Origin of the sequence: Rothia sp. HMSC068F09 (assembly GCF_001812775.1) — a bacterium.
Taxonomy (GTDB): domain Bacteria; phylum Actinomycetota; class Actinomycetes; order Actinomycetales; family Micrococcaceae; genus Rothia; species Rothia mucilaginosa_A.
In genome coordinates, this window is record NZ_KV810426.1 from 57,672 (window position 1) to 115,342 (window position 57,671).

General features: G+C 62.7%; 44 protein-coding genes and 2 tRNA genes (2 of these 46 cut by a window edge). 18 read left to right on the forward strand and 28 right to left on the reverse strand.

Annotated features, from left to right (window positions below; translation table 11 throughout):
- A protein-coding gene (locus HMPREF2874_RS05225; RefSeq protein WP_070649186.1) for a hypothetical protein crosses the window boundary here: on the forward strand, nucleotides 1–24 show its 3' portion. It extends 627 nt beyond the left edge of the window; the window shows 24 of its 651 coding nt (coding positions 628–651); its start codon lies beyond the left edge, outside the window; the stop codon is at nucleotides 22–24.
- A 104-nt stretch (nucleotides 25–128) separates the two neighbouring features.
- On the opposite strand, the gene HMPREF2874_RS05230 is transcribed toward HMPREF2874_RS05225, so the two are convergent.
- The 8 genes from HMPREF2874_RS05230 to HMPREF2874_RS05260 all read right to left on the reverse strand — a co-directional run bounded on the left by HMPREF2874_RS05230 (nucleotide 129) and on the right by HMPREF2874_RS05260 (nucleotide 9,907).
- Nucleotides 129–1,070, reverse strand: a complete 942-nt coding sequence (locus HMPREF2874_RS05230) for an inositol monophosphatase family protein (RefSeq protein WP_070649187.1) — start codon at nucleotides 1,068–1,070, stop codon at nucleotides 129–131.
- A gap of 39 nt (nucleotides 1,071–1,109) precedes the next feature.
- Nucleotides 1,110–2,237 carry a ribosome small subunit-dependent GTPase A gene (gene rsgA / locus HMPREF2874_RS05235; RefSeq protein WP_070649188.1) on the reverse strand — a complete coding sequence of 376 codons (1,128 nt, stop codon included), beginning with the start codon at nucleotides 2,235–2,237 and terminating at the stop codon, nucleotides 1,110–1,112.
- The gene (gene aroA, locus HMPREF2874_RS05240; RefSeq protein ID WP_070649189.1) at nucleotides 2,237–3,721 is read right to left on the reverse strand and encodes a 3-phosphoshikimate 1-carboxyvinyltransferase; all 1,485 of its coding nucleotides are present in this window, start codon (nucleotides 3,719–3,721) and stop codon (nucleotides 2,237–2,239) included. Before aroA ends, rsgA begins: the two co-directional genes overlap by 1 nt.
- 202 nt (nucleotides 3,722–3,923) lie before the next feature.
- Nucleotides 3,924–4,214, reverse strand: a complete 291-nt coding sequence (rsrA, locus tag HMPREF2874_RS05245) for a mycothiol system anti-sigma-R factor (RefSeq protein ID WP_070649190.1) — start codon at nucleotides 4,212–4,214, stop codon at nucleotides 3,924–3,926.
- A gap of 63 nt (nucleotides 4,215–4,277) precedes the next feature.
- On the reverse strand, nucleotides 4,278–4,955 hold the full coding sequence (locus HMPREF2874_RS05250) for a sigma-70 family RNA polymerase sigma factor (RefSeq protein ID WP_049333287.1): 678 nt from the start codon (nucleotides 4,953–4,955) through the stop codon (nucleotides 4,278–4,280).
- 166 nt (nucleotides 4,956–5,121) lie between these two features.
- Nucleotides 5,122–5,196, reverse strand: coding sequence for a 50S ribosomal protein bL37 (locus HMPREF2874_RS09620; RefSeq protein ID WP_095343185.1), 75 nt, complete (start codon nucleotides 5,194–5,196; stop codon nucleotides 5,122–5,124).
- 213 nt (nucleotides 5,197–5,409) lie between these two features.
- A complete protein-coding gene (locus HMPREF2874_RS05255) occupies nucleotides 5,410–6,009 on the reverse strand; it encodes a GDSL-type esterase/lipase family protein (protein ID WP_049333285.1) in 600 nt (199 codons plus the stop codon).
- 202 nt (nucleotides 6,010–6,211) lie between these two features.
- Nucleotides 6,212–9,907 carry a multifunctional oxoglutarate decarboxylase/oxoglutarate dehydrogenase thiamine pyrophosphate-binding subunit/dihydrolipoyllysine-residue succinyltransferase subunit gene (locus HMPREF2874_RS05260; RefSeq protein WP_070649191.1) on the reverse strand — a complete coding sequence of 1,232 codons (3,696 nt, stop codon included), beginning with the start codon at nucleotides 9,905–9,907 and terminating at the stop codon, nucleotides 6,212–6,214.
- Between the two features lie 530 nt (nucleotides 9,908–10,437).
- Here HMPREF2874_RS05260 and HMPREF2874_RS05265 point away from each other — a divergent pair.
- From HMPREF2874_RS05265 to HMPREF2874_RS05285, 5 genes are all read left to right on the forward strand, one after another.
- Entirely contained in the window at nucleotides 10,438–11,787 is a 1,350-nt protein-coding gene (locus tag HMPREF2874_RS05265) for a hemolysin family protein (protein WP_070649192.1), read from the forward strand.
- The gene (locus HMPREF2874_RS05270; RefSeq protein WP_049333281.1) at nucleotides 11,784–12,878 is read left to right on the forward strand and encodes a hemolysin family protein; all 1,095 of its coding nucleotides are present in this window, start codon (nucleotides 11,784–11,786) and stop codon (nucleotides 12,876–12,878) included. The genes HMPREF2874_RS05265 and HMPREF2874_RS05270 overlap by 4 nt, the downstream gene beginning before the upstream one ends.
- Before the next feature lie 274 nt (nucleotides 12,879–13,152).
- Nucleotides 13,153–14,154 carry a metal ABC transporter solute-binding protein, Zn/Mn family gene (locus tag HMPREF2874_RS05275; RefSeq protein ID WP_070649193.1) on the forward strand — a complete coding sequence of 334 codons (1,002 nt, stop codon included), beginning with the start codon at nucleotides 13,153–13,155 and terminating at the stop codon, nucleotides 14,152–14,154.
- Nucleotides 14,155–15,060 (forward strand): metal ABC transporter ATP-binding protein, encoded by a 906-nt coding sequence (locus HMPREF2874_RS05280; RefSeq protein WP_070649194.1) that lies wholly within the window; start codon nucleotides 14,155–14,157, stop codon nucleotides 15,058–15,060. It begins immediately after the preceding gene.
- The gene (locus HMPREF2874_RS05285) at nucleotides 15,057–15,977 is read left to right on the forward strand and encodes a metal ABC transporter permease (RefSeq protein WP_070649196.1); all 921 of its coding nucleotides are present in this window, start codon (nucleotides 15,057–15,059) and stop codon (nucleotides 15,975–15,977) included. The genes HMPREF2874_RS05280 and HMPREF2874_RS05285 overlap by 4 nt, the downstream gene beginning before the upstream one ends.
- A gap of 175 nt (nucleotides 15,978–16,152) precedes the next feature.
- Here HMPREF2874_RS05285 and HMPREF2874_RS05290 read toward each other — a convergent pair whose 3' ends face one another.
- Nucleotides 16,153–16,617, reverse strand: a complete 465-nt coding sequence (locus HMPREF2874_RS05290; protein WP_049342794.1) for a Fur family transcriptional regulator — start codon at nucleotides 16,615–16,617, stop codon at nucleotides 16,153–16,155.
- Nucleotides 16,618–16,779: 162 nt separating this feature from the next.
- On the opposite strand from HMPREF2874_RS05290, the gene HMPREF2874_RS05295 reads away from it, so the two are divergent.
- Complete coding sequence (locus tag HMPREF2874_RS05295) at nucleotides 16,780–17,457, forward strand: MBL fold metallo-hydrolase (protein ID WP_070649198.1); 678 nt, start codon at nucleotides 16,780–16,782, stop codon at nucleotides 17,455–17,457.
- A 68-nt stretch (nucleotides 17,458–17,525) separates the two neighbouring features.
- Nucleotides 17,526–17,954 (forward strand): HIT family protein, encoded by a 429-nt coding sequence (locus HMPREF2874_RS05300; protein WP_070649202.1) that lies wholly within the window; start codon nucleotides 17,526–17,528, stop codon nucleotides 17,952–17,954.
- Between the two features lie 108 nt (nucleotides 17,955–18,062).
- On the opposite strand, the gene budA is transcribed toward HMPREF2874_RS05300, so the two are convergent.
- Nucleotides 18,063–18,812, reverse strand: a complete 750-nt coding sequence (budA, locus tag HMPREF2874_RS05305; RefSeq protein WP_049337825.1) for an acetolactate decarboxylase — start codon at nucleotides 18,810–18,812, stop codon at nucleotides 18,063–18,065.
- 271 nt (nucleotides 18,813–19,083) lie between these two features.
- Nucleotides 19,084–19,581: a GNAT family N-acetyltransferase gene (locus tag HMPREF2874_RS05310; protein WP_070649204.1), complete on the reverse strand. Its 498-nt coding sequence runs from the start codon at nucleotides 19,579–19,581 to the stop codon at nucleotides 19,084–19,086.
- Between the two features lie 227 nt (nucleotides 19,582–19,808).
- On the opposite strand from HMPREF2874_RS05310, the gene HMPREF2874_RS05315 reads away from it, so the two are divergent.
- Nucleotides 19,809–20,189 (forward strand): PH domain-containing protein, encoded by a 381-nt coding sequence (locus HMPREF2874_RS05315; protein WP_070649206.1) that lies wholly within the window; start codon nucleotides 19,809–19,811, stop codon nucleotides 20,187–20,189.
- Nucleotides 20,190–20,488: 299 nt separating this feature from the next.
- Here HMPREF2874_RS05315 and glnA read toward each other — a convergent pair whose 3' ends face one another.
- The 4 genes from glnA to lipB form a co-directional block, all read right to left on the reverse strand.
- Nucleotides 20,489–21,913 (reverse strand): type I glutamate--ammonia ligase, encoded by a 1,425-nt coding sequence (gene glnA / locus HMPREF2874_RS05320; protein ID WP_049333266.1) that lies wholly within the window; start codon nucleotides 21,911–21,913, stop codon nucleotides 20,489–20,491.
- A 322-nt stretch (nucleotides 21,914–22,235) separates the two neighbouring features.
- Nucleotides 22,236–22,952 carry a DUF4191 domain-containing protein gene (locus tag HMPREF2874_RS05325; RefSeq protein ID WP_070649209.1) on the reverse strand — a complete coding sequence of 239 codons (717 nt, stop codon included), beginning with the start codon at nucleotides 22,950–22,952 and terminating at the stop codon, nucleotides 22,236–22,238.
- Between the two features lie 202 nt (nucleotides 22,953–23,154).
- Nucleotides 23,155–24,162 carry a lipoyl synthase gene (lipA, locus tag HMPREF2874_RS05330; protein ID WP_049333262.1) on the reverse strand — a complete coding sequence of 336 codons (1,008 nt, stop codon included), beginning with the start codon at nucleotides 24,160–24,162 and terminating at the stop codon, nucleotides 23,155–23,157.
- 120 nt (nucleotides 24,163–24,282) lie between these two features.
- Complete coding sequence (lipB, locus tag HMPREF2874_RS05335; protein ID WP_049342798.1) at nucleotides 24,283–24,954, reverse strand: lipoyl(octanoyl) transferase LipB; 672 nt, start codon at nucleotides 24,952–24,954, stop codon at nucleotides 24,283–24,285.
- 392 nt (nucleotides 24,955–25,346) lie between these two features.
- On the opposite strand from lipB, the gene HMPREF2874_RS05340 reads away from it, so the two are divergent.
- Entirely contained in the window at nucleotides 25,347–26,639 is a 1,293-nt protein-coding gene (locus HMPREF2874_RS05340; RefSeq protein ID WP_141754219.1) for a peptidase, read from the forward strand.
- A gap of 153 nt (nucleotides 26,640–26,792) precedes the next feature.
- On the opposite strand, the gene sucB is transcribed toward HMPREF2874_RS05340, so the two are convergent.
- The 3 genes from sucB to HMPREF2874_RS05355 all read right to left on the reverse strand — a co-directional run bounded on the left by sucB (nucleotide 26,793) and on the right by HMPREF2874_RS05355 (nucleotide 32,003).
- On the reverse strand, nucleotides 26,793–28,460 hold the full coding sequence (gene sucB / locus HMPREF2874_RS05345; protein WP_070649213.1) for a 2-oxoglutarate dehydrogenase, E2 component, dihydrolipoamide succinyltransferase: 1,668 nt from the start codon (nucleotides 28,458–28,460) through the stop codon (nucleotides 26,793–26,795).
- A gap of 205 nt (nucleotides 28,461–28,665) precedes the next feature.
- On the reverse strand, nucleotides 28,666–30,051 hold the full coding sequence (gene lpdA, locus HMPREF2874_RS05350) for a dihydrolipoyl dehydrogenase (protein WP_049346592.1): 1,386 nt from the start codon (nucleotides 30,049–30,051) through the stop codon (nucleotides 28,666–28,668).
- Between the two features lie 455 nt (nucleotides 30,052–30,506).
- Complete coding sequence (locus HMPREF2874_RS05355) at nucleotides 30,507–32,003, reverse strand: leucyl aminopeptidase (RefSeq protein ID WP_070649215.1); 1,497 nt, start codon at nucleotides 32,001–32,003, stop codon at nucleotides 30,507–30,509.
- 368 nt (nucleotides 32,004–32,371) lie between these two features.
- Here HMPREF2874_RS05355 and HMPREF2874_RS05360 point away from each other — a divergent pair, with 368 nt between their 5' ends.
- From HMPREF2874_RS05360 to HMPREF2874_RS05370, 3 genes are all read left to right on the forward strand, one after another.
- On the forward strand, nucleotides 32,372–33,277 hold the full coding sequence (locus HMPREF2874_RS05360) for a proteasome assembly chaperone family protein (protein WP_070649217.1): 906 nt from the start codon (nucleotides 32,372–32,374) through the stop codon (nucleotides 33,275–33,277).
- Between the two features lie 257 nt (nucleotides 33,278–33,534).
- On the forward strand, nucleotides 33,535–35,463 hold the full coding sequence (locus tag HMPREF2874_RS05365; RefSeq protein WP_141754220.1) for a metal-dependent hydrolase: 1,929 nt from the start codon (nucleotides 33,535–33,537) through the stop codon (nucleotides 35,461–35,463).
- 252 nt (nucleotides 35,464–35,715) lie between these two features.
- The gene (locus HMPREF2874_RS05370; RefSeq protein WP_070649219.1) at nucleotides 35,716–37,077 is read left to right on the forward strand and encodes an RNA polymerase sigma factor; all 1,362 of its coding nucleotides are present in this window, start codon (nucleotides 35,716–35,718) and stop codon (nucleotides 37,075–37,077) included.
- Nucleotides 37,078–37,514: 437 nt separating this feature from the next.
- On the opposite strand, the gene HMPREF2874_RS05375 is transcribed toward HMPREF2874_RS05370, so the two are convergent.
- The gene (locus HMPREF2874_RS05375; protein ID WP_070649221.1) at nucleotides 37,515–38,657 is read right to left on the reverse strand and encodes an ADP-ribosylglycohydrolase family protein; all 1,143 of its coding nucleotides are present in this window, start codon (nucleotides 38,655–38,657) and stop codon (nucleotides 37,515–37,517) included.
- Nucleotides 38,658–39,063: 406 nt separating this feature from the next.
- Between HMPREF2874_RS05375 and HMPREF2874_RS05380 the strand changes: the two genes are divergently transcribed.
- The 3 genes from HMPREF2874_RS05380 to HMPREF2874_RS05390 all read left to right on the forward strand — a co-directional run bounded on the left by HMPREF2874_RS05380 (nucleotide 39,064) and on the right by HMPREF2874_RS05390 (nucleotide 45,175).
- Nucleotides 39,064–40,245 carry an exonuclease SbcCD subunit D gene (locus HMPREF2874_RS05380; protein WP_070649223.1) on the forward strand — a complete coding sequence of 394 codons (1,182 nt, stop codon included), beginning with the start codon at nucleotides 39,064–39,066 and terminating at the stop codon, nucleotides 40,243–40,245.
- The gene (locus tag HMPREF2874_RS05385; protein WP_070649225.1) at nucleotides 40,242–43,529 is read left to right on the forward strand and encodes an AAA family ATPase; all 3,288 of its coding nucleotides are present in this window, start codon (nucleotides 40,242–40,244) and stop codon (nucleotides 43,527–43,529) included. The genes HMPREF2874_RS05380 and HMPREF2874_RS05385 overlap by 4 nt, the downstream gene beginning before the upstream one ends.
- Nucleotides 43,530–43,702: 173 nt before the next feature.
- Nucleotides 43,703–45,175, forward strand: a complete 1,473-nt coding sequence (locus HMPREF2874_RS05390) for an MFS transporter (RefSeq protein ID WP_070649227.1) — start codon at nucleotides 43,703–43,705, stop codon at nucleotides 45,173–45,175.
- A gap of 125 nt (nucleotides 45,176–45,300) precedes the next feature.
- Here the strand turns inward: HMPREF2874_RS05390 and HMPREF2874_RS05395 are convergent, their stop codons facing one another.
- The 8 genes from HMPREF2874_RS05395 to bcp all read right to left on the reverse strand — a co-directional run bounded on the left by HMPREF2874_RS05395 (nucleotide 45,301) and on the right by bcp (nucleotide 54,869).
- Nucleotides 45,301–45,948, reverse strand: a complete 648-nt coding sequence (locus HMPREF2874_RS05395; RefSeq protein WP_070483867.1) for an MBL fold metallo-hydrolase — start codon at nucleotides 45,946–45,948, stop codon at nucleotides 45,301–45,303.
- A gap of 9 nt (nucleotides 45,949–45,957) precedes the next feature.
- Complete coding sequence (locus tag HMPREF2874_RS05400) at nucleotides 45,958–47,049, reverse strand: S-(hydroxymethyl)mycothiol dehydrogenase (RefSeq protein ID WP_070649228.1); 1,092 nt, start codon at nucleotides 47,047–47,049, stop codon at nucleotides 45,958–45,960.
- A gap of 134 nt (nucleotides 47,050–47,183) precedes the next feature.
- Entirely contained in the window at nucleotides 47,184–48,278 is a 1,095-nt protein-coding gene (locus tag HMPREF2874_RS05405; protein WP_070649231.1) for an alpha/beta fold hydrolase, read from the reverse strand.
- A 73-nt stretch (nucleotides 48,279–48,351) separates the two neighbouring features.
- Nucleotides 48,352–49,815: a YihY/virulence factor BrkB family protein gene (locus HMPREF2874_RS05410; protein WP_070649232.1), complete on the reverse strand. Its 1,464-nt coding sequence runs from the start codon at nucleotides 49,813–49,815 to the stop codon at nucleotides 48,352–48,354.
- A gap of 296 nt (nucleotides 49,816–50,111) precedes the next feature.
- On the reverse strand, nucleotides 50,112–51,593 hold the full coding sequence (locus tag HMPREF2874_RS05415) for a malate:quinone oxidoreductase (RefSeq protein ID WP_070649233.1): 1,482 nt from the start codon (nucleotides 51,591–51,593) through the stop codon (nucleotides 50,112–50,114).
- Between the two features lie 272 nt (nucleotides 51,594–51,865).
- Entirely contained in the window at nucleotides 51,866–53,980 is a 2,115-nt protein-coding gene (locus HMPREF2874_RS05420; protein WP_083309851.1) for an ABC transporter substrate-binding protein, read from the reverse strand.
- A 194-nt stretch (nucleotides 53,981–54,174) separates the two neighbouring features.
- Nucleotides 54,175–54,256, reverse strand: a tRNA-Leu gene (locus tag HMPREF2874_RS05425).
- A 136-nt stretch (nucleotides 54,257–54,392) separates the two neighbouring features.
- Complete coding sequence (bcp, locus tag HMPREF2874_RS05430; RefSeq protein WP_070649234.1) at nucleotides 54,393–54,869, reverse strand: thioredoxin-dependent thiol peroxidase; 477 nt, start codon at nucleotides 54,867–54,869, stop codon at nucleotides 54,393–54,395.
- Nucleotides 54,870–55,099: 230 nt separating this feature from the next.
- On the opposite strand from bcp, the gene HMPREF2874_RS05435 reads away from it, so the two are divergent.
- A tRNA-Lys gene (locus tag HMPREF2874_RS05435) sits at nucleotides 55,100–55,172 on the forward strand.
- A gap of 383 nt (nucleotides 55,173–55,555) precedes the next feature.
- Here the strand turns inward: HMPREF2874_RS05435 and HMPREF2874_RS05440 are convergent.
- Nucleotides 55,556–56,095 (reverse strand): hypothetical protein, encoded by a 540-nt coding sequence (locus HMPREF2874_RS05440; RefSeq protein ID WP_049333230.1) that lies wholly within the window; start codon nucleotides 56,093–56,095, stop codon nucleotides 55,556–55,558.
- 463 nt (nucleotides 56,096–56,558) lie between these two features.
- Here HMPREF2874_RS05440 and HMPREF2874_RS05445 point away from each other — a divergent pair, with 463 nt between their 5' ends.
- Nucleotides 56,559–57,671: the 5' portion of an acetolactate synthase large subunit gene (locus tag HMPREF2874_RS05445; protein ID WP_070649235.1), read on the forward strand. Its footprint extends 693 nt past the window's final position; 1,113 of the gene's 1,806 nt are visible here — the first part of the coding sequence; the start codon lies at nucleotides 56,559–56,561; its stop codon lies beyond the right edge, outside the window.

Sequence of the window (57,671 nt, forward strand, 5' to 3'; positions counted from 1 at the left end):
GGCGTTCTATTCGTCGCTCTCTAAGAACGCGATATAACACAGGAAGGCGGCGGCACCCCGTATTGGGGTGCCGCCGCCTTCGCCGTATGCGCTACTCCGGCGAGAGAAGTCCGGCGGGAGAAGGAGGCCTAACCCTCCGTGTTAAGGATTTGGAGGACCTGTTCCTGAACCGCTGCGGTATTACTGGCCACCAGCGATACCGTCTCGGACGTACCGGCGTGCTCGGGCAGGTTGCCCTCGAGGGTAGAGGCAACGCCGCCGGCCTCACGGATGATCGGGAGGAGAGCCGCCACCTCGAAGAAGGAAAGGGCCGGATCCACCACGGTATCCACGGCCCCTTCGGCGAGCAGACACGCCGACCAGAAGGACCCGTAGGCGCGGGAACGGCTTGCGGAACGTAGCAGGTGTAGCAGGCGCGGGGTGAGGTTCGGGACGGAGGAGCCAGCCTGCTCCCATGAGGCGATATCCGTGTACGCTACGGAGAGAAGATCGAGCTGCGTCACCTCAGAAACCTGAAGGCGGGTCGCCTGCGCGAGCGACTTGCCCGTGTACGCGCCAGAACCGCGAGCGGCCCACCAGCGACGGCCCAGCGACGGGGCGGAGACCACGCCCACCACAGGCTCACCCTGGTCCAGCAGAGCGATGAGGGTGGCCCACACGGGAACGCCGCGGCGGAAGTTATCCAGCTCCGCGAGGGGCGCAATAACCCACTGGCGCGCCGCCTGGCCGTTGTGGCCCGCGTGTTCGCCGGCGATGCCGTCGCGGATGCGGACCCTCGACAGCTGAGCCCGCAACAGCTCCTCAACTTCTAGAGCAACCTCCAGCGCATAATCGGCGGGCGCCTCCGGCACGACCGGTTCGGGCTCGGCACTCCGCTGCGCGGCACGCTGCCAGGGTGCCAGGGGCGCGGACTCAGCGGGCTTCTGCTCCTCTTCGGGGATAGCGGGGCCGTCCTCCGCGGGGGAGTATGCGGGACGGTCACGGAAACGGGCGGAGCTGACCCGGTCCACGCTATCTGCCAAAATGTGCGCGAGACGCAAATCGTCGGTGTACAGCGGGGTACGGCTCATGGTTGGTTGGCTCTTCTCACGGTAGTAATCGGTGTGTGGCTAGGCGAGGGCGCCCAGTTCCTTCTCGGAGTCCCCCTCCTCGGGGGTCAGCAGCAGGAGCTTGCGTAGCGACTCCAGACGCTCGGGGCCGCTGGGGCCCGCCTTCCCGGCGGCCACGTAGGCTTCGATTCCGCAATCGGGGGCCTGCGCTGCGTGGGTGCATCCCTTCGGGCAGTCGGCGGCACCGGGGGCCAAGTCGACGAAAGCGTCGACCACGGTCTCACGCGGCACATGCGCCAGGCCGAAGGAGCGGATACCCGGGGTATCGATAATCCAGGTACCCGCAGGGACCGGGCGGCCATCGCGCTCCACGGGGCGCAGGGCCAGGGCCGAGGAGGAAGTGTGTCGGCCTCGACCGGTCACCGCGTTCACGTGGCCGGTTGCGCGATCCGAACCGGTCAGCGCGTTCACCAACGTGGACTTACCCACGCCCGAGTGGCCCAGCAGGACCGATACCTCACCCAGCAGCTCCTGCAACAGCTCCTGCACGGGAGCCGACTCGAGGCCCTGGGCACCGTCCTGGCTGGGGGCCAGGCCGTCCGATGAGGCCGAGAGAACGACCTTGAGGCCGCTGGCGGCGTAGTAGTCCAGCAGATGCTGGGGGTAACGCACATCGGTCTTCGTGATGCACAGAATCGGCTCAATTCCGGCATCAACTGCCGCCACCACGGCGCGGTCGATGAAACCGGTACGCGGTTCGGGATTGGCCGCGGCAACCACAATGACGAGCTGCTGGGCGTTGGCTACGACCACGCGTTCCGAGGGGTCGGTGTCGTCGGCGCTTCGGCGTAGCACGGAGGTGCGTTCACCCAGACGCACGATGCGCGCCAGGGTATCCTTCGCCCCCGAGGTATCTCCCACCACGTCCACGAAGTCGCCGGTCACGATCGGGGTGCGGCGTAGTTCCTTGGCGCGGGCGGCAATCAGGGTACGCTCGTTCTCGGTGCCCTCGTCCACAACCACGGACCAGCGGCCTCGGTCCACGGTAATCACGCGGCCGCGAATGGCTTCCTTGAAGGTGGGGCGGTCCTTGGTGCGGGGGCGGGAGCCCTTCTTGTTGGGGCGAACGTGCACATCCGATTCATCCCACTCGGAGAAGTCACGAACATTCATTCGGGAGGAACCCATTAGCGCACCTCCTCGGTGGTTTGTACGTTCTGCGGGGCTTCTGGGGCCTCACCGGCCCACTGCGCGAGCATGCCCTCCCACATGGAGGTGAACTCGGGCATCGTCTTCGCGACGGTCCCCACGTTCTGCACGACGGTGTTGCTGCGGCGAAGGCCGACAATGGCCGCGAAGGTAGCCATTCGGTGGTCGTCATAGGTGTGGGCTACCACGGTCTCGGCGCGGGCCTCAGCGGGGATGGGAGCCTCAATCACGAGGCCATCCTCGGTATCGCGGGCACGGCCGCCCAGACGGTTAATTTCGGCGGCCAGGGCGGCCAGGCGGTCCGTCTCGTGGCCGCGCAGATGCGCAATGCCGTGCAGCTCGACGGGGCCGTGCGCCAGCGCGCACAGGGCGGCCATGGTCGGGGCGAGCTCGCCCCCGGCCGACAGGTCGTAGCTGAGCGGCCCCTCCGGCAGGGAACGCGGGCCGGTCACGGTCAGAGCACCGTCGCGATACTCGACGCGCGCACCCAGGGTCGGCAGAAGCTCACGCCACATATCGCCGACCTGCGTGGTACCGGCCGAGGAATCAGCCGCGGGGGCGGGCCAGTGGGGAACGCTCACAGAGGCACCCGTGGCCACGGCAGCCGCCAGGAACGGGCCGGCATTCGACAAATCGGGTTCCACGGTGACCTCGAAGCCGGGGAAAGAACCGGGGGAAACAACCCAGCGGTACTCGCCACCCTCGGCGGGGTAGTGCTCCTGCACCCGCACGCCACGTTCGCGGAGCGCCTCAACCGTCATCTGAATGTGCGGAATCGAGGGAACCGAGGAGCCCTCGTGCACGAGCACGAGCCCCTTCGGCAGGCGCGGAGCCATGAGCAGAAGCGCAGAGACGAACTGGGAAGAGGAAGAAGCGTCGATGCGCACGACGGGAGCCTCGTCCACCGGCACGGAGGCCAGGCCCAGGGTACGCAGAATGAAGGGTAGAGCATCGGGCGCTTCGGCGCAGTCCACGCGCACGCCCAGCTGGCGCAGACCCTCCAGCACGGGGCCCATGGGACGCTGGCGTGCGTGAGGGTCGCCGTCAAAGGCGAACTCACCGGGTAGCAGGGCCGCCAGGGCGGGTACGAAACGCATCACGGTGCCGGCCAGACCGCAGTCAATACTGACGCGGTGAGCCTCGCGAACCCCGGAAGGCTCGGCTGACGCGGAGAAATCCAACGGGGTAACCCGCAGGTCGGGGCCGAAGGGCGAATCGGTGGGAATGAGCTCAACCCCGGCACCCAGGCGGCGTAGCGCCTCAATCATGAGGGCAGAATCGCGGGAGTGCAGAGGCGCGCGTAGGTACGAGGGAGAATCGGCCAGAGCGGCCAGGAGCAGGTATCGGTTTGTGAGCGACTTTGAACCGGGGATATGCACCGTCGCGTGACGGCCGAGGGCCGAAGCGGGGGCTGGGGGAGCGGGCCAATCACCCGCGGACAGCTGCACTGATGCGTCGCTCATAAATCCTCTTCCAAATCGGCATGCTACGGAGGGTAGCCCGCACTCGGCGGAATCCGTAGCCGGTCTAGGTCTATTCTACCGGGTGAAGGTTTAGCGCACCCCGCCGGAACCCCCGGATGAGACGGGCCTGCCCGGTGCTCGAGGGGAGCGCCGGGCAGGCCCTATAAGAAAAGCTGAAAAGCAGAGTGGGGAGACTCAGTGCCTAGCGGTGCACCTGCTCGCAGAAGTCTCGCACATCCTGCAGCAGACGGCTCTTGAGCTCCGCGGGAGCTTTCTGCGCGCAGGAGGAACGCATCTTCTCGCGGAGCGCCAGCTCAAAGTTCTTGACATCGGTGCACTCGGGGCAGGCGGTGAGGTGGCGCTGAATCGTGCGCACCTGTTCGCTGCTCAGCTCGCCGTCCAGGAACTCGTAGAGCTTCTTGAGGATGGTGGAACAGGGTTCGCCGCCGCAGTCTTCAGAAGGGGCAGCAGAGGTATTCGGGGTATCAGACATCGGAGGTTCCTTTCACACGGAAGGTGCAGGGGGAAGCAAGTGGGGCAAACGTTTTTGAGGGGGCTAAACCGATTTGGGGGAGGTTTTCGCCGCGGCCTTGGCTGCCGAGGCGGCGGCCTTCGCCTCAACCTTGGCAACCGTGGAGGGGCGCAGACCGTTCTCCCTCGCGTAGTCGAGTAGCTTTTCTCGCAGGATGCGTCGTCCACGATGCAGACGGGACATGACCGTACCGATCGGGATGTCCATAATCTCGGCGATGTCCTTGTAGGCGAAACCCTCGACATCGGAGTAGTACACCACCATGCGGAAATCCTCGGGGAGGGAGCTCAGTGCCTCACGCACCTCGGTGCCCGGCAGGGAGCTCAGCGCCTCGGCCTCCGCCGAACGCAGACCCACGGCGTCGTGATCGCCGGCAGCGGCCAGCTGCCAGTCCTCGACGGTTTCACCCTGACTCTGCTGCGGTTCGCGCTGACGCTTGCGGTACAGGTTGATGTACGTATTCGTGAGGATGCGGTATAACCACGCCTTCAGGTTCGTACCCTCGGTGAACTGGTGATAGGACGCGAAAGCCTTCATATAGGTCTCCTGCACCAGATCTTCAGCGTCGGCGGGGTTGCGGCTCATGCGTAGGGCCGCGCTGTAGAGCTGGTCCACGTACTGCATGGCCTGTGCGGTAAAACGTTCACGTAGCTCGCGGGTGTCCTTAGCACTGACACTCTGAGTGTCTGCGGTCTCGGCCATGATTCCTCCTCTCTACGGGAACGCTCCATACGGTCACCGTAGAACATAACGTCTGATTTGGGGCTTTATTCCCCGCACCCGGGTGATGAGGGGGGGGGTAAAGCAAAACCCCGGGTTCGAATAGAAGATTCGATACGCCGGGGTTTTAAAGTGTATGCAAGATACCTTATGCGTTGGGGCGCTTACCGTGGTTTGCGCCGCCCTTACGACGGTCCTTGCGCTTACGACCGCGCTTGCTCATGAGAGCCTCCTTATAGTGTTCATGGAAACACGCCCCACCTTCGCGGTGCGCGTTCCTCGTTAACTGCCCTGTGAGAGGCGGTCACCGAAAATCGGTGGTCCACGCTATAGGGGCAACGCCGTCTATTTTTTCATAGAAACGGCCTGATTGCATCTTGGAACCGAGATATGAGCGAAAAAACACGAAGTTTCTTCGCCTTCCTCTTCCAAAGGATTAGCCGTGCTCCGGGATGTTCAGCCAGTTGTACCAGCCGCGGTGCAACACAAGCCAGGCCATGAGGCCGTAACCGGACTGGCCGGGGCGACCGTCATTTGCTGCCAGGTCGTTGCGCCACTGCTCGTGGTGCAGCAGCGGGTTGAAGGTGTCCACGTACACGTGGTTACGGCGGGTCACGACATCGGCGTATGCGGCTGACAGATCGGCGATGCGGCGGTTACGCTCGGCATCCAGGGTCGGAGGGGGACCGACGACCAGAACCTTGATGTTGTTCTGCGAGGCCATGTCCACAATGTTAGCCAGGTTCAAGCGGGAGCGTGCGCTGGTCAGACCCAAATCGATGTCGAAGGTCGACGGAGCGATGACGAGGCGGTTGTCGGCGCCCGGAATAAAGCGGCGGCGGGCCTCCTCAAACCAGCGAGCGTTGAGCTGTTCGCTGCCTTCATTGGGTGCGGCCAGGTTGTACGCCGCGATGGATGCGGTGGTTTGCGGGGTGCGTGCCATGACGCGGCCGAACCAGCCGAGGGTACGGGGATCGCCAACACCGGCGAGCAGGTCATCGCCGACTGCCACAATTCGAATATTGCGTTGCTCCACGGAATTCTTTCTTCTGCAGGATGGACCCGCCGTGAGAGGCGGCGGGGCACGTGAGTAATAGTCTGTATATCTAGGATAAGCGCTTACGGGCCGGTTTTCGAACTTAATCCCCTATCCACAAGCATCCGAGACCAAAAACCCGTCGCCCCACCAGGCGTACCTGACGGGGCGACGGGTTGTGAACGGTTAGAGTTTCAACAGTTTAGCCTTCGAAGACCTGCTTGAGCAGAGCCTCGTTCTCGGCGGTGTGCAGCTTACCGGTACCGGCTGCCGGGGAAGCAGCGGCCGGGCGGGAAGCCAGACGCACGCGGCGGTCGAGCAGCGGCAGCAGGTTGACCGCCATGAACGGCCACTGGCCCTGGTTGGCCGGCTCGTCCTGAGCCCACACAAGGTCGGTTGCGTTGGAGTACAGGGCAAGCTGTTCCTTGATCTCCCTCTCGGGCAGCGGGTACAGCTGCTCCACCGAGACAATCGCGGTCTTGGTGTCGCCGCGGCGCTCGCGCTCGGCCTCCAGATCGTAGTAGAGACGACCGGACACGAAGACCACACGCTCCACCTGAGCCGGGTTAATGCCCGAGCGGTCGCCAATCACCGGCTGGAACGAGCCCTCGGTGAAGTCCTCAATCGAGGATGCGGCGGCCTTCAGACGCAGCAACTGCTTGGGGCTGATAACCACCAGCGGCTTGTACGGACGGTGCTGAGCGTGGCGGCGCAGCAGGTGGAAGTGCGAAGCCGGGGTCGAGGGGACCGCAACGGTCATGTTGTTCTCGGCGCACAGCTGCAGGTAACGCTCGATGCGTGCCGAAGAGTGGTCAGGACCCTGGCCCTCGTAGCCGTGAGGCAGCAGCATAACCAGCGAGGAGCGCTGGCCCCACTTCTGCTCGGAGGAGGAGACAAACTCGTCGATGATGGTCTGGGCGCCGTTGGCGAAGTCACCGAACTGAGCCTCCCACACGACCATCGAGTCGGGGCGCTCCACCGAGTAGCCGTACTCAAAGCCGAGCACGCCGTACTCCGAGAGGAAGGAGTTGTAGATACGGAACTTACCCTGGTTCTCGGAGAGATGCTGCAGCGGCGACCATTCTTCGTCGGTCAGGTGGTCGTGCAGGACCGCGTGACGCTGAACGAAGGTACCGCGCTGAACATCCTGACCGCTCATGCGAACGTCGGTGCCCTCCAGCAGCAGCGAACCGAAGGCGAGCAGTTCGCCCATACCCCAGTTCACGTTACCGCTACGGCCCATCTCAACGCGCTGGTCCATGAGCTTCTTCAGCTTCTTGTGGACGGTGAAGCCCTCGGGAGCCTTACCGAAGGCATCGGCAATGCGCTGGAGAGTCTCCAGGGAGATTGCGGTCTTGCCGGCGTGAACCACCTCGGTGTTCTGCTGAGCAGCCGGCAGTTCCAGACCGGAAACGTGTGGAGCGGTCGGAGCCGGTGCCGAGGACTGGGTCTCGACGAAGATAGCGTCCAGCTTCGAGTGGTAGGAATCCAGAACCTCGTCTGCCTCCTCCTGGGAGACATCGCCACGGCCCACCAGATCCTGGGCGTACAGGGTGCGGGTCGAAGGCAGAGCGTCGATGTCCTGGTACATCTTCGGCTGGGTCATCGACGGATCGTCGGCCTCGTTGTGACCGCGGCGGCGGTAGCAAATCAGATCGACGACCACGTCGCGACCGAAGCGCTCGCGGTACTCGAAGGCCAAGCGTGCGGCGCGGACCACGGCATCCGGGTCATCAGCGTTGACGTGGAAGACCGGAGCCTTAGTCATACGCGCAATGTCGGTGGGGTGGGTTGCGCTACGGCCGTCGTTGGGCAGGGTGGTGAAACCGATCTGGTTGTTCACCACGATGTGCAGGGTGCCGCCGGTGGTGTAAGCCTTCAGGTCTGCCATCTGCAGGGTCTCCATGACGATGCCCTGGCCGGCAAACGCTGCGTCACCGTGAATCAGGATGGGCAGAACCGGGTGGCCCTCAACGCCCTGCTCGCGGTAGACGTCCTGCTTAGCGCGGACAATACCCTCGAGCACGGTGTTAGCGGCTTCGAGGTGCGAGGGGTTAGCGGCCACATACACCTGGGTCTGCTTGCCGGAATCGGAGGTGAAGACGCCCTCGGTGCCGAGGTGGTACTTCACGTCACCCGAACCGCCCTCGTAGGGAGCTGCGGTTCCGGAGAACTCACGGAAGATCTGAGCGTAGGACTTGCCCGCGATGTTGGTCAGCACGTTCAGGCGACCGCGGTGTGCCATACCGATGGCAACGCCCTTCAGATCCTTGTTGGCTGCCTTGTCAAGAACGGCATCCAGCAGCGGAATCAGGGATTCGCCACCCTCGAGGGAGAATCGCTTCTGGCCCAGGTACTTGGTCTGCAGGAAGTGCTCGAATGCCTCGGCCTCAACCAGCTTCGAGAGCACGCGCAGCTGCTCTTCGCGGTTGGGCTTGGTCGCACCGTGCTCCAGACGCTCCTGGAACCATGCGCGCACCTCGGGGTCTTCGGAGTACATGTACTCGACCGCGAGGGAACCCGAGTATGCCTCGTGCAGACGCTCCAGGATGGTGCGCAGCGGCAGACGCTCGGCGCCGCCGAAGCCACCGGTCGGGTAGACGCGGTCCAAATCCCAAAGGGTCAGGCCGTAGCGCTCCAGCTTCAGGTCCGGATGCGAACGCATCTTGTAGCCGACGGGGTTGGTTGCCGCGGTCAGGTGGCCGTGCACGCGGTACGCGTGAATCAGCTGCTGAATACGGGCGACCTTCGAAATCTCGTGCTCGTCGTCGATGTGGTTGTCGCGGGCCCAGCGCACCGGCTCGAACGGGATGCGCAGGTCGCGGAAGATAGCGTCGTAGAAGTCATCGCCGCCGAGCAGGTAGTGCTCGACCAGCTTCAGGAACTCACCGGAACCGGCGCCCTGAATCACGCGGTGATCGTAGGTGCTGGTCAGGGTGATAATCTTCGACAGGCCCTGCTGAGTAATCAGCTTCTCAGACAGGCCACGGAACTCGGCCGGGTACTCGAGAGCACCCACACCAATAATGGCGGCCTGGCCCTTAGACAGGCGGGGCACCGAGTGAACGGTACCGATACCGCCGGGGTTGGTCAGCGACACGGTGGTGCCGCGGAAATCCTCGATGGTCAGCGCGCCGTTACGGCCGCGCTTGACGATGTCGTTGTAAGCGTCCCAGAACTCGCGGAAGCTCAGCTGCTCGGCACCCTTAACGTTCGGAACCACCAGGTTACGCGAACCATCGGGGCGGGGGATATCAATTGCCAGACCGAAGTTCACGTGAGCGTTGTGGACGGCAACGGGCTTGCCCTTCTCATCCACGTTGTAGGTCACGTTCATGGAGGGCATAGCCGCAACGGCGCGGATGACCGCGTAACCAATAATGTGGGTGAAGGAAACCTTGCCGCCGCGGGTGCTGGCCAGGTACTTGTTGATGGCGCTACGGTTCTCAATCAGAAGCTTAGCGGGGACCGCGCGAACAGTCGTAGCGGTGGGGACGGTCAGCGACTCTTCCATGGTCGTGACGACTGCCTTAGCAGGGCCACGCAGGGGGACAATCTTGTCTTCAGCAGGTTCCACAGTATTAGCTTTCGGAGTAGCAGGTGCGGGGGAGGGGGTAGCAGGCGCTTTCGTAGGCTTCGATGCCACGGGAGCGGTGGGGGCTGCAGGAGCCGCCGGAACGGCGGCGGGAGTTGCGGGAGCAGCCGGTGCGGCTGCGGCGGGGCTCGGAGCACTCGCGGTACCGGCGCCTCCCAGCGCCTTATCGATGGTCTCAAAAATGGGCCACCATGAAGGGTCCACGAGGTTCTTGTCCTTCTGGTAACGCTCGTACTGTTCTTCAACGAACCATTCGTTACCGGCAAATTCCTCAGGCACCAGATGTTCTGGCAGATTGGGCACGTTAAACGCCTCTTCCAATTAGTGTGAATTTATCCGTCGCGTCCGGGACTCACCCCGGCATAGACGACCCGCGTCTTCGAGGGGCGAATCATCACGCTGAGCATGTGCGCATCGCCTGCGGTAGAGGCCGTATGTGCGGGGTGTGCACCGTACAAACCTGCCTAGCGTGCCGTGAACTCCGGAGTTCATCCGCTTGCTTGGCGGCACACTCATGCTCCTATGTATAAGTGTAGAGAGAATCACCGTGAAGTTTCCACCTGAGAACAGCATGTAGACAATGCAATTTTTCACTCAACACGGTTCAAATAAGCTAGGGGCCGTCATAAAGCCCCTCACGAGGCCTTCCGCCCAGAACGGAACCGACCCGGAGCAACGAGGCGGCCCGGAACCTTCGCTAGAATATGGGGTATGGATGACCCTTCGAGTACGAACGTACACACAGACCAGCGCGGAGTACCCGCACTATTCCGCGACCCGACCGCTACTCTACCCGTGCTCGGCGCATCGCTCCGAACTGAGGTGGTGACCGAGTGGATCTGATTCTTCTGCTGATCGGGCTATTGCTCATTCTTGGAACCGGATTCTTTGTGGCCGTCGAGTTCTCTCTCGTGGCCCTCGAAGCCGCCACCGTGCAGCAGGCCAAAGACTCCGGCGACAAGGCCGCAGACGCCGTCCTGCGCTGCCTCAAGACCCTATCCACGCAGCTCTCCAGCTGCCAGATCGGCATCACTATCACCACCCTGCTTACCGGTTACACCCTCGACGCCGCCATCAAGGCGCTCACCACGGGCACCATCGGTAGCCTGGGCCTGCCAAGCGGATTAACCGACGTTCTTACCCTCGTCCTCGCGATGCTCATCGCGACCCTGCTGTCCATGGTGATGGGCGAACTGCTGCCCAAGGGGCTCGCCATCGCGGACCCCTACAACGTGGCCCGCCGCCTTGCCCCCTTCCAGCTGAACTTCACCCGCATTATTTCGCCGCTCGTGCGCATCATGAACGGCTCCGCAAACTGGATTCTGGGCCGCTTCGGCATGGAAGCAAAAGAAGAACTCTCCGCCGCCCGCACCCCCGACGAGCTCTCCTCGATGGTGCGCCGCTCCGCTAAGGAAGGTACCCTCGACTCAGCCGTAGCCCGCTTCCTGGACCGCACCCTGCGCTTCTCCGAGCTGACCGCCTCCGAGGTCATGACCCCGCGAGGCCAGGTCTCCATGCTCGAAGACACCGCACCCGTCAGCGATATCATCGAGCTGGCACGCTCCACCGGCCACTCCCGATTCCCGCTCTACAAGGGCGACCACGACAACATTGTGGGTGTTGTGCACGTCAAGAAGGCCGTGGGCGTTCCCCCCGAAGTGCGCGGCACCCTCGAGGCCGGCGCGCTCGCCGAAGACGTTCTGCAGGTCCCCGAGACCCTGCACCTGGACGCGCTGCTCACCCAGCTGCGCCAGGGAGCCCTGCAGCTTGCCGTAGTCCTCGACGAGTACGGCGGAACCGCGGGTATCGCAACGCTCGAAGACCTCGTTGAAGAAATCGTCGGCGAAGTCTCCGACGAACACGACCGCGGACGCACCGAGCGCCCCCTGCGCTACGGCAACGGCGACTGGGTCTTCTCCGGCCTGCGCCGCCCCGACGAAATCAACGCCCTTATTCCCGGACTCGAGGTTGAGGAAAGCCCCGAGTACGAGACGGTCGGCGGCTTTATGATGGATCGACTCGGCCGCATCCCCGAAATCGGCGACACCGTCCCGGTCACCGGGGGCACCCTGCGCGTTGACGCCCTCGAAGGCCGGCGCGTGGACCGTATCCGATTCACCCCCGACCCCGAAGAAAACTCGGCTTACGAGGACACCGCACCGAAGAAGGGAGTACGCGCATGAACGACTGGGTAGCCATCGCACTGCTGGTCCTGCTGCTCGCCGGAAACGCCTTCTTCGTCTCCGGTGAGTTCTCCATCATGTCCACCCGACGTGCACAGGTCGAGCCCCTCGCGGAGGAAGGCAACAAACGGGCGCAGACCGTCATCTACGCCCTCGAACACGTCTCGCTCATGCTCGCCACCTGCCAGCTGGGCATCACCATCTGCTCGCTGCTCATCCTGAACGTCTCAGAGCCTGCGCTACACCACCTGCTGGAGATGCCCATGCACCTGGTAGGCCTGCCCACCGCGGTCGTCGACGTGCTGGCCTTCGGCATCACCCTCATCCTGGTGACCTACCTGCACGTCATCTTCGGCGAAATGGTGCCCAAGAACGCGACCGTCACCCTCGCCGCCCGAGGCCTGGCCCTCTGGGTTGTGCCCCCGCTGGTGCGTGTCTCCAAGGTCTTCGCACCCATCGTGGCTCTGCTCAATAACCTCTCCAACAGCCTGCTGCACCTCATGAAGGTCGAAGCTAAGGACGAGGTTGCCTCGACCTTCACCCTGGGCGAGCTGCAGACCATCGTGGCCACCTCGACCGCCGAAGGTACCGTGGAGGACGACGCCGGCGTGATCGAGGGCGCCCTCGAGTTCACCGAGAAGGAAATCTCCGACATCATGGTGACCGGTGACAAGCTCGTCACCCTGCCCTTCGGCAGCACCCCCGCAGAGCTGGAGCACGCCGTGGCCCGCAGCGGTTACTCTCGCTTCGTCATCACCGACAGCGACGGAACCTACATGGGATACCTGCACGTGAAGGACGCGCTCGCCGTCTCCCCGGAGCGATTCAACGAGCCCTTCCCCTGGTATAAGTTGCGCTCTCTGGATACGCTCTCGCCGACCACGGATATCGACGATGCGTTGACCTCGATGCAGCGCACCCGAACCCACATCGCGCAGGTCATGGACAGTCACGGCCGCACCCTGGGTGTGGTCTTCCTGGAGGACGTGCTCGAGGAGCTCGTCGGCGAAATCAACGACACCACGCAGGACGAGGTGCGCGAACGTATTCGCCGTCAGCGTGCCCGTGCTGCGGGTCGGGACGCCGACTAAGGCGACGTCCGGCCCCTCGGCTCGGCTACTCGAGGACCCTACCCTCCGGTGACCGTCTGCGGCAGAAACGATGCCCCGCGCTTCAGCGCCCACTGCCCTGAAGCACGGGGCATTTGCGTACCTGAACCGTCGATAAGGCATGCCTCCAAAGGGCATCGAACGCGGGTATTCGCCCGGTCGGGACAACAAATAAAGAGTTGTTTATACGGGTATGCGCGTGGTGTAGTTAAGAAACGGAAGAAACACATCAGCAGACGAACAGAAAGAGAACGATATGTCGCATCGCCCCATCACCCGCAAGCACTTCCTCACCGCGCTGGGATCCCTCGCGGCGACCTCCCTCTTTCTGACCGGCTGCGCCACCGAGAACAGCTCCTCCGGTTCGAGCGCCTCCGCTAACTCGAACGGCAAGGTTAAGGTGCTCGCCTCCACCGACGTGTACGCCGACATCGTTAAGCAGGTCGGTGGCGACAACGTTGAGGTCAGCGCGCTGATTTCCTCCACCGGCACCGACCCCCACTCCTACGAAGCCACCAGCTCCGACCGACTCAAGGCCAAGGACGCATCCCTGATCGTCATCAACGGCGCGGGCTACGATCTGTTCCTTGAAGACCTGGCCGGCAAGGATAACGCCTCCCAGAAGGTCGTGAACGCGGTCAAGGTCAGCGGCAAGCTCACCGATGCAGAGTACGACCACCTGGTCGAGGACCACCGCGGCGGCGAACACCACGAGGACGGCGGCGACCACGCCCACGCCCACGAGTTCAACGAGCACCTCTGGTACGACTTCGAAACCGTCAAGAAGGTTGCCCAGCAGATTGCCGAGGACCTCGCCACCCTGGACTCCGCGCACGCTGAGGCCTACCGCTCGAACGCCGCCAACTTCGTCAAGGAGCTGGACGGCCTCGAAGCCTCCGCAAAGGCCATCTCCGGTGCGGGCAAGAAGTACCTCTCCACCGAGCCCGTACCCGACTACCTGATCTCCTCCACCGGCGCCGAGAACGCAACCCCCAGCGAGTTTGCCGAGGCTGTCGAGGCGGGTAACGACGTTCCCGCCCTCGTGCTGAAGGAAACCAAGGACCTTATCAGCGAGAAGAAGGTGCAGCTGCTGGCCTACAACGAGCAGACCGCCACCTCCCAGACGAACGAGGTGCTGCAGACCGCGAAGGATGCTTCTGTAAACTACGTATCCTTCACCGAAACCCTGCCCGAGAACACCGACTACCTGGCATGGATGAAGACCAACGTCAGCAACCTCGAAAAGGCGCTCTCCTAAGTGACTGATAACAATAACGGTGCCACCCCCGCGATTTCGATTCGCGGGGGTAGCCTCGCTTTCGGGGCCCGCACCCTCTGGAAAAATCTCACCCTCGATATTGGGGCCGGGGAGTACTTCGCGGTGCTCGGCCCGAACGGCTCCGGCAAATCAACCTTCCTCAAGGTCATCCTCGGGCTGACCGGTCTTAACTCCGGCGAAATTTCGGTGCTCGGCAAGCCCGCCCGCCTGGGCAACCCCGGTGTTGGGTACGTGCCCCAGCAGAAGGCAATCGATCCCTCCACCCCGATGCGCGCTCGCGACCTCGTGGGCCTGGGCGTGGACGGGCACCGCTGGGGTATCCGCCTGCGCGGCCGCAAGTACCGTGCCAAGGTCGACGAGCTGCTGGAGGCGGTGGGCGCTACCGAGTACGCCAACGTTCCGGTGGGTCTGCTCTCCGGCGGTGAGCAGCAGCGCCTGCGCATTGCCCAGGCCCTCGCGAACGACCCAAAGATTCTGCTGGCCGATGAGGCGCTCCTCTCCCTAGACCTAAACCATCAGTACGCCGTGGCGGAGCTGATTCACCGGTTCAACCGCGAGCACGGAGTCTCGGTAATTTTCGTGACGCACGAGATCAACCCGATTATCGAGCATGTGGATCGCGTGCTCTACCTGGCCAACGGCCGCTTTACGGTTGGTTCGGTCGAGGAGGTTATGACGAGCGAGACCCTCACCTCCCTGTACGGAACTCCGGTGAGTGTGCTCAAGTCCAACGGCCGCTACGTGGTGGTGGGGGAGACCCACGCCAGCGATCACTGCCATATTGAAGGCGGCGACCAGAATATCCACGGTGCCCACCTGCGAGTCGAGGCACAGCCCGGCGACGCGTCCGGCACCCTGCACCTACCGGGAGGAACCGCTCGATGACCATTCTCTCTTCCCTCCCCGCGTTGGCCGCTGCATCCAGCACGCAGGGTGATTTGCTCTCGCGCATCTTCGTGTTTGATCGTTACGGCGAGCTGTTGCATATGCTGCAGAACTCCATTTTTGCGGGTGCTGTGCTGGGCCTCATCGGTGGCTTCGTCGGCATCTTCGTGATGATGCGCGATCACGCCTTCGCGGTGCACGGCATTTCTGAGATGTCCTTCGCGGGAGCGGCCCTGGCCCTGCTTCTGGGCTACGACGTGGTCACCGGCTCCATGGTTGGCTCGATTGCCTCGGCCCTGCTGATTGCGATGATTGGGTCCAAGGCGAGCGAGTCGAACTCGGTGATTGGCGCGCTCATGCCCTTCGGTCTGGGGCTGGGTATTCTGTTCCTTTCGCTGTATCAGGGTCGTAGTGCGAATAAGTTTGGCCTGCTCACCGGTCAGATCGTGTCCGTGGATGCCGACCAGCTGAACACCATGATTATTGGTGCGGTGGTCATTATTGCCCTGCTGATTATTGTGTGGAGGCCCCTGAGCTTCGCCTCCCTCGACCCGGACGTGGCTCGGGCGAAGGGCGTTCCGATGCGCTTCCTCTCGCTGGTTTTCATGGTTGTGCTGGGTATCGCGGTGGCGCTGTCGGTGCAGGTGGTCGGTTCGCTGCTGGTGCTGGCCCTGCTGATTACCCCGGCGGCGGCGGCGATGCAGGTGACGGCTTCTCCGCTGCGCACGCTGCTGCTTTCAGTGCTTTTCGCTGAGGCCTCCATCGTGGGCGGCATTATGCTGGCGCTGGCCGGCTCACTGCCGATTAGCCCGTACGTGACGAGCATTTCCTTCCTGATTTACCTGGTGTGCCGTGTGATTGGTTCCGTGAAGCGCCGCCACAGCGCCTCGGGCCGTCACCTGGCGGCAAAGAACTAGCTTACGTCCGCAGACGTGAAAGAGCCCCCGCTCGAGTTGAGCGGGGGCTCTTTCACGTCGTGCTACGGGGTTGGGTTCTCAACGCCCTGTGTGTTGTCGTGCTGTGTCGTGCTATTGGTGGGATTCGTCGGTATTTGGCCGGAATCCCAACCGCTTCTAGGACAGTGTGCCGACCCTAGCGGGCCGATTCGTTCTGCGTTTCTTCTTCTCGCAGGGCCAGGGTGCAATCGGGGCAGTAGCCGGTCACCTCGACCACGTGCTCGAGCTCCGAGAAGCCGTACTTCTTGCCCATGGTCAGTGCCCAATCCTCGAAATCGGGAGCTTCCAGCTCGATGGCGGTGCCGCATCGGCGGCAGAGCAGGTGGTGGTGGTGTTCCTTGGCCCGGCAGTGGCGGTACAGGGTTTCGCCCTCAACGCCCTTGACCGAGTCCAGTTCGCCGGTGTTGGCCAGCGACTGCAGCACGCGGTAAGTGGTTGCAAGGGAGACCTGTTCCTTGCGGTTTGCGAGAGTGAGGTGCAGATCCTGTGCCGAAATAAAATCGCCGAGCTCTTCCATCGTGGCCTTGATGATGCGGCGCTGACGTGTGTTGCGAGCTTCGGCGGGCTTCGTAATTCTCCGAACGGGAATATGAGTGTCCATTGATGAACCTTTCGGAGCGGATAACCGCCCCCAATAGTCACGGTCGATCTTGTGTAAAGAACTGTACACTAAAGCCACATAGAAAGCCTCTGATTTGCACTTTGTCTCAAAAAGTGAAGTTTTTTGGGATAAGGAGAGAGACACAAGAGTAAACTGAAACACATGAAGCTAACGAAGTACACCCACTCCAGCGTCCGCATCGAGAACGACGGACACGTCCTGGTGATTGACCCCGGTAACTTTTCCCCCTATGGCGAGCACGCCGAGGCCCTGCAGAGCGCGGAGTACCTGTTCATTACCCACGCCCACCCCGACCACTTTCACGCTCCCTCGGTACTGCCGATTATTGCCCAGCGCATCGCAGAGGGTAACCCTCTGAAGATTTGGACCGTTCCCGAGGTCGCCAAGGTCATTCTGGAGGCCTCTCCCGAGGCTGAGGTGACCGTCGTGGAAGCGGACACCGAGTTCGCCATCCCCGGCTTCGACGTGAAGACCTTCGGCGGCCAGCACGCCCTGATTCACCCGCTGATTCCCGTAATCCGCAACGTCGGCTACCTGTTCAACAACAGCCTGTACCACCCGGGTGACTCCCTCGTGGTGCCCCACCGGGTGAAGGCCCAGACCGTTCTGGTACCGATTCACGCGCCCTGGTCGAAGGTTCAGGAAGTCATTGATTTTGTGATTGCAACCGGCGCGCAGCGCGTGGTTCCGATTCACAACGGCATGATTAACGCCAACGGCACCGGCATTATCGAGGGCCTGGTGACGAACTTCGGCGCGAAGTACGGCACTGAGCTGAAGCACCTGAACCCCGGTGAGAGCATTGAGGTTGAGGACTAACCCTCATCCCCGTTCTGCCGTTCACACGTTCACCGCGTGGGCGGCGGAATAACATCAAAGGAGATAGCATGAGCACGATTTTTACCAAGATTATTGACGGCGAGCTTCCCGGCCGCTTCGTCTGGAAGGACGAGCACTGCGTGGCGTTCATGGACATCATGCCCCAGTCGGAAGGTCACCTGCTGGTGGTTCCCCGCGCGGAGATTGACCGCTGGCCCGACCTGCCGGCTGAGCTGGCTGCGCACCTGTTCGCTGTGGTGCACAAGATTTCGGGTGCCCTGGATCAGGCATTTGATAAGGAGCGTGTGGCTTTGGTGATTGCTGGCTTCGACGTGCCGCATACCCACATCCATCTGTTCCCGGTTGATAGCATGGCTGAGTACGACCCCGCCAACGCCAAGAAGGACGCCACCGCCGAAGAGCTGGATGTGGCCGCTGAGAAGGTGCGTGCTGCCCTGCGCGAGCGCGGCCACGGCGAGTTCGTGCCGGAGGCGTAAGCGCCGTTTACAGCACGTAGGACACGAAGGAGCCGCCCTCTACAGAACAGTAGAGGGCGGCTCCTTCGGTTAATATATCCCGTTGCTATATCCCGGCGGGAAAGAAGCTTAGTGCTTTTCAGCCTTGGAGATCTGTTCAGCCAGGTCCTCGGGGGAGAGGTTAGCGGAGGAGAACTCGGGGGTTAGCGGCAGGTGCAGCTGCAGGCCGGTACCGGGGCAAATCTCGACCTTTGCGGAGCGCAGCTTGAAGTCGACCACGTGGCCGCCCTGAACGCGCTCATCATCGATAAAGTGGGCGTGGCAGCCGGGCACCGAGATGCCCTGCTCGTAGATCGGGGTGCGGAAGCCAACAATCGTGCCGGTCACGTTATCGAACTGGACAATGTCCTCATTCTCGGTGGCCGCAACCATCTTCGGGTAGGGCTTCTCCTGCTTGATGACGGTGCGGGTGCGGACCCATTCGAACTCGCCGTAAATCTTGATGGCGTACATGTAGTTCTTGGAGACGGTGAAGTCATCCAGAATCTGCGAGGCAGACTTACGCAGCAGGTTCTGCGGCAGTTCGCGCTTAATCATGGGCACGAAGTTGGTGACCACGGCGTAGGGGGTCTGCTGGCGCAGGTCGGGCAGGGATACGGAGCCGTCGTGACGCACCTGGTAGCAGACGCCGTCGAGGACGACCATTTCGCCGTCGAGGCCGTTGAAGGTACCCACACCGAAGTTGCCGTGGCTCAGGAGCTCACCGATGGTCATCTCGCCATCGTAGATGCCGTCCAGCAGCTGGGACATGAGGCCGGTCTGAAAAACTTCGTTACGGAAAACAGTTTCACCGTTTAGGATGGTCGGCTGATATGCCATGGTATTTCTCCTCGTTACAGTGGATGCGGCGTCAGACGGGTCGGTCGGTCATCGGCGATGCTCGCCCAGGGATGCGTGAGAGTGCTTCGGGAGGGCGGCGCTGAGAACACGGCGTATGGTGTCGTTTCTCGAGGAATTCGTAGGTGACGCAGGCCGGGCGCGCGCACTTTCTATTTTACTCCTCTTCGCTTTTTGCCTTGAGTCGCGGGTCGAGGGCATCTTATGATGTGGCCCGCACTGCTCCTACCAGGGTAAAGGGGAGGAGGGCATGCTAGAGCTCCAGAACCATCTCTACGTGCTCGATGCCGACCTCCAGGTACGGCTCCCCCACCTGAACGAACCCCGCCGCACCGTAGTAGCCGTCCTTCAGATAAGACTGGGCGCTAATGACCAGCTGACGAGCCTCTGTATTCTCACGGACCCAATCAATTGCCTCACGCAGCAGAGCGCGCCCCAGGCCGGTGCCGCGCGCCTCCTCGCGCACCGCCACTCGGCCAATGGTCCAGGCACCTTCGACGGGTCGGTGGTAGCCATCATCGACCTTCATTAAATCGAAGATCCGCAAGTATGCCAGGACCCTCCCAGCCTCATCTACGTGGAAGAAATGAACGCAGTCGAAATCAGCCTCGTCAGGCTCCTGCGCAATGATTTGCTGACCCACCGTAAAGACAAGAGAACGGGTGATGTGAATCTGCTGAAGCTCACGTAGAGTCAGCTCATCGAAATGCTTAGCCTGAAAACGAGGGGGAGTGGAAGGCTGTGGAAGCAAAAGGGGCTCATCCTTTCGTCGTGGGTAGGGGATGAGCGTATCCCAATAAATGAAGTTGTATGGAGAAACAGCGCTAAAAAGTCACCCTATGAGATTTACGGTGTCATCCATGAACGGATATTTAGTGCTCATATTATGTTTGCGCAGATGACCATCTGGAACGCAGATAAATTAACAGAGCTCTATACTGAGAGCGTTATATCACTCAACATCCTGGAGATAACTCTATGTCTATTGCCGCTATCATGACGTGGACTCTACAATCAGAGATTCCTGTACCACCGGATGCCCAAGCTCTTTTGGGGCCGGGGGAGAGCGCCGTCGCGGCGTTTGCTACTTTCCGTGATTCTGCTATTTTCACGACTCACCGACTCATCATTCGTGATGCTCAGGGTCTGACGGGTAAGAAAGTAGAAATGTACTCGCTACCTTACTCCTCAATCCATATGTGGTCTTCTGAGAACGCAGGAAACCTATTCGACACGAATAGTGAAATTGCTCTATGGACGAAGGTTGGCTACATCAAGGTCAAGCTGGGCCGAAAAATCGATGTCCGTAAGCTTGACCGGCTTATCGCACAGCAGGTCTTAAACGCTCAACAGCATTAGGGTATAAAAATGCCGGCGCCCCTCCCGGTTGCACGACGTAAGTAGGAGGAGCGCCAGCACCTTTAGGTTAATCCTTAGAGTCGCTCTAAGCGCAAGTCACAGGCTTGAACCAGGGATAACGATTCAGCACGTGGGGCCTCGCGAATTCCCAAAACCTTATAACCTGAACGGGTGACAGATGCCGCGGCGCACGCAAATCGCCTCTGCATCGGTAGTGGGCGTGTTAAACGACTGTTCCCCGCGCACCTCACGGGTGTGCGGGGAACAGCTACAGGCTAGCTACTGAAATAGGGTAGCTCTTAGACGCCGTAGTACAGCTGGTACTCGAGCGGGTGCGGAATCAGCGAGAGGGGCTCCAGCTCGTTCTTACGCTTGTAATCAATCCAAGCCTGAATCAGATCCTCGGTGAACACGCCACCCTCGAGCAGGAAGTCGTGGTCAGCCTCGAGAGCTTCCAGAGCGGCCTCCAGGTTAGCGGGAGCCTTCTTGATGTCCTTGGCTTCCTCGGCGGGCAGCTCGTACAGGTCCTTGTCAATCGGGGCGGGCGGCTCGATGCGGTTGCGGATACCGTCCAGACCAGCCATCAGCTGAGCTGCAAACGCGAAGTAGGGGTTAGCCGAGGGGTCGGGTGCACGGAACTCGAGGCGCTTAGCCTTCGGGTTGGTGCCGGTAATCGGAATACGGATACCTGCCGAACGGTTACCCTGCGAGTACACCATGTTCACGGGAGCTTCGTAGCCGGGAACCAGACGCTTGTAGGAGTTCACGGTCGGGTTGGTGAAGGCCAGAACAGCGGAGGAGTGCTCAATCAGACCGCCGATGTACCAGCGAGCGATGTCGGAGAGGTTAGCGTAGCCGCGCTCGTCGTAGAAGAGGGGCTCACCGTTCTGCCACAGCGACTGGTGGCAGTGCATACCCGAACCGTTATCGCCGAAGACGGGCTTCGGCATGAAGGTCACGGACTTGCCCCAGGCATCTGCGGTGCCCTTGATAACGTACTTGAACTTCAGCAGATCGTCAGCGGCCTTGGTCAGGGTGTCGAACTTGTAGTTGATCTCTGCCTGGCCGGCTGCACCCACCTCGTGGTGGCTACGCTCGACCTCGAGGCCAACCTCGTCCAACGCTACGCACATTGCGTCACGCAGGTCAGCCTGCTTGTCGACGGGGGAGACGGGGAAGTAACCGCCCTTGACGGGGGTCTTGTTGCCCAGGTTGCCGCCCTCTTCCTTACGGCCGGTGTTCCAGGGAGCCTCGTCAGAGTCAATCTTGTAGAATACGGAGTTCGGCTCGACCTGGTAGCGGACGTCCTCGAAGACGAAGAACTCAGCCTCGGAGGCGAAGAACGCGGTGTCCGCAATGCCGGTGGACTGCAGGTATGCCTCGGCGCGCTCAGCAACGCCGCGGGGATCGCGGTGGTAGGGCTCACCGGTGCGGGGGTTCACGATGGAGCAGATGATGACCAGGGTCTTCTCAATGCGGAAGGGGTCAACGTATGCGGACTGAACATCGGGGATCAGCTGCATATCAGACTCAGCAATACCCTGGAAGCCGCGAATGGAGGAACCATCAAAAAGCTGGCCGTTGACGAAGAAATCGTCATCGATTGCCTTGGCGGGCAGGTTGAAGTGCTGCTGCACGCCGGGCATGTCGGTAAATCGAATGTCGACGAAGACGACGTCTTCGTTCTTAATGAAATCGAGGACTTCCTGGGGGCTGGTAAACATGAGGACTGCTCCTTGTTTGATTGAGTGCGGAGGAGGAATAGTAACCCGCCGCGGCACCTCAACCTGTTTGTCTAGTGTCGGTTTCGGGCGAATCACGAATCACCCGGACATATCCAGCATAGTAGGTATTTTTTTCGGGTGCATGACTAACGTGTTTCGTCAATGTTACAAATTTGGGAAACAGGTGACATCTCTGTTGCCCATCTTTTTCTGTGTCTCATCTTTCAGGCCCGGCGGCAACGGAACGCTACCGGCAATAACGACCCCGGGTACGACGAAGGCCCCGACCCTCCGCGGGGGAGAGGCCGGGGCCTAGCATTGCTTAGCGGCCGCGCATCGCGCGACGGTCGGGGCGCGCACGCATCGGGTCGACGCCCTTGGGCAGACCGTTCATCGGGTTGCGCATGTGGTTCAGGGTCTTCAGACGACCACCCACCGCCTGCACCTCCTGCTGGGTCAGAGCCTTGGGCAGCTTGTTCATGGTCTTCACGACATCCTTGAGCTCTACCTGGCCCTCATCGTGGCCGGTCTCAATCACGTGCACGGGCACGCCGGGAGCCACACGGTTCAGGTGCTTCTTCTCGGTGTTCACCAGGGCATTCACGCGGCTGTGGGGACCCTCGGTCACCAGCACGATGCCGGGGCGGCCCAGCGCACGGAACACCATATCCTGGTTGCGGTTAGCGGCCACCGGCTGCTCTTCAACCTGCCAGCCGCGACGCACCGAGTTCATGGCTGCACCGCTTCGGCCGGGCTGACCCTCAATCTGCGAGAAGGCGGCGGCCTCCGCGCGACGGCTCAGGATCAGCATAGCCACAACGGCGGCGGCGCCCAGACCCAGAATAAGGAAGGTAATCCAGTTACCCAGGGCAACGCCGATGAGGATAAAGACCAGGAGAGTGCCCAGGGCGGCCAGGCTCAGAATCCAACCGATATTCGGGTCGGACTTCTTGGTCATCTGGTAGACCTGCTTCATCTGGGCGAAGGTGCCCGGAGTGCGTTCCTTCTTCTTTTTCTTCTCTTCGCGCTTATCTGCCACGATTCTTCCTCGGTGGTTCTTCCGCGGTCCCGAGGCGCCTCAAACGCTCACGGAACCATAGTAACGTAACGATGCAGTGTGCCTGCAATTTATCTAGTTTACCCTACCCGCACAGGGGCCGGGGCATAAGGGAAGGCTCCCCGAACACCAGCTGAATACCGGTTTGGGGAGCCTCCACGCTTCAGACAGAATCCGAAACGGCTTAGTAGCCCGCAGCCACCAGAGAGGAGGCTTCCTGCAGGGCAGCGCCCTCACTCTCGATGTGAGCCAGGTTCTCGGGGATGGGGTAGCCGTTCTTGCGCATCGCGCGAGCCCACAGGCGACCCGCGCGGTAGGAAGAACGAACCATCGGGCCGGCCATAACGCCGGCGAAGCCAATCTCCTCAGCCATGTTTGCGAAGTCCACGAACTGCTGCGGCTTCACCCAACGCTCAATGGGGTGGAAGAGCGGGCCGGGGCGCAGGTACTGGGTGAGGGTAATGATGTCACAGCCAGCATCGTGCAGATCGCACAGCGCCTCGTAAATCTCGTCGTCGGTCTCACCCATACCCAGAATCAGGTTGGACTTGGTGACCATGCCGCCTTCCTTAGCCTGGGTGATGACATCCAGGGAACGCTCGTAACGGAACGCCGGGCGAATCTGGCGGAAGATGCGGGGAACGGTCTCCAGGTTGTGGGCGAACACCTCGGGCTTCGCGTCAATCACCTTCTGGACGTGCTCGGGAACACCCTTGAAGTCGGGGACGAGCATCTCGACGCCGGTGTTCGGGCACATCTTGTGAATCTGGCGGGTAGTCTCTGCGTACAGCCACGCACCGCCGTCTTCCAGATCGTCACGGGCCACGCCGGTCACGGTAGCGTAGCGCAGACCCATGACCTTCACGTTCTTTGCCACCTTGAAGGGCTCAGCGTAGTCCACAGCGACGGGCTTACCGGTCGCAATGTTGCAGAAGTCGCAACGGCGGGTGCACTCGGAGCCACCAATCAGGTAGGTTGCCTCACGGTCCTCCCAGCACTCGTAGATGTTGGGGCAGCCGGCCTCTTCACACACGGTGTGCAGACCCTGGCCACGAGCCAGCTCGCGCATCTCGTTGTACTCGGGGCCGACAATGGCCTTGGTCTTAATCCAGTGAGGCTTCTTTTCGATGGGAGTCTCGGCGTTGCGAGCCTCCACGCGCAGCAGCTTGCGTCCGTCAGGCTTGGTGCTCAAAGGTCTTCTCCTTGGGTTCGACGTGCCCTCTGCTCAATCGGGCCACGTCCTATTCTACGCCCGGTGCGGCGTAAGTGTAAGTGAGTTTAATATATGACGTATAGGTGACGAACCGGCCGCTTAGGCGCTGACCGGCTCGAAGGATTCGGCCAGGCGGTCCTGGTACTTCACCAGCTCGGCCTCCAGCGGCTCCAGGATTTCGGCGGGGGTAACGGTGCGACCCAGCTGCTCAGAAATCGAGGTGACGCCCGCATCGCTAATGCCGCAGGGGATGAACTGAGCGAAGGGCTCAAGATCGTTGCAGCAGTTGATGGCGAAGCCGTGCATGGTGGTGTTACGCGAAACGCGCATGCCCAGGGCGGCGATCTTCTTATCCTGGGTCTTGCCATCGCCCAGAATCCACACACCGCTGCGGCCCTCGACGCGCTCACCCTTGATACCCAGGCCCGCCAGGACGTTGATGATAATCTCCTCGACAATGCGCACGTAGGCCACCACGTCGATGGGTTCGGGTAGGCGAAGGATGGGGTAGGCGGTCAGCTGACCCGGACCGTGCCAGGTGAGCTTGCCGCCGCGGTCAATCTTGACGACCGGGGTGGATTTGTCTGCGGGGTACTCGTGGTCTTCGGTGCGCTTTCCGGCCGTGATGACAGGCTCGTGCTCCAGTAGAAGAATGGTGTTCTGGCGGGTGCGGTTGGCCACCTCATCATGGATGCGGTACTGGTCCTCGAGGCACTCGACATAGTTCACATAGTTCGGGGCGAAGCCCACTCGTTCAATAGTCACAGACATACCTCTACCTTAGACCCGCGGATGAGCTGATGAAAATTAGGTCGCCCTGAATCATATGATGAGCGAACACGGGGCGACACAATACTTTGTGTACTGGTAGGTGAGCGGTGCTGAAGACTAGGGCTTAGAGGTTTAATTTTATATTTGGCTATTTAATGAAATTATTTAGTGTAATTTGATAGTATTAAGCCATGAATAACGATGAAGTATTCCCGCTCGAAACCATCGGAAACCCCGCCGTGGGCACCCTGAACATTGTCGATTGCCCCTTAGAGATGCGCGTCGAACCGGCTCTGCACCCGGGGCGCTACACCCGGCGTATCTTCAAGATCCCGGGGAAATCGATAACCCCGAGGCCCGCAAACGGTCCAGGACTCGCGCGGCTCTGCGGGATGAGCGGCCCCTCGGGCGAGAACAACACGGTGAGCCTCTACTACGAACCGCTTGATGCGGGAACCCTGGACCGGCTGCTGGCCCTGCGCCCGCTAGAAATCGAAGAGCTCGTGACCCTGGCCCGCTCCCTGCACGAGGCCATCGAGACCCTGCGCGAAGCGGGGGAGCGGTACGGAGTAATCTCCGCCGAGTACGTGGGACTCACGGCCGGAGGCAAGCCCCGACTGCTGCTCCCGGAGAGCTCCTATATTGCTGCGGAACCCGCTCCCCAAAAGAACGCAGAACCCACAAGCTACGCGTGGGCGGGCGAGTACGTGCGCTCCGCCGCAGCCCTGCTATGGCGCGCCGCCTGCGGGCACGACCCCGAACCGGCCGAGGCCCGCGTGCCCCTCAGCCTGCGCCTCGGCCCCGGAACAAAAACCGAAGCCGACCGGGGCGCCGATTGGAGCACCGACCGGGCCCGAAGCCTCGGCCGCGCCCTCGAGTACCTGCTGGATGCCCCCGCCGCCCGGCTGACCCGCATCGGTCTGAACCCCGTGCTTGATCTTGACCTCGACTCCAGGCCCATTAACGTGTACCTCAGCTGCTCCGAACGGGCCCGGATGCTGATTCCCGCCGCTCCGGAACGAGAGGATAGCGCGCGGGACACCCCGCTCGAGAAGACCCGAGAAAAGGTCCGCAAGTTCTTAGAAACCCGCGGGGCGGTGGCACAACGCGGAAAGTCGGGGAGGCACACCCTCGGGAGAGCCCGCCCACCCGCTACCCACCCCGCCCGACGGCTCGTAAACGCCGACACGGGAGCTGACAAGAAAACCGCCAAAGGCTTGCGGCTTAACACCCCGATGCGGCTCGGGGCCACCGCGCTGACCCTGGCCGCCCTCGCGACCTCTGCCGGCATGCTGACCCTCAACGGGGGAGAGGTAGAAGCCTCGGCTCAGGTGCACGCCGCCTCCGGTGAATCCCCCACGGCACGCGATGCTCCCGACGTATCGGCGGCGGGGGAACGCGAAAACCCAGAGGCGGTGCTGAGGGCCCTCATCGACCAGCGCAACCGCGAACGCCGTGCCCGTGGCGGCGCCGAGCTCACTCTCGAAAGCATCGAAGACTCCGCCGGAGGCGGGGAAGACCTGCGCATCGTCGCGGTGGTTTCGGCATCGGGCTACCGGCCCAGCGCTGAGGAGAAGCAGGCCCGCAAACTCAGCGAAGAAAATGGGATCACCCGACAAAAAGTTATTTTCGAACTGCACCGTGGAGAGCAAGGCTGGGAAATCGTCCGCGCCGAACCCGTATAACCGCGGCATTGCGGGGATACAAAAGCGGCGGCCCCACCCACCGAAGTGGATGGGGCCGCCGCTTTTACGTGCCGCCGGAAAAACCGGTGGAGCTACGCTCGGTTACCCGTCAGGGTATCGCCACAAGGAAACTTCCTTGAGCCTGTGCAGGTCTTAGAGACCCAGCTCGGACTCGAAGTTTGCCTCCTCCAGGCGGGTCTTGACGGTGCGCAGGAAGCGACCTGCGTCTGCACCGTCGACCACGCGGTGGTCGTAGGTGAGGGACAGGTAGCACATGGAGCGGATAGCGATAACGTCGTTACCGTCTGCATCCTGGATAACCATGGGGCGCTTCACGATCGAACCGGTACCGAGGATTGCAACGTTCGGCTGGTTGATGATCGGGGTGTCGAACAGTGCACCGAAGGAACCAATGTTGGTGATGGTGAAGGTCGAACCCGACAGCTCCTCGGGGGAGATGTCGCCGGTACGTGCGCGGCCACCCAGGTCGGCGATAGCCTTTGCCAGGCCAGCAATGCCCAGATCGGAAGCGTTCTTGATGACGGGAACCAGCAGACCCTTGGGGGTGTCCACAGCAATAGCGATGTTCTCGGAGCCGTGGTAGGTAATCTGCTTGTAGTCCTCGGTCATGGAAGCGTTCAGAGCGGGGTGCTGCTGCAGAGCCTCAGCGGTTGCCTGGACGAAGAAGGGCAGGAAGGTCAGCTTTGCGCCCTCGCGAGCAACGAAGCCGTCCTTAGCCTTTGCACGCAGCTGGACAACGCGGGTCACGTCAACCTCGGTGACCTGGGTCAGCTGGGTGGAGATGTCCAGGGACTCGCGCATACGCTTTGCGATGACCTGGCGGATGCGTGCGGTCTTCTCGACGGTGCCACGCTTGGGGGAAACCTCGAAGGTGTGCGGTGCCTTTGCGGAACCAGCAGCCGGAGCGGCAGCTGCAGCGGGAGCAGCGGCGGCGGGAGCAGCGGAACCCTTAGCGGCGATAGCAGCCTGAACATCCTGCTTGCGGATGCGGCCACCAACACCGGTGCCCTTCACGGTGGACAGGTCGATGCCGTTGTCCTTAGCGAGCTTACGGACCAGCGGGGTCACGTATGCCTCACCCTCAGCAGCTGCCGGAGCGGCAGGTGCGGCGGGAGCGGCCGGAGCAGCAGCCGGTGCAGCAGGTGCGGCGGGAGCTGCAGGAGCGGCCGGAGCAGCTGCGGGAGCCGGAGCGGCGGGAGCAGCGGCAGCGGAAGCGTCACCGATGATAGCCAGAACCTGGCCAACCTCTGCGTCCTCATCCTCGGGGATGCGGATCTCGAGCAGGGTACCTGCAACGGGGGAGGGAACCTCGGTGTCAACCTTGTCGGTGGAAACCTCAACCAGGGGCTCGTCAACCTCAACCTGCTCGCCAACTTCCTTCAGCCAGCGGGTCACGGTGCCCTCGGTCACGGACTCGCCCAGTGCGGGCAGCAGGACCTCGGTGCCGGAAGCGGAGCCAGCGGCGGGAGCAGCCGGAGCGGGTGCTGCGGGAGCCTCAGCAGCCGGAGCGGGAGCTGCAGGTGCAGCGGCAGCGGCGGGAGCAGCCGGAGCAGCAGCGCCGGAACCGTCGCCAATGATGGCCAGAGCAGCGCCGACCTCGACGTCCTCGTCCTCGGGGACGAGAATCTGCTCGACAACGCCTGCTACGGGGGAGGGAACCTCGGTGTCAACCTTGTCGGTGGAAACCTCAACCAGGGGAGCGTCAACCTCAATGGTGTCGCCGACCTCTACGAGCCAGCGGGTGACGGTACCCTCGGTCACGGACTCGCCCAGTGCGGGCAGTACTACGGTGTGGGACATAATCTTTCCCGTTCTCCTTGGTGAATGCTTGAACTAGAAAAATGTGGGGCGGCAACCCGGACGCGCGCCCCCGGTTCAGAACCGGGGAACACGCATCCGGGTGCGGGGCGTTGTTCAGCGGATACGCCCGTCACCGCCTTGACCTGAAAGGTCGTAACTAAGCCGACGCGAAAAACATCAGCCAGTAAAAATATGTGCGCCTGGATTATGCGCTGTGCAGCGGGGTGCCGTTCAGGAGCATTGCTGCCTCACCCAGGGACTCGTTCTGAGTCGGGTGTGCGTGGATGAACTTGGCAACATCCTCGGGGAATGCTTCCCAAGCAACCCACATCTGAGCCTCACCAATCTGCTCACCCATGCGCTTACCGATGGCGTGAACACCAACGATGGGGCCGTCCTTCTGGCGAACAACCTTGACGATACCGGTGGCGCCCAGGATAGCGGACTTACCGTTACCGGCCAGGTTGTACTCAGCGGTCTCAACGTTGTCAGCGCCGAACTTCTCCTTAGCCTTGGGCTCGGAGTAACCAACGGATGCAATCTCGGGATCGCAGAAGGTGACCTTGGGGATGTTGATGTCTTCAACAACGGTGGGGTTCAGGCCAGCGATCTCCTCGGCAACGAAGATGCCCTGCTGGTAACCGCGGTGAGCCAGCTGAACACCGGGGACGATGTCGCCCACTGCGTAGATGTTGCCCACGCCGGTGTGCAGGCGCTCGTTAGCCAGGACGAAGCCGCGATCCATGGGGATGCCCTGCTCCTCGTAGCCCATGTTTGCGGTGTTCGGGCCACGACCAACAGCGACCAGAACGATGTCAGCCTCGAAGACCTTGCCGTCTGCCAGGGTGACCTTAGCGCCGTTAGCGTCCTGCTCGACCTTCTCGAAGAAGGTGCCGGTGTTGAACTTGATGCCGCGCTTCTTGAAGGCACGCTCCAGGACCTTGATGATTGCGGGATCCTCGTTCGGGACCAGGTGGGGCAGACCCTCAATGATGGTGACGTCCACGCCCATAGCGTTCCACATGGATGCGAACTCGCAACCAATCACGCCGCCGCCGAGCACGATAGCGCTCTTGGGCAGGTAGTCCATCTCCAGAGCCTCGGTGGAGGTCAGGATGCGGCCCTCAATGGGCAGACCGAAGGTCTTGGAGACCGAACCGGAAGCCAGGATGATGTTCTTACCCTTGTACTCCACACCGTTAACGGTGATGGTGTCCTGAGCGGTGAGCTTGCCCTCGCCGGCAATGATCTCGATGCCCTTCATCTTCAGCAGGCCAGCGAGACCCTTGAACTTACCGGAAACGATGCCGTCCTTGTAGTCGCGCACCTTGCCCATCTCGATGGACTGCAGAACAGCGTTGACACCGACCTTGGATGCCTCGCGTGCGTCCTCGGCCAGCTCAGCTGCGTGCAGGTAGGCCTTGGTGGGGATGCAGCCGGTGTGCAGGCAGGTGCCGCCGACCTTTTCCTTCTCAATCAGACCGACGGTGAAGCCCAGCTGGCGTGCGCGAATAGCTGCAGAGTAACCAGCGGAACCGCCGCCGAGGATGAGGATATCGAATTCTTGAGCCACGATATTGCTCCCTTGCATAGTTGGTGGGGTACGACCCCGTGCAATGAGTTCTTACCTTATTGGTAGGTTCCCCAGCACACACAGCAGGCCCGCATCAAAAAGACGCGCGCCCATCCGCGTACGCAGAAAAACACTTAATACAACAATACCCCCGATACCGCCCCTTTAAGTTCACTCAGGGTGGTTTTTAGCCAAATAATCCCGCAAAGAGGCCAAAAAATTCGAGGCGTATAGCATACTGGACACCCCGCCCGGCCGTTCTCGCACGGGGATGCTGAAAGGCCCGGACGGGAGAAGAAAAGCTCCCTCCCCAACGAACCGAGAAAAGGCGGAAATGACCTCAACGCAACACGCGAGGCGCCCCGGCCTGTTCAGCCAAAGCGCCTCGCGCATCCCTATATAACCGTTCAGCAATCAGCGGAAACACTGCAGAGAGGAAGCCCCCTGCAAGAGTCTCGGCGCAGCCGAACCCTCTACTTGGCGTAGGACTGGATGAAGTTCACCAGGGTTGCGGTACCGAAGCCGGTACCCTCCTTCGGGGTGTAACCGTAGGGTGCCTCCTCGTTGAACGCGGGACCAGCGATGTCCAGGTGCGCCCACGGAATACCCTCGCCCACGAACTCCTTCAGGAACAGGCCCGCGGTCAGGGCACCGCCGAAACGCGAACCGATGTTCTTAATATCGGCAACCTGCGAGTCCAGGCTCTTGCGCAGGTAAGACTCCAGCGGCATCGGCCAGTAAGCCTCACCGGCGGATGCACCGGCAGCCTGCACGCGCTCGCGAATCTCCTCGTCACCCAGCAGAGCGGCGGTGCGCAGGCCCAGGGCGGCCATAGCGGCACCGGTCAGGGTGGCGATATCCAGAATGACGTCCGGCTTAGCCTCGGAAGCCAGCGCGATACCGTCCGCCATAACCAGGCGACCCTCGGCATCGGTGTTCAGCACCTCAACGGTACGACCGTCGCGCATGGTGATGACATCCTCGGGGCGCAGGGCGTGGCCGCCGGGCATGTTCTCGGCCAGGCACAGGTAACCGGTCACGGCCACCGGAACCTCCAGCTCAGCGGAGGCCACCACGGCGTTCAGCACGGCTGCGGCACCGGCCATATCGCACTTCATGGTCATCATCGAAGCGGCGGGCTTCAGCGAGTTACCGCCGGAGTCAAAGGTGATACCCTTACCCACCAGAGCCACGTGAGCCTTCGGGTTCTCGGGGACGTACTTCACCACGGCAAGAACAGGCTTGCGGGGAGAACCCTGACCAACGCCGGCAATACCGCCGAAGCCCTCCTCGACCAGGCGGTCGTAGTGGAAGAGCTCAATCTCAACGTTTGCGTAATCCTCGGCCAGCTCAGCCGCAAACTCACCGAAGGTCTCGGGGTACAGGTGCGACGGGGGCAGGTTCACCAGACGGCGTGCGTCCTTGGTGGTCTCACCCAGGACCAGGGCCTGCACCAGTGCGGGCTCCGCCTCATCGGGATCAATCGAGGAAATAATCAGGACGGACTCAATCTCTTCCTTGATCGAATCCTGGGTCTTGCCGCGCATACCCTCCTCGATGAAGTTACCCAGCACGGCGCCGTGCGCGACGGCCTCAATCTCATCCACGGAGGACAGGCCGAAATCGAAGGCAATCTCCTCAGCGGAACCGGCCAGCTGGCGGCTTGCTGAACCAGCGGCATAGCGCAGGGCATCCAGACGCTCCTGACCGGTAGCCTGATCGGAACCCAGACCAGCCAGAGCCACAATGCCGGCACCCGAATCCTCAAGACCCGGCAGACGCAGCAGCTGATCGGGGGCGCCCGAGGCGCCCAGCGCCTCCAGCAGCTCGTTGATACCCTCGGCGGAATCCTCAGACAGCGAGTTCGGGGCCAGGTACGGGCCCTCGGAACCCTTCAGAACACCCAGGACCAGAACGTCGGCCTCCAGCGCCTCAAGGTCGGTGCTGTGAATCGACAGGGAAAGAGACATCGTTACTCCTTTGCGTATGTCTTCTTGAAACCATCCCGCCCGAGGCAGGCGAACCGCTCGAAACGGTGCCCGTAGAGGCGGGATGCGCCGCGCAAAGCCGCGCGGACTACCCGTTTCTACTCTACCGGATGGGGCGGGGGAGCGGCGCGTACGCTCGCAAGCCGTCCGCGGGGGTCCCCAGCATTTCGGCTCATGCGGGGCAGACCGTTCACCCGCCGCGAGAAAACGCCGAGATAGAAGCCAACACAATCTTCTTGGCCTAGAATGAAAGACTACGGAAAGCGTCTGTTGACAGAAAGGCGCGTCGGCCAGCCCCGTGACGAAACACGGTGTGGCGGGCCGAACGGATTCATAGTGAGGAGGCCGTCATGCTCAATCCCGAAGATCTCTACTTAGCTAACACCAAAATCCTCGACGATCCGCGGATGCACGGGCTGACCCTCGTCATCGCCCTCTCCAGCCCGCAGGACGCCGGATCCACCGCCGGACAGCTCGGGCAGGTGCTCCTCAGCGAGCTGAAGAACATTGAAATCGTCGAGTTCGACAGCGACCAGCTGCACAACTACCGCGCCCGCCGCCCCTTCGTGCACTACGAGAAGGACCACTTCGAGAACCCGCAGTACCCGCAGCTCAAGCTCTACGCCGTCGAGGATAGCCTCGATCAGCCCTTCCTGCTGCTCACCGGCGCCGAACCGGACCTGCAGTGGCAGCGTTTTCAGAAGGCTCTGCTCGGCATTGTGCGACGCCTGCAGCCTTCGCTCATCGTGCTGGTTTCGGCCTACCCCATGCCCGTGCCGCACACCCGACCCTTCCCCGTCACCGCGCACGGTTCCCGCAAGGACCTGATTCGCGGCATCTCCCCGTGGAAGCCTACCGCGGATATGCACGCGACCATCACCAACCTGCTCGAGGTGCTCTTTACCGACAACGGCTACGACACCGTGGGATTCGGCGTGAATATTCCGCAGTACATCTCCGAGGCCGACCTGCCGCAGGGCACCCTCACCGCCCTCGAGCACGTGGGCATGGCCGCGCATCTCTCGCTACCCACCGACGATTTGCGCGAGGCCGCCCGCCACGTGCACGGGCAGATTAACGACCAGGTCAAGCAGAACCCCGAAATTGGGCGCATGATCACGACCATGGAAGAGAACTACGACGAGAACTACCGCACCTCGGATATCGCCATTCCGCTTTCGCGACGGGACGCCAACAACATTCCGAGCCGCGACGAGATTGGTGCCCTCTTCGAACGCTTCCTGGACGAGCACTAGGGGAACGCTAGGCAGACGCTAACCGATTCGTCGAGGCGCGGCGCCGGGAGGAGGGGAGACTCACCTGCATCTGCGGCTCTCCTGCCGACCGTACAGCGGGGCGTTCGTGACCGAATGTGACGGAACCGCCGCGGTGCGGTACCCGAAAAACCGAACAAAACGAATAAATCTGTGGATTTTCTTCTCTTTACGGAGGAGATATCCACAGATTTTTTCTTTAACGGATGCCAAGGCGGCGCACCTGACATTGTGGAACCATGAACAAGCACCGCAATACCCAGAAGCCCAGCGCCCAGAACCCTAACACCCGAGACGGCCTCCAGAGCGCAGCCGTCCGGACGGATAGTCTTCCGAACGGCACCCCGAGCCCCGCGCCTCCCGCAATCTCCACCGAGTACGACGTTCTCAGCCACGCACTCCACCACAACGGCTACTGGCCCGAACGCTCCCTCATCATCCTCACCGCCCACAACTCCGTCCTTGGCCCCAGCCTGCGAGTCAACCTGCCTGAAGAACCGCTCCCCGAAAGCCACCGCGCCGTGTACCTCACCGGCCTCTTCACCATGATTCCCGCCGAATACGACGGGGCACCCCTCAACCGCTTCTACGCCATCATCGTCGATGGCGATAACGCCGTACGCCAACGCCAACTCGACCCAGCCACCCGAACCGCCGCGACCCTGCACGAAGTCGGCGCAGACATCACCGCGCAGAGCCGCATCAGCTCCTGGGCACACATGCTCTTCGACCCGCGCATCGTCGGCGAACGACGCTGCGAAGACATCATCTACGCCGGCGCCGCTACCGTGTGGGCCCTCAACGACCGCATGGAAGCGCTCACCCTCCTCGGACCCATCGAAGACCTCCACACCAGCCGCTACCAGGCATGGCGAACCAGCCTCGGCGACAGCATCGCGCCCGACGCAACCGGCAACTTCGCCCGGAGCCCCTGGGATACCGACACGACTAACAACCCCGCTACCCGAGATGACTGGGAATCCGCCTCCGAACTCTGGAGCGCAACCCGCGCTCAACGCGTCCCGGTCACCACCACCGACCGAGCCTACCGCCAGGCCCAGCTCGACCTCTGCTACTGGGAGACCGCCATCAGCGCAGTAGAGCCCTACCTGAACACCCCACCCGAACTCAGCGAACGCACCATCGGCGACACCCTCCGCGAGCTCATCCCCGCCGAGGTCGCCGGGTACCTGCGTGCATCCCTGCAACCCAGCACCCTCACCAACGCCTTCGAGGAACACAGCACCCTCGAAATTCTCAGCCCGGAGACCCTGGCATACCTCGCCGGATACGGCCTCGACCGAACCCAGCAGGTACTCACCATCCAGCGGTACACCACCGATTACATTTACTATGCCCTCGGCGGCGCCGCACCCCTCGGTGAGCCTCGCGAAGAGCCCATCGAACCGCCCCATTACGGCACGCGCATCACCCGAAAGGCCCGGATACCTCGCAGTTTCACCGCTGCCTTGGCAGGCGAGGGGCCCGCCGTGCGTACCGTCCCCGCCAAGTGCAATCAGTGGCAAGACTGGATTCGCCGAACCCACCGCACCATCCAAGCCGCAGATCTCGAGCGCTGGGCCTTCACCGAGCTCGACGGAATCGACCTCGCCGAAAGCTCCCTGCTTCACGAAGAAACCCTCCACGAGTACATCGGCGGTCGGGTTTCTCCCTACGGCGCAGAAACGGACGGTGAAGCACCCGCAACCGATGAAGAAAGCCGTGACCAACACATCATCCAACAGCTCAACAACAGCACCTATATGAGCGAACCCCGCCGCCTCGCGGCCCTTAACCACTACCGCGCCGCGCTCGCCGGGTCTGCCGACGTCGAGGCACCCGACTACCGCCGCCTCAACGCCCTCGAGCTTCTCTCCAGCCTTCTCGTTCCGGGCTCCAACACCGCGGAGTACAGTGCCCTACGCACCCTTCAATCCTGGAGTAACTGGCTCAAGGGACACAGCACCTACGCCAACCTGTTGCGCCACGAGGCACAGCTCCACGACCCCCGCCTCAGCCCCAACATCATCGATGCGCGACTCGCCACCGGAACCTGCCCCGCCTGGCTCACCGCTCGGTGTGCCAATACCGACGCGCTCACCGAAGGGACCACCATCAGCACCCTCAAGCCCCGCAAAAACACCCCGACCTACGGCCAGTCAAGTTGAAAGCACCCGAAAATCTGCAATACTTATGTATTGACCCCGTACAGTCGATGCGCTATAGCGCGCCCTCAAACAGCTCAGTACAACGAGCTGCGGCACCACGTAAACGACCAACGCGAGCGGAATAAAAACCCATCCCTCAGCGTTAATCGGTTCAGAGCCGCAAACACACCAAAGAGGACGCCAGCACAGACTTGACAGGGTCTTAGGTGTTTTGCAGACAAAGCACCCCAACACAAGCCAGAAAGGGTACTAGTGGCACCTGCACCTAGCAAGAAGACTGCAACCGGCGACGCAACCGAAGAAACCGCCGCCAAGACCACCCGCGCCACCAAGGCAACCAAGACTACTAAGGCTACTAAGGCAGCCAAGACCACCTCCGAGGCAGCCAAGGAAACCACCGCAGAAGATACTGCTACCGCAACCACCGCGGAAAAGCCCAAGCGCACCCGCAAGACCACCGCTAAGGCAACCACCAAGCGCAAGACCGGCGGACGACGCAAGAAGACCGACGACGACTTCGACCTCGAACTCGACGACGATCTCGAAACCACCGACGCCGACGAAGAGCCTGAAGAAGACGAAGCTACCGTCGCCAAGAAGGAAGAAAAGAAGGCCGCCGAGGCTGTAGCAGCCAAGGGCTCCGGCTTTGTTCTCACCGCCAGCGACGACGACGATGCCCCCGCTCAGCGTGTTGTCACCCCCGGCGCAACCGCCGACCCCGTCAAGGACTACCTCAAGCAGATCGGTAAGGTCTCCCTGCTCAACGCACAGCAGGAAGTCGACCTCGCCATGCGCATCGAGGCCGGCCTCTACGCAGAACACAAGATCGCCGAAAACCCCGACATGGACAAGGACCTCAAGAAGGCCATGCGCTGGGTCGTCCACGACGGCAAGCGAGCCAAGAACCACCTGCTCGAAGCCAACCTGCGACTCGTCGTCTCCCTCGCCAAGCGCTACACCGGCCGCGGCATGCTCTTCCTCGACCTCATCCAGGAAGGTAACCTCGGCCTCATCCGCGCCGTCGAGAAGTTCGACTACTCCAAGGGCTTCAAGTTCTCCACCTACGCAACCTGGTGGATCCGCCAGGCCATCACCCGCGCCATGGCAGACCAGGCCCGCACCATCCGCATCCCCGTGCACATGGTCGAGGTCATCAACAAGCTCGCCCGCGTGCAGCGCCAGATGCTTCAGGACCTCGGTCGCGAACCCACCCCCGAGGAGCTCGGTAAGGAACTCGACATGACCCCCGAAAAGGTCATCGAGGTTCAGAAGTACGGCCGCGAGCCCATCTCCCTGCACACCCCCCTCGGCGAAGACGGCGACTCCGAATTCGGTGACCTCATCGAAGACTCCGAAGCAGTCGTCCCCGCAGACGCGGTGTCCTTCACCCTTCTGCAGGAGCAGCTTCACTCCGTCCTCGACACCCTCTCCGAGCGTGAAGCCGGTGTCGTCGCCATGCGCTTCGGCATGACCGACGGTCAGCCCAAGACCCTCGACGAGATTGGTAAGGTCTACGGCGTGACCCGCGAACGAATCCGCCAGATCGAGTCGAAGACCATGTCTAAGCTCCGTCACCCGTCGCGTTCGCAGGTACTGCGCGACTACCTGGACTAGTACTCCGACTACCAATTACGGCGCACCGGTTCCCGCTCGCGGTACAGCTCCGCAGGACCGGCTCGCGGACGATGCTCGCGGGGGAGTGCCCCCTCTTCAGCGCCTGGGGGCGCTTCGAGGACGGAGCCCCCGCTACGCATCGCCGCTATGCCGTCCAGGTTCAGTTTCGCTAGTTCTAGCACATACAGAAAAGGCTCTCCGACATTACCGGAGAGCCTTTTCTGCGTATGTAAACAGTTTGTATATGCGGCACGCGGACGATGAGCGTTATGTAGTTCCGTACAGTCGGCACGCGGACGATGTTCGCGGTACCGCTCCGGTACAGCCGGCTCGCGGACGATGCTCGCGGGGGAGTGCCCCCTCTTCAGCGCCTGGGGGCGCTTCGAGGACGGAGCCCCCGCTCCGCATCGCCGCTATGCCGTCGAGGTTCAGCGCTACTACAGACCCAGCTGGCGCAGATAGCGTTCCGCAACCGCCTCCACCTGGTCTAGGCCATGCACACGACCCAGCGCCTGTGCCCAGGCATCACCCGCAGGTTCCGAACCCACCGGCAGACCGGCCGCCGCCCACAGCATACCGACCATCGCTCCCACCGAATCCGAATCAGAATCCACTGACACCGCGCGGCACAGCCCCTCAAACAGGGTGCCACGCACCGTCGCATCATCGGCATCGGCGGGCAGATTCCTCAGCGCATCCGCCGCGCACCACAGCGCCGTGCCCAGCAGCTCCGGGGCGGTCCACCCCGTACCAAAATGCTCAGCCACCGCCTGCGGCCCCGGCACCACACCGCGCTCCAAAAGCTCGAAGGCACGGTTCAGCGCCTCCACGGTGCGGGAACCATCACCCGGAATCGCATCATCCCCGGCAACCGAACCGCACCACGACACCACACGACGCGCCGCCTCCAGCAACGCGTCAAACGAGCCGGACGGGGATGCCAACAAATCGCGGATGAGCAGCGCGTACGCCGCCGCTGACACTAAAGCCTCCGGGTGGCCGTGCGTCAATGCCGCACCGCGCACCGCCAACATGACCACCGTGCGCTCCTGAGCCACCGGCAACAGCCCCAGAGCCGCCGAACGCACCAGCGCGCCGCTACCCAGAGCATCAGGGTTCACCGACTTCGACACCAGCTGCATCTCACCGGTACCCAACCCCCGCAACGTCGCAGCACCCGGACCGCGACGAGCCGTCAACTCGTTCGACCCGTCAATTTCACGATCCAAAGAAAACGGGGCGGTCTCCGGCAGAGCCTCGCCAATACCGCGGAACCACCGCAAATACGCCAGCCACAGGCACGCCAACTCATCCGCCGCCGCGCCCTCGTTATTCCACTCCAGAACCTCCGTCAGGCCGTCTAGGGTGTAGCAGGTCAGCTGCGTATCATCGCTGATTAGCAGCTCGCCGTACGCGGCCTCCCAGGGCTTCGGGTTGCGCTCCGCGATCTGCTCCGCCGACAGCAACTCAAGGGGATAGCCCAGCGCGTCACCCAGCGCAGACGCATACAACAGGCCGCGCACCCGGCCCGCAAACTCCGCAGAAACCTCGGGTGCGCGCGTGAACTCAGAAAAACTCATAGGGCGATTATCCCACGGGCGCATTAGGACGCGGACTCCGCAACAGATAGGCGGCTCCGCGCTCACGCTCGCGGGGGAGTGCCCCCTCTGCGGCGCTGGGGCGCCTTGAGGACGGAGCCCCCGCTCCGCATGAGCGCCTACATCGCGTATGGTCGGTTACTTGTTGTCATCAGCCATTGAGGAGGGCTTAGACAAAAGCGGCTTTGTGCTCGCGGGAGGCCTGTACCAGGCGGCTCCGCGCTCACGCTCGCGGGGGAGTGCCCCCTCTGCGGCGCTGGGGCGCCTTGAGGACGGAGCCCCCGCTCCGCATGAGCGCATACGCCGCTGTAGGGCCCGAGCAGCGTGGTCCAAACCGTGAATGACGAACCGCGGGGCGCACTTTTCTCAACGGTGCCATACTGAAACCATGAAGATTCTGCACACCTCCGACTGGCACCTCGGCCGCACCTTTCACCGCAGCCCTCTCACCGACAAGCACCGACAGTTCATCGACGAACTGCTCGACTACGTTCGGGCCGAAGGCGTTGACGCCCTCCTCATTAGCGGGGACGTCTACGACAGCAGCATCCCCAACGCCGAAAGCACCACCCTGCTCGACCGGGCTCTCACCCGCCTCGTCCAGGCCGGCGTGCAGGTTATCCTCAGCTCCGGCAACCATGATTCCTTCCGCCGCCTCAGCTACGGATCAGCGCTCTTCGAAGCCTCGGGCGTGCACATCCGAACCACTCTCGAGGACGCCACCCGCCCCGTCGAACTCGTCGAGGGGGCCCAGCGCGTGCACGTCTACGCCGTTCCCTACCTTGCGCCGCGCCTGCACGCCACCGCACTCGGGGTTGAGCCCACTCACCGCGCCGTCCTCGGCGCCGTCACCGATGCCATTCGCGCGGATATCGCCGACCGTCGAGCTCGCGGCGAAGGTGCCGACCGCGTCATCGTCATGAGCCACGCAACTGTCAGCAACACCGCAGGCAACGCCGACACCACGCCCCGCAGCGACTCCGAACGCGACATCAGCGTCGGCGGCATCGACTGGGTACCCGCCTCCCTCTTCGACAGCTTCGACTACGTAGCCCTCGGGCACATTCATAAGCGGTACCCCGTCACCGCGACCATTCGCTACAGCGGCTCACCCCTCGGCTTCTCCTTTAGCGAAGAAACCAACCGCAACGGGGCCTACCTCATCGAGCTCACACCCGGCGAAGAGCCCGTCATCACGGGGCATGAATGGGCAACCCGCGTTCCCATGAAAACCCTCCGCGGGACCATGGACGATCTGCTCAACAACCCGGAATACACCCCCTACGAGCGCGGCTACTACTGCCGCATCGAGCTCACCGACGAGACCCTTCCCGTCGGCGCGGTCGACACGCTCCGCAAGCGGTACGAAACCATCTCGCACTTCAGCTACCGCAGCACCCGCGAAGCCATCGAAAAACCCGCCGCTCCGCCGCTCAGCCAGAAGATTAACCCCGTGGACCTCTTCGACCAATTCCACCGTTACGTTCGCGAGCGTCCCCTCACCGACCCCGAACGCGCCGTCATCACCGATATCGCCGACCGAGTCACCGCTCAGAAAGACCACGCATGATTCTGCACCGCCTCGAATTTGAAGCCTTCATGGCATACCCCGACCGGCAGACCATCGACTTCGGCGACCTCAACGCTGCCGGAGTCTTCCTGCTCAACGGTCCCACCGGCGCCGGTAAGACCACCATCCTGGACGCTATCTGCTACGCCCTCTACGGCGGCACCACCGGCGACCGCGACCCCGCGCAGCTCTACTCCACCTACGCGGCACGCAGCAACACCCCGCCCCGCGTCTTCCTCGACCTCACCCTGCAGGGCCGCCGCCTGCGCATTAACCGCACCCCCGTGTACAGCCACCCCATCACCCGCGGCAAGCGCGCCGGACAGATGACCGTCAAGGCCGCCACCGCCACCGTGGAGGAGCTGCTTCCCGGAGGCAACCCGGGGGACGATAAGGCCTGGAAGCCCATCGCCTCCCAGGTCAAAGAGGTCAACGCCGTCATCGCGGAGCGTATTCACCTCAACCGCGAACAATTCCTCAAGGTCGTGCTCCTCGCGCAGGGGCAGTTCGCGCAATTCCTCAAGTCCAAGCCGGTAGAGCGTAAAGAACTGCTCAAGAAGATGTTCCCCGTAGATCACATCGAGGCCATGTACGCCGAGCTTCTCGAGGAGGCAAAGCAAGCCCGGCAGGACGTTGCCAACGATGAACAGGCCCTCGACGGCTATCTCAATCGTGCCCGGAGTGGTATGGAGGCTCTTCGCGAAAGCCTCGCCCCGCTCACCCCCGAGGGGGAGGCGGCCGAAGCGTCCCCCGCCGACGGTGGGCCGGAGACCGCAGAAGCCACGGATACGGTTACCCCCGAAACCGTCGCCGCCGACACCCTTGACGCGTGGCTCGCCTCCGGTGTCGAGGAGGCGCGCACCGCCTCCGCGCGGGACGGCCGGGAACAGTCCCGCCTCGCCGGCGAAGCTGACCGTCACGCCCAGACCCTCAACGAGCGCCTTCAGCTTCGCAAGGACTGGGGCGAGTACGAGCAGCTCATCGCGCGCCGTGAACGTCTCGTTGAGGAACGGGAACCGCACGAAGCACGCGTGAAGGAGCTTGCGGATGCCCGCGCCGCCGCCCCGCTCACCGCGCGTTACACCCAGCTGCGCGTTGAGGAACGGGATATCGAGGAACAGCGCGCCCGGCAGGCCGAGTACGCAGGCGCCCTGAAGACCGCTCGCGAGAGCCTGCTCCGTGCCCTGCGCGCGGGGGAGGATCCCGCGGAAGACGCCGTGCCCTACCCCGAGGAGGAGCTCTTCGCCACGCGTACGGCTGAAGAGCCCGCGGAGGCCCGCGGCCGGCATCTCGACGCGACCCTCACCGCCCTGCGCGCCCTGCACAAGCGCGACGATCAGCTGGCCCAGGAGGAGCGCACTGTCCGACAGGCCCAAACCCGGAGCGAGCAGCTGGCCCAGAAGGTCGAAAGCGCCGCCCAGAACCTCGAAACCTTGGGTGCCAGGGCACGGGAAATTCAGGAGAACCTGAAGGCCTACGAGAAGGCCGAGGAAGAGCACGCTCTTGCCCTCCGCGGGGCCGAGGACGCCGAGAAGGCGCACCGCGAAGCCCAGCAGGCCCAGCAGAATATTGACGCCGCGCGGCGGGCCGTCGCCGAGGCCGAGAAGGAAGCGGAACGAGCCCTCGGCACCCGGCAGAAGGCTCAGGAACGCTGGGAGGAAGCCGCCCGAGCCGCTATCGAGGCGACCGACGCCTTCAGGAGCCTGCAGGCGCAGCGACTGGCCCAGGCATCCTCCCTGCTCGCCCGCGAGCTGACCGAGGGGGAACCCTGCCCGGTGTGCGGTTCCGCGGAGCATCCCAACCCTGCCCGTGCCCGCGAGGGCGAGAGCCTCGTCGAGCAGACCGATCTGGACGCAGCCAAGACCCGTGAAGACCGCGCCCACGAGGCCTCCCGCGCTCGCGAGGAGGAGAAGGAAAAGGCCACCCTCGCGTATCACCGGGCTTCTGAGGCGCTGGCCCGCGCCCGTAGCCAGAGCGAAACCCTCGCGGCCCAGGAACGCGCGGATCCCGAGCAGAGCGCCCGGCAGCTGGCCCAGGCTCGCGAACGGGTTCAGCAGACGACGACCCGTCTCGCCGAGCGCGACGCCCTGCGCAAGCGCCAGGCTCAGGCGGAGGCCGAACAGAAGGCCGCCGAAGAGACCCGGAGCACCCTGCACGATGCCCTCACCGAGGCCCAGGCCCTCCACCGCGAAAGCCTCGAACGCCGTGACGCCCTGGCTCGAGAGCTGGCGCCTTCCAAGGCTCACATCCCGTTTGCCCAACGCATTGAGGCACTTGAGAACTACCGCGCCCTCGCCCAGCGCGAGGAACAGGGCTCCCTGCTGCTGAACCGCGCGGCGGAGGAGCACTCTAAGCACCTCGTCGAGGTTCAGGGGCTGCTCCGGGAGTCGCCCTTTGCCGATTCCGCCGGGGTCATCATGGCCGAGCGAACCGAGGCTCAGATTCTGGCCCTCGAGAAGGCCGTGAACGACTACGAGCTGGAGTCCGCCCGCGTGAACGAAAGCCTGGGCCGCAAAGCCCTGGTCGAGGTCGCGGCTCGCGTGGCCGCGGGCGAACAGGCCCCGGATGATCAGCAGGAACTCAGGGGACGTATCGAGGAACTGCGCCAGCGGGTGCAGCACCTCGTTCGCCGAGAGGGTGAGAGGGAAGGCGTCGTGCGTTCCCTGCAGGCCCTGCGGAGTGAGTTTGTCGCCTTCCGCGAACGGACGGCCGAACGCTACGATCGGGCCGAGATGCTGGGGGCCCTCGCCGCCGCGGCCCGAGGCGACACCCTCGGCGGGTACACGCACCAGGTGGACCTGGTGAGCTACGTGCTCGGCGGTGAATTCGAGCGGATCCTGGACGTCGCGGATAAGCACCTGCAGCGCATGAGCGACGGTCGCTACGGTATGAAGCTCAGCGACCACCGCGCTAAGGGAAGCCGTAGCGGCGGTGGCCTGAACCTGAACATCACGGACACCTGGACGGGAGAACCGCGCGACGCCGCGTCCTTGTCCGGCGGTGAGTCCTTCTTGGCCTCCCTGGCTCTGGCCCTGGGACTGGCCGAGGTGGTGCAGTCGAACAACGGCGGAATCGAGCTGGACACCCTCTTCATCGATGAGGGCTTCGGTACGCTCGACTCCGAAACCCTGGATACGGTGATGAACACCATCGAGTCTCTGCGTGAGAACGGTCGCACCATCGGCCTTATTTCGCACGTTGAAGAGATGAAGAACCGTATTCCGACCCAGATTGTGGTGGAAAAGGGACAGCGTGGCTCCTCGGTGAGGGTAAACTCCTATTAGGCATACCCCCGCCCTCGAACGCTGACGCGTCGAGAACCGGCGGAATAATCACGAGAGAGACCATGACCCCAACACCTCAGCGTAGGAATCAGGATTCAGCGCGCCCCGCGGCTCACCCCGAGGACGCGTCACCCACCCCCGGTGCTCACGTACCGGGGGTTCCTCCGCACACTATGAAGGTGACTCCTCCTCCCGAGCTACACGTGCAGCCTACCTCCGGCACGGGGGTTCCCTCCGCTCCGGGCGGTCCCCTCACCGATGTGGTGCGTAACAACGACCACGTGCTGCAGGAGGTGAGGCCCCTCCCTCTGCCCTCGGATGATGAGGTCAATAAGGACGACTCGGTATCGAACATCGTGCGTCAGCATTGGGCGCTGTTTTGGCGAAACGGCCGTGAGCAGCGCAAGTACCTGCGTGATATCTTGCGCGATGAGGGATTTGCGCGTAGCGTCCTGACCATTCTGTTCCACATTCCCGCGGCATCTTCGGCGTTTGCCCTGTATATTCTGCTGGCGAGCCACCTGGGTAGCGTGCACGACGCCGGTTACGCGGTGGCGGCTTTTGCCGGTGCGTACTCGGTTCAGGTGATGATGGGGCCCATGCTGGTGCGGGCCCTGGGCCTGCAGTTTCTTCTGGGTATCACGTCGGTGTTGAACATCGCAGCGATAGCGAACATGCTGGTCATCGGCTGGCGTCTGACTGTGGATCCGAACAATGTGAGTACCCTTTACCACGCGCTCTCCTGCGTGGCGATGGGCTTTACGACCCCGCCGTGGACTCCGTTCGCTCTTGAATCGTTGTATCGCCGGAATTACCGGTATAGCGACGAGCGGTTGGCGACGGCCGTCTCGTGGGGTACCACCGCGAACCTGTCGATGCACCCGTTAGCGGCCCTGATGATTTGGATTGGCGACGCCTACATTGCGCCTAACCACGAATATTCGGGCTTCTGGATTACTATCGGTCTGGATGTGCTCCTGCTCCTGGTGGTTTTCGTGGCGCCGAAGTTCCTACCGGATGTATCTCGCCTGAAGACGGCGAGCGCGCGGGTGCGCATGACGCGTCCGAGCCTGCAGACTGCGGTGCTGGTGATTGGCCTGGTGCTACTGGGCGGATGCGTGGGCTCCGTGGGCTCGGGTCTGCTGGGCTTCGCGCTGATGCAGGGGTCGATGAACATGTTCATGGCGATGGTGGCCGTCGGAACGGGATCGATGGTTCTGGTGGCTTTCCCCGTGATTTTGGGTGGGCAGTCCATTAACCCGTGGCACGGCTGGCTTTTGAGCGGAATTCTGCTGGTCCTGGCCGCCCTGTACCTGCCAACGAGCGTGGATACGTCAACGATTTTCTATGCACTGGTCCTGTGCGGTGCGACGCTGGGTGTGGCCTTCGCCGGCCATGAGCTGTCGCTGAGCCGCTCGCTGAAGTATATTCCCGACGCACAGGCAAGCTTCTTCACCCGTTCGATGCTGGGCATCGGCATGGCGATGGGATGCATGTGGGGCGGCTACATGGGCGACGCCCCGTACTACCGCAACGCGTTCATGGTGCCGGTGATTGTGGCGACCATGTACTTTGCGTTGGGGCACCTGTACGGTTACCTGTGGCGCGAGGAGCACGAGGAGAAGCTGGCTCCCCTGGACGCCTAATCCTTCGCGTTTCCAAATACGACGGAAGGCCCCGTCACCTGCGTGCAGGTGGCGGGGCCTTCCTCTTTTTAGTGCCGCGCTGGGCGGGTAGCCGCGGGGGGCAGCCGTGCCGTGCGGGCAAACGCTTAGTGACCGCGCTTAATCCATGCGGGCAGCTCGGGCGCCTCCAGACCGATGCCGGTGCTGTCGCCGTGGCCGGTGAGGACCGCGGTGGACTCGGGCAGGGTCAGCAGGCGGGTCGAGATCGACTCGATGATGGTGTCGAAGTCGCTGTAGGAGCGTCCGGTTGCGCCGGGGCCACCGTTGAAGAGGGTGTCGCCGGAGAAGACGACGCCTTCGCTGTTTTCCCAGCTGAGGGTGGGTGCGTAGAAGCATACGGAGCCGGGGGAGTGGCCGGGGGTTGCCAGCACGGTCAGCTCGGTCTCGCCGATGCGTAGCACGTCGCCGTCGGCCAGCTCACGGTCGAAGTCCCAGGAGGGGTACACCATTTCCCAGAGCACACGGTCCGCGGGGTTCAGGTAGACGGGGGCGCCGAAGCGTTCCGCCGCCTCCTTGGCGCTGCGGATGTGGTCGTCATGGGCGTGGGTCAGCAGGATCTTCTCCACGGTGCGGCCCGCGACGGTTCGCGAGATCTTGTCGACGTCGTGGGCGGGGTCAATGATGATCACCGAGGAGCCGTTGCCGACGATCCAGACGTTGTTGTCGACGTCCCAGCAGCCGCCGTCCAGCGAGAAGGTGCCGGAGGTGACGACTCGTTCAATACGTTCGCTCACGCTACGCTCCTAGAGTTCCACGACCGAGCGCAGCACGCGGCCGGTCTTCATGGTTTCGAAGGCTTCGTTGACGTCCTCGAGGGTGATGCGCTCGGAGACGAAGCTGTCCAGATCGAGGCGGCCGAGCAGGTACTGGTCCACGAACTCGGGGAAGTCGCGGGAGGGCAGGGTGTCACCGTACCAGGCGCTCTTGATGGAGCCGCCGCGGCCGAACACCTCGTCCAGCGGGATGTTCCAGGTGGTGCCGGGTGCGGGCACACCGACGAGGACGACGCGGCCAGCCAGGTCGCGTGCCTCGAAGGCCTGCTTGAAGGTGGGGGCGATGCCGACGGCGTCGATGACGAGGTCTGCGCCGAAGCCGCCGGTGAGCTCCTTAATGGCCTCGACGGGGTCGACCTTGGAGGAGTTCACGGTGTGGGTTGCGCCGTGCTCGCGGGCGCGGGCCAGCTTCTCTTCGTCGATGTCCACGGCGATGATGGTGGTCGCGCCACCCAGCTGTGCGCCTGCAATTGCTGCGGTGCCGACGCCGCCGCAGCCGATGACGGCCACGGACTCGCCGCGCTTGAGCTCACCGGTGTTCAGCACGGCACCCAGGCCGGCGGTGACACCGCAGCCGAGCAGACCAATTGCTGCGTACTGTTCGGGGCTGATATCGGCGGTAATCTTGGTGCACTGACCTGCCGCGACGAGGGTCTTCTCGGCGAAGGAGCCGATACCCAGCGCGGGGGTGAGCTCGGTGCCGTCCTCGAGGGTCATCTTCTGGGTTGCGTTGTGGGTTGCGAAGCAGTACTGCGGCTGGCCCTTGCGGCATGCGCGGCATTCGCCGCAGACGGCACGCCAGTTGAGGATGACCAGGTCGCCGGGGGCGATGTCGGTGACGTCATCGCCGACGGCCTCGACGATACCTGCGGACTCGTGGCCGAGCAGGTAGGGGAAGTCCTGGCCGACGCCGCCGGTGACGTAGTGGTGGTCGGTCTGGCAGACGCCGCAGGTGAGGACCTTGACGAGGGCCTCGCCCTTGCCGGGGTCGGGTACGTTGATGGTGGTGACGGTGACGGGCGCGTCCTGGGCGAGGGCTACGACAGCCTTAACCTGGTGCATGGTGCTCCTTTGCTGGGCGCGGTTGAGCCTCAACCGCTAGATAAAGGTTTTTTGATACGTTCCCATTCTAAGAGCTAAGGCATACCTGACGCACCCCGGGTCTGAGCGTGAAGCCCCCGGAGGAATATGACGTTTTATGAAGGATTCGTCGCGCCCCCGGTACCTTCGGCCGCCTCGGCCTCCGCCACCTCCACTTCTGCCGCGAAGGCGAGCGCACCGCGTCGGAAGGCACCGGAGGTCAGGGCGTTTACGTGGTCGCGGCCGGGCAGGGGAATGAAACGGTTGAGCGGGTTGTCGTCGCGCACCATGTCGTAGAGTTCGGCACCGTCGGCGGCGATGGTGTCCGCATCGCCGAGCACGACCGCGATGGGTGCGTGCGGATGCGCACCGGGGTTGCCCGCCGGCAGCTCGGGGGAACCGGTGCGCAGCGCGGGCACGTCGAAGAACGGGCCGAAGGGAATCCGCACGAACTTCAGCAGCGCATCGGGCTGAGCGGGGGAGTTATCAATAATGGAGGTGAAGGAGGCAATGGCCTCCTCCGTGGAGTCTGCCGCCGGGGTCTGCGCGCCCGCGGAGGCGCTGGTACCTTCGTGCGCCTCGAGCATGGCGCGCAGGGTGATGAGGTGGTCGTGCAGGGGCAGGCCGCCCAGGGTGAGGGAGGCGACCGCCTCCGGGTGGGTGAGGGCGAGTTCCCAGCCGACGCGGGCGCCGAAGGAGAAGCCGATAACGTGCGCGCGCGATTCCAGTTCAACGCCGAGATCGTTCTCGGTGGCGACGGTGCGTAGCAGCCGAGCGAGCATGTTGGTGAACAGGTGCATGGGGGTCAGCGGCCGGCCCACCGCATCGACAGAGAGCACCGAATCGACGGGAATTTCTCGGCTGCGCACACTCGTGTGGTCGGGGAGCTTGCAGTCGATGGCGTGCATGGACTCGGGGTCCTTAAGGTACTCGTCCGAGTGGTAGGGCAGGGCAACGATTAGCACGGGGTATCCGGCGCGCAGGTATTGGCGGATCCAGCCGGTGCCGCCGTAGAGCTGTTCGCCGCGGGTAGCGAAGCCGTGAATCATGAGGGCCGGGATGCGGCTTTTGAGCTGCTTCGGCTGGTAGAGGGTGTACTCGAGGTTGGGTAGGGTAACGCCGGGCGCAGCATTATTGGTCGCGGCGGCGGCGTCAGGCGTAGCGGCGGTGGGTACGGCAAAGGGCGCGGGAGAGAATTCTGCACTGGTCATAGTTCTATCTTAGTGACCGGGGTTTCTGTCCCGCGCCCTTCACACGCATGGTGGGTGAGCGCTCGGCTGCCTCTTAGTTCTTCTTGGCCGCCTCGTTCGGGTTGTCGGTGCTCGGCTTATCGGCGCCTAGATTGTCGGCACCCAGGTCGAAGAGTGCCTCCTGGGCCGGATCGGCGGAAGATTTTGTCTCGGCAGATGAGCTTGCTGCCGCGGAAGAGTCCGGCTTAGCGGTCGCGCGTGCATCCGCCTTTGCCGAGGCCGCCTCCGAAGCCTGAGCCTCGGCGGCGTCAGTCCTCGCCTGCTGTTTCTTGCCGTTTTCGAGTCGTTCCTTGCCGTCGGCAATCATCGTGCGAATCATGGCGGTGTTGGTGTCCACCGCCTTCTGCACGCGAGCTACGACGGAGGGGCCCTTCGGCTTGGGGAGCATGCCCTGGCCTGCCGCCTGCTGCTGCAGCTCGCGTCCGGCAGACATGAGGCGTTCCTGGCGTGCCTTCAGCGCGCGCGAGGCGGAGGTGCTGCGCGGCTGCACCTTCAGGTGGCCGTGGTCGTCGTCGCCGGCGATAATCTGGCGCATGAGCATAATTTCCGCGTCCAGGTGCGCGCCGAAGAGCAGCATGTTGTTCATGATCCAGATGAACAGCAACATCACGATCACACCACCAATGAGGCCGTAGGTGGCGTTGTATTTGCTGAAGTTGTTGGCGTAGAGGGTGAAGCCGAAACCGCCCAGGCCCATGCCGAAGAGGGCGAGCGCCGCACCGGGGGAGAGCTTCCACTGTTTGAAGCGGCGCACGTTCGGGGTGGTCGCGTAGAGCAGAGTAATCAGGGCGATTGCCATGAACAGGATGAGGACCCAGCGGCCGTTGAGCCAGATGAGCTTGATGAGCTCCATGTCGACGGTCGCGGGCACGTACTGACCGACCATGTCCAGGACGGTTACACCCAGCAGCATCATGAGCATCATGAGTACCACGAGGATGATAATCACTGTGGTGACGAAGACGTTCAGCGGCTTGAGAATCCAGCCGGGGCGACCTTCACGCACGTTGTAGACCGTGTTGAGAGCTCGACCGAAGGATCCGGTGTACCCGGAGGCGGACCAGATCGCACTGAGGATACCGGTCAACAGCACCAGGCCCGCGCCATGGTCGCCGGTAATCTGCTTGATGGGGTCTTCCAGGATGCCGTACATCTGGGCGGGCGCGTTGTCCTTGAGGAAGGCGAGGATGACGGCGGCGCTTTCCTCACCGTGACCAAATACGCCCAGTAGGGAGACGATCGCCAGCAGGGCGGGGAAGATGGACAGCACGGTGAAGTAGGTGAGTGCTGCCGCCATGTCGGTGCCGCCGTTTGCGCCGAATTTGTAGATGGCACGGCGCAGAATGTAGAGGATGCTGCCCTTGGGGAAGTCGCGCAGCTTCACGCTTGCGTACTTGGGGGCCGCGGGCTTCTTCTTACGGGAGAAGAGTCCGCGTCGAGCTCCGACGGGTACCTGGGTTGCGGAGGTGTCCGTGGAAGAGCCGGTGTGTGCAGCCAATGGGGCTCCTTGGGTGAATGATGAGGTGTACACATGCGGCGCCCCGCACGTCTCGCGCTGAGAGCGTGCGGGCGCACAGTTTGGGCGGGAAGAACAATGAGCTGCTCTTCCCGCCCCTGCGGTGACATTATAGGGTTTCTGCCGCACCGCACAATTTACCGACGGTGCAAATATATGGTGTGTTTGCCCTCTCGGGGTCTTAAAACTCGATACCCCGGGTACGCGACAGGCCCCTCCACGCGGGGTGGAGGGGCCTGGCGAAAGTACGCGTCGAACGTTCGACGGGTTACGCGCGGCTAGTTGTGGATGCCCAGAACCTTAGCGGTGTGACCCATCAGCTCGTCAGCCAGCTGCGGGTTGTCGTTGAGCTTCACACCGTAGCCGGGGATGAGTTCCTTCAGGCGGGGCTCCCAACCGGCAATCTTGGAGGGGAAGCACTTGGACAGTAGGTTTAGCATGATAGGAGCCGCGGTGGAGGCACCCGGGGATGCGCCCAGCAGCGCAGCAATCGAACCGTCGGCGGCGGAGACAACCTCGGTACCGAACTGCAGGATGCCGCCCTTCTTTGCGTCCTTCTTCATAATCTGAACGCGCTGGCCGGCCTCGATGAGCTCCCATTCGCCGCCGTCAGCCTCGGGGTAGTACTGGTACAGCGACTCGAGGCGGGCTTCCTTGTTCTTGAGTAGCTCGGAGACGAGGTACTTGACCAGGTCCAGGTTGTCCAGGCCCGCGCGGCTCATCGGGTAGATGTTGTTCAGGCGCAGGGACAGGGGCAGATCCAGCAGCGAACCCTGCTTGAGGAAGTTCGTCTTGAAACCCGCGTAGGGGCCGAACATGAGGGCGCGCTTGCCGTCCACGTAGCGGGTATCCAGGTGAGGCACGGACATCGGGGGAGCACCCACGGATGCCTGGCCGTAGACCTTTGCGTTGTGCTTCTGTGCGGTAGCCTCGTGGGTGTTGCGCAGGAACAGGCCCGAGACGGGGAAGCCGCCGTAGCCCTTACCTTCCTTGATGCCGGACTTCTGCAGCAGGTGCAGGGCACCGCCACCGGCACCGAGGAAGACGAACTTCGCGTTGATGGTCAGCGGTTCTTCCTTGTTGATACGGTTAATCGCGTTAACGGTCCAGGAGCCGTTGGACTCGCGGTTCAGGTTGGTGACCTGGTAGCCGTAGCGAACCTCAACGCCCCTGGGCTGCAGGTGGTCAATCATCTGCTGGGTGAGGGCGCCGAAGTCGACGTCGGTACCCTCGGGAGCCCAGGTGGCGGCGATGGGTTCGTTACCCTTGCGACCGTTCACGGTCAGCGGTGCCCACTCGGCAATCTTCTCGCGCTCGGTGGAGAACTCCATGCGCTCGAAGAGCTTCTCCTTGCGGAAGGCGTCGAAACGTGCGGCCAGGTACTTGGAGTGATCCTCGCCGAAGACCAGGGACATGTGGGGGACCGGGTTGATGAACTCGGTGTTGTCCAGAATCTTTTCTTCAACCAGGGAGGCCCAGAACTGGCGGGAAATCTGGAACTGCTCGTTGATGTTCAACGCCTTGGCGGTGGAGACGGTGCCGTCGGGGCCGGCGGGGGCGTAGTTGAGCTCGCACAGTGCCGAGTGGCCGGTACCGGCGTTGTTCCAGGGATTGGTGGACTCCTGGGCGGCCTTGTCGAGGCGCTCAAGCAGGATGATGTTCCAGGTCGGCTCGAGTTCCTTAAGGAACACGCCGAGGGTGGCGCTCATGATGCCGCCGCCCACCAGGACGACGTCGGTTCGTTCAGTACGTGCTACCACTGAATTCTCCCTAGGGTGTGGGTGCCCGGCCTCGGGCACAACAAATAATTGTGGGGTACATCATCTAGCCTACTATCTTTTGAAGGGTGAGTTGTAGCTAGAATCCACAAAATATTGGAGAGTGGTACACCTCATAAGTAAGGTTTTCTTAGGGTGGAAAAAACCTTAGCTGTCGTTGCCCGGTAGCCTCCGCCCCTCCGCGGAGGCGCGGGCCGCCGTACGTGCCGAAGAACGTGCCGCCGCACGTTCTGCCGGCCTCGCGGGGCATCCGGCTACGATAGGCGCAGCTTGCTGAAGAACTCGATGGCGTTCTGCTCCGTCTGGTAGCCCTGCACGGAGCGGCTCACCGCAACCTTCGAGGTCACGTTCAGCAGGGGAACCGCCGGCATGAACTGGCCGAGCTGGGTAACCACCTTCGCGTAGAGCTCACGCTGCGCATCCACAGACTCGGCCGAGTCCGCGGCGCGGATGCTCTCCATAATCTGCAGGAAGCTCGGGGATTCCTCCACGGGAACGGCCGTGGCCGAAGGCGTGGGGGTGGGGGAGGGTGAAGCGGAAGCGGATTCCTCCGGGCTCGCCGGATCTGGCGAGAAGCTTGGCTGCGGACTCGGCGTCGCCTGAATCCGAATATTTGAATCCGCACCGTTTGAAGAGGGTAGCTCGACAGTCTTCGCTGTCACCCCGGTCGTCATGCTCTCGGGTGCCGCGGCGACGATTGAGCGCACCTGCTGCTCGGCAATCATCGGGGCCAACGCCGGACCGAAGAACGCATACGGGTCGCGGTACATGCCGTAGAAGCCCGCCAGCGCAATGCCGCGCGTCGAGGACGGCTCGTTCACCTTCGCGTGGTACTCCTCCCAGGTGAGCGGCACCGGCACAATGTTGAGGCCCACCTCGATGAGGGAAGCCACCATCTCGGAATACACCTTCTGCGGGGTATCCATCCAGGGCAGGGAAACATCCGCGGGGTAGTAGCACTCAATAACCTGGTTGTTATACCCGGCCGTGGCCAGTAGCGAACGGGAAAGGTCCTGATTGCGGTCGGTGTGCTCCTTCGCGTGGTCGGCCCGAATACGGAACGACGGGGAGACAAGAGTCTGCGCGTCAGAGGTGCCCTGCGGGTAGTACTGGTGGAGTGCCCCGCGGTCAACCGCGTGGGAGATGGCGCGGCGCACCGAAATATTCTTGAGCACGGGGTGCGCCGTGTTCAGGTGCAGGTACACGAGCGAGAACGGGTCGCGGCCCGGGGTCTGGTAACCGTCACGAGCCAGCTGGCCCAGATCGGAGGAATTCACCTGATCGCACGCATCGATCATTCCCTCGACCAGCGCGAAGTAGCGCTTATCGGAGGAGGTCAGGGTCGAAATCTGAATCTCATCAAGCTGCGGGCGTGCACCGTCAAAGTGCTCGTTCGGAAGCAGGCGCACGGTGCCCTTCTCGGAGGACTCGATGCGGAAGGCTCCGGTGCCCACCGGAACACCGGTGAGCTTCTGGTCGCTACCAAAGAGCGCGGGGTCGATAATGCCGAAGGCCTGCTGAGTCAGGATGCATCCGAAGGCCAGCGAGGGACGCGATAGGGTCACCACGACCGCGCCGTCCTGCTCCTTGACGGAGGTCACCAGCGGGGTGAAGGAGACGGGCTTCGGCTCAGGCTTCGTTGCCTCCGTCTTCGCGGTCGCCCCCTTCTGAGAATCGGAGGAATTGGGATCCGCAGACGGGGATGCGCTGCTCTGGGCATCCGCGGTTGCGGAGGCGCTCGCTCCCGCGGTCGGGGAGACGAGCGCGGACGGGGTGGCGGAGGCATCTGCCGAGGCATCCTTCTGCGCGGGCTGCTCCGGCACACCAAAACCCCACGCGTACAGGGGCTGTGCCGGAACCACCAGCGCGGCGGTAGACTCGCCCGTTGCCAGGGCCTGCCAACGCTGGAAATTCTGCACCACCGCTGCGGCCGTCAGGGCCGTACCGTTGCTGAAATGCACATTGTCACGCAGAACAAACGTATGGGTCAGGCGGTCGTCCGAAACCTTCCACTCGCGGCAGAGCGAATCGGTCGTATCGGGGGAGCCCGTGTAGTGGTCTGCCGTGAGCAGGGTCTGCAGAACCTGCGCCGTCACCTGATAGGTGCTTGCCACCGGGGAGAGCGCGGGGTCCAGCTGAACGGGGGCGGCACCCTGCGCGAAACGAAAAATACGGCCCGCTGAAGCCGCCGAGGAACCCGATGCGGGGTTGGAGGAGCCGGTCGAAGCGCACGCGGTTAGGGCCGTTCCCGCGCTCAACAGGGCGCCAAAACGCAGAACGTCGCGGCGGCTCAGGCCGCGTGAACCGGCGGTTACCCGGAGCAGCTCAGCGTTTTTGCGGGCCGAAGAGGCACGATGATCATTCAGCACGGGAGGTCCTCTTTTCCATAGCGGATGCTTGTATTCAGAATACCGGTTCGAGTCGCGCTCGGGCACTCGTTCTGCCGCAATCTGCGAGAGCGGGGCCGCGGGCGGGTGCCCGGGCACGGGGCGGACAACGGAGCACGGATAGAACAAACCCGCCGCCACGGTAGCCGTGACGGCGGGTTCACTGTGAATGTGTGTGCGCGAGGGGGGACTTGAACCCCCACGCCGTAAGGCACAGGAACCTAAATCCTGCGTGTCTGCCAATTTCACCACTCGCGCGCGCGGACCTCACCCCGAAGGGATGCGTCAGAGGTCCAAGACCCAAGTCTACACTAGAGGCTCCTCTAGACGCGAAATCGGCGGCGTATCGTTCTGCCACCGTTTCCCGTCCGTCGGCCTGAGCGGTGCCCCGGCCCTACTTCGGGTCGATGCCCAGGTCGCGACGCAGCTTTGCCACGTGGCCGGTCGCGCGCACATTGTACTGGGCCACAGAAATAACGCCCTGCTCGTCAATCACGAAGGTCGAACGAATCAAGCCCTCGTACACGCGGCCGTAATTCTTCTTCTCACCCCACGCGCCGTAGGCTTCAGCTACCGCGTGATCGGCGTCGGAGAGCAGCGGGAACGACAGCGACTCCTTCTCCGCAAAACGGGCAATAGCCGACGGCGAATCGGGGGAGACGCCCAGAACCACGTAGCCCAGAGACTTCAGCGAGGCCAGGTTATCCCGAAAGTCGCAGGCCTCCTTCGTGCATCCGGGGGTCGAAGCCTTCGGGTAGAAGTACAGAATGACCTTGCTACCCGCGTAATCGCTCAGGCTGTGCTCCGCGCCCGATGCGTCGGGGAGGGTGAAAGCGGGGGCCGGGGTGCCCGGCTCAAGACGGATGCTCATGATGCTCCTCAAAGTTCATTGCGTGTGGCGGGTGTGCCCGCCCCAATACTTCACCCCAGTCTAAAGCGTCCCTGTCTCGGGATGCACCCCGTTCGGGGAAACGGTTCCGGAGAGTCTCATGCCCACGCACCATATAATGTGTTGAGAGTCACCATGTGTCGAGTTGCGCAAAAAATTGGAAGTGCGTATAGTATTTTCTTGTTGCAAGGGAAACCTGCTAAACAGAATAAGCGCCTCTAGCTCAATTGGCAGAGCAATTGACTCTTAATCAATGGGTTCTGGGTTCGAGTCCCAGGGGGCGCACATCAAGAAAGATCCCGCTGATTCTTCGGAATCGGCGGGATTTTTGCGTTCCCCGCGAAAAAGACTGGAGAAGCTTGGGGGTATAGATATTTCCCCTTGCTCCTACAGGGGACCTGTCCTCGCAGAGCTCGGACACCCTGATGTCGCGGCGGGGAATATCTATACCCCTGCGTGTCTGTGGTTCAGGGGGTCGTGGAATCCCGCCGGGGTTGCGGTAGATTCGCGGTGGTTTTGTGTGCGCCCCGTGCCTAGCGAACTGGTGCGGGGGAGGGCTGTCGCGGTTTAGCCTGTTGCCTGGTGGCTTGGTGTTTTGCGTGCAGGCACACGAAAGCCCGCCACCGTCACACAACAGCAGCGGGCAATCATTTCAAAAAGTCATAAAGCTACAGGACCGGCCAAATCCGCGTCACAAACTCGCGGAAGTCCTTCACATCCTTACCCTGCTCCAGCAGGCCCGTGCCGTAGCGGGTCACCACCTCCGCATTATCCTCGAAGGCCAGCTCGAACGCGCTACCGTTCACCGATTCAATCACCACGGAGTCCTCACCCACCGAATAGGCGTGCAGGGCGTTCGTGTTATCAATCGTCGTGGCCGTACCCGCGGGAGTCAGTCCCGGCATGTTAATCGGCGCGATGATTACCTCGTCCGGAGAATCCTGGTAGCCGATGATGAAGTGCGTCTGATCCGGTGACTGGTGCACCGCCAAATCGGGGTTGCGGTACACGGCGCGGCCCGTTGCGTACACCAGGTTGTACGCACCGTAGTTAATAATCTGCTCATCAAAGACGGGGTGCATCACGCGCACGAGCTCCTCGGCGGTAAGGAACTCGGGATTCTCGAGAGAGTTGAGGGGGTCGACAACCTCTGCGTACTTACTTGCTTCGGTCAGCTCGTCGGCGACCGGGATAATCGGTTCGGTCATAGCTTCAGTCTACCGGGGTAGGGGAGACAGGTCACGGGTTTACGGCGATATTACGCATCATTAACCGGGTAATACGCGTCTTTTGCGGATGCTGGAGTGGGGTTCATGCAAGATAGTGCACCAGTGTGCCGAGTGTCCACATCATGAAAGATGGGGCCTGACATGGGCTAATGTGCTCACAATCCGGCTGTCGCCCCTCTAGAGATTTGACTCACCTCTCAGAAAGGGGGCACCATAGAGGGGTGAAGACAGCAATGTTCCAGCGAATTCTACGCCTTGTCGATGTCGCCTAGGGCGCGTGGCAGGGTCTATTCACTGCGACTAAGCGCCCCTATCGCTACCACCAACAGCGGGGGGCATTTTTTATAGCTTGGTACCACCGGGCATAGGATGCGTGAGGACCACACAAATCCCGCGCAGAACATTGAGTACAACGAAGAACCAAAAGACACGAGGCATTTCCATGACCATGGGATTTTCCACTTCTGATGACGCGGCAAACGCTCCCGCAGAACGCATGACCGGTTCTCAGGCAATCGTCCGCACCCTCGAAGACCTGGGTGTGACTGACGTTTTCGGCCTGCCTGGTGGAGCTATTCTGCCGACCTATGACCCCCTGTACGATTCCAAGAAGGTCCGTCACATCCTGGTACGTCACGAGCAGGCTGCAGGCCACGCAGCTCAGGGCTACGCTGTCTCCAGCGGCAAGACCGGCGTGTGCATCGCAACCTCCGGCCCCGGCGCCACCAACCTGCTGACCGCAATCGCTGACGCCAACATGGACTCCATCCCCCTGGTCGCCATCACCGGTCAGGTTTCCACCAAGCTGCTCGGTACCGACGCATTCCAGGAAGCTGACATTGTCGGCATGGCAATGCCCATCTCCAAGCACTCCTTCATGATTACCGACGCACAGGACATCCCCCGTGCGCTCGCCGCAGCCTTCCACATCGCCTCCACCGGTCGCCCCGGCCCCGTGCTCGTGGACGTCACCAAGGACGCACAGGTCGGCATGATGGAATACCGCGGCATCCCCGAGGACCTCGAGCTGCGCGGCTACACCCCCGCAACCCGCGGCCACTCCAAGCAGATTCGCGAAGCCGCCAAGCTCATCACCGAGTCCAAGCGCCCCGTCTTCTACGTCGGCGGTGGCGTGGTGCGCGCTGGCGCATCCGACGAGCTGCACAAGCTGGCTAAGCTCATCGGCGCCCCCGTCGTCACCACCCTGAACGCTATCGGCGCGTTCCCCGAGTCCGACCCCCAGAACCTCGGCATGCCCGGCATGCACGGCACCGTTCCCGCAGTGGCTGCCATGCAGAAGTCCGACCTGCTCATCACCCTGGGTGCCCGCTTCGACGACCGCGTGACCGGCCAGGTCGACACCTTCGCCCCCGAGGCCAAGGTCATTCACATCGACGTTGACCCCGCCGAGATCTCCAAGATTCGTTTCGCTGACGTCCCGATCGTTGGCGACCTGAAGTACGTGCTGCCCGAGCTGACCGAGCTGCTCTCCACCGAGTTCGCTCAGGAGCTGCCCAACCTGGGCGAGTGGTGGAACGAGCTGAACGAGATCCGC

What these genes read in the sequence shown, in the direction of transcription:
- sucB (WP_070649213.1), bottom strand. Translation starts at nt 28,460, where the DNA reads ATGTCCCACACCGTAGTACTGCCCGCACTGGGCGAGTCCGTGACCGAG.
- HMPREF2874_RS05400 (WP_070649228.1), bottom strand. Translation starts at nt 47,049, where the DNA reads ATGCACCAGGTTAAGGCTGTCGTAGCCCTCGCCCAGGACGCGCCCGTC.
- HMPREF2874_RS05365 (WP_141754220.1), top strand. Translation starts at nt 33,535, where the DNA reads ATGAACAAGCACCGCAATACCCAGAAGCCCAGCGCCCAGAACCCTAAC.
- HMPREF2874_RS05440 (WP_049333230.1), bottom strand. Translation starts at nt 56,095, where the DNA reads ATGACCGAACCGATTATCCCGGTCGCCGACGAGCTGACCGAAGCAAGT.
- HMPREF2874_RS05355 (WP_070649215.1), bottom strand. Translation starts at nt 32,003, where the DNA reads ATGTCTCTTTCCCTGTCGATTCACAGCACCGACCTTGAGGCGCTGGAG.
- HMPREF2874_RS05290 (WP_049342794.1), bottom strand. Translation starts at nt 16,617, where the DNA reads ATGGACACTCATATTCCCGTTCGGAGAATTACGAAGCCCGCCGAAGCT.
- HMPREF2874_RS05270 (WP_049333281.1), top strand. Translation starts at nt 11,784, where the DNA reads ATGAACGACTGGGTAGCCATCGCACTGCTGGTCCTGCTGCTCGCCGGA.
- budA (WP_049337825.1), bottom strand. Translation starts at nt 18,812, where the DNA reads ATGGCATATCAGCCGACCATCCTAAACGGTGAAACTGTTTTCCGTAAC.
- HMPREF2874_RS05375 (WP_070649221.1), bottom strand. Translation starts at nt 38,657, where the DNA reads ATGAGTTTTTCTGAGTTCACGCGCGCACCCGAGGTTTCTGCGGAGTTT.
- HMPREF2874_RS05405 (WP_070649231.1), bottom strand. Translation starts at nt 48,278, where the DNA reads ATGACCAGTGCAGAATTCTCTCCCGCGCCCTTTGCCGTACCCACCGCC.
- HMPREF2874_RS05295 (WP_070649198.1), top strand. Translation starts at nt 16,780, where the DNA reads ATGAAGCTAACGAAGTACACCCACTCCAGCGTCCGCATCGAGAACGAC.
- glnA (WP_049333266.1), bottom strand. Translation starts at nt 21,913, where the DNA reads ATGTTTACCAGCCCCCAGGAAGTCCTCGATTTCATTAAGAACGAAGAC.
- HMPREF2874_RS05380 (WP_070649223.1), top strand. Translation starts at nt 39,064, where the DNA reads ATGAAGATTCTGCACACCTCCGACTGGCACCTCGGCCGCACCTTTCAC.
- lipB (WP_049342798.1), bottom strand. Translation starts at nt 24,954, where the DNA reads ATGTCTGTGACTATTGAACGAGTGGGCTTCGCCCCGAACTATGTGAAC.
- aroA (WP_070649189.1), bottom strand. Translation starts at nt 3,721, where the DNA reads ATGAGCGACGCATCAGTGCAGCTGTCCGCGGGTGATTGGCCCGCTCCC.
- rsrA (WP_070649190.1), bottom strand. Translation starts at nt 4,214, where the DNA reads ATGTCTGATACCCCGAATACCTCTGCTGCCCCTTCTGAAGACTGCGGC.
- lpdA (WP_049346592.1), bottom strand. Translation starts at nt 30,051, where the DNA reads ATGCAAGGGAGCAATATCGTGGCTCAAGAATTCGATATCCTCATCCTC.
- HMPREF2874_RS05340 (WP_141754219.1), top strand. Translation starts at nt 25,347, where the DNA reads ATGAGCGGCCCCTCGGGCGAGAACAACACGGTGAGCCTCTACTACGAA.
- HMPREF2874_RS05275 (WP_070649193.1), top strand. Translation starts at nt 13,153, where the DNA reads ATGTCGCATCGCCCCATCACCCGCAAGCACTTCCTCACCGCGCTGGGA.
- bcp (WP_070649234.1), bottom strand. Translation starts at nt 54,869, where the DNA reads ATGAGCATCCGTCTTGAGCCGGGCACCCCGGCCCCCGCTTTCACCCTC.
- HMPREF2874_RS05285 (WP_070649196.1), top strand. Translation starts at nt 15,057, where the DNA reads ATGACCATTCTCTCTTCCCTCCCCGCGTTGGCCGCTGCATCCAGCACG.
- HMPREF2874_RS05390 (WP_070649227.1), top strand. Translation starts at nt 43,703, where the DNA reads ATGAAGGTGACTCCTCCTCCCGAGCTACACGTGCAGCCTACCTCCGGC.
- HMPREF2874_RS05300 (WP_070649202.1), top strand. Translation starts at nt 17,526, where the DNA reads ATGAGCACGATTTTTACCAAGATTATTGACGGCGAGCTTCCCGGCCGC.
- HMPREF2874_RS05250 (WP_049333287.1), bottom strand. Translation starts at nt 4,955, where the DNA reads ATGGCCGAGACCGCAGACACTCAGAGTGTCAGTGCTAAGGACACCCGC.
- rsgA (WP_070649188.1), bottom strand. Translation starts at nt 2,237, where the DNA reads ATGGGTTCCTCCCGAATGAATGTTCGTGACTTCTCCGAGTGGGATGAA.
- HMPREF2874_RS05360 (WP_070649217.1), top strand. Translation starts at nt 32,372, where the DNA reads ATGCTCAATCCCGAAGATCTCTACTTAGCTAACACCAAAATCCTCGAC.
- HMPREF2874_RS05315 (WP_070649206.1), top strand. Translation starts at nt 19,809, where the DNA reads ATGTCTATTGCCGCTATCATGACGTGGACTCTACAATCAGAGATTCCT.
- HMPREF2874_RS05230 (WP_070649187.1), bottom strand. Translation starts at nt 1,070, where the DNA reads ATGAGCCGTACCCCGCTGTACACCGACGATTTGCGTCTCGCGCACATT.
- HMPREF2874_RS05385 (WP_070649225.1), top strand. Translation starts at nt 40,242, where the DNA reads ATGATTCTGCACCGCCTCGAATTTGAAGCCTTCATGGCATACCCCGAC.